The 57,671-nt window shown below is 64.5% G+C and carries 45 protein-coding genes (2 of these 45 only partly in view); 23 read left to right on the top strand and 22 right to left on the bottom strand.

Annotated elements, in window-relative coordinates; translation table 11 throughout:
* Window positions 1–77 carry the end of a response regulator transcription factor gene (locus JAB8_RS27710; RefSeq protein ID WP_070292478.1) on the top strand. It extends 571 nt beyond the left edge of the window, so only the last 77 of its 648 coding nucleotides appear in the window; its start codon lies beyond the left edge, outside the window; the stop codon is at window positions 75–77.
* Here the strand turns inward: JAB8_RS27710 and JAB8_RS27705 are convergent.
* Window positions 74–2,563 (bottom strand): TonB-dependent receptor, encoded by a 2,490-nt coding sequence (locus tag JAB8_RS27705; RefSeq protein ID WP_070292428.1) that lies wholly within the window; start codon window positions 2,561–2,563, stop codon window positions 74–76. The genes JAB8_RS27710 and JAB8_RS27705 overlap by 4 nt on opposite strands.
* Before the next feature lie 106 nt (window positions 2,564–2,669).
* Complete coding sequence (locus JAB8_RS27700; RefSeq protein WP_070217690.1) at window positions 2,670–3,131, bottom strand: Lrp/AsnC family transcriptional regulator; 462 nt, start codon at window positions 3,129–3,131, stop codon at window positions 2,670–2,672.
* Window positions 3,132–3,230: 99 nt separating this feature from the next.
* Between JAB8_RS27700 and ilvB the strand changes: the two genes are divergently transcribed.
* Entirely contained in the window at window positions 3,231–4,979 is a 1,749-nt protein-coding gene (gene ilvB / locus JAB8_RS27695) for a biosynthetic-type acetolactate synthase large subunit (RefSeq protein WP_070292427.1), read from the top strand.
* Window positions 4,980–5,190: 211 nt separating this feature from the next.
* Here the strand turns inward: ilvB and JAB8_RS27690 are convergent, their stop codons facing one another.
* On the bottom strand, window positions 5,191–6,048 hold the full coding sequence (locus JAB8_RS27690; RefSeq protein WP_070292426.1) for a helix-turn-helix domain-containing protein: 858 nt from the start codon (window positions 6,046–6,048) through the stop codon (window positions 5,191–5,193).
* Between the two features lie 135 nt (window positions 6,049–6,183).
* Here JAB8_RS27690 and JAB8_RS27685 point away from each other — a divergent pair, with 135 nt between their 5' ends.
* The 5 genes from JAB8_RS27685 to bamE are packed head-to-tail and all read left to right on the top strand — an operon-like array spanning window position 6,184 to window position 9,628.
* Window positions 6,184–7,623: a cytochrome P450 gene (locus JAB8_RS27685; protein ID WP_070292477.1), complete on the top strand. Its 1,440-nt coding sequence runs from the start codon at window positions 6,184–6,186 to the stop codon at window positions 7,621–7,623.
* A gap of 35 nt (window positions 7,624–7,658) precedes the next feature.
* Window positions 7,659–8,120 carry a GNAT family N-acetyltransferase gene (locus JAB8_RS27680; protein WP_070292425.1) on the top strand — a complete coding sequence of 154 codons (462 nt, stop codon included), beginning with the start codon at window positions 7,659–7,661 and terminating at the stop codon, window positions 8,118–8,120.
* Complete coding sequence (locus JAB8_RS27675; RefSeq protein ID WP_070292424.1) at window positions 8,117–8,476, top strand: nucleotide pyrophosphohydrolase; 360 nt, start codon at window positions 8,117–8,119, stop codon at window positions 8,474–8,476. Before JAB8_RS27680 ends, JAB8_RS27675 begins: the two co-directional genes overlap by 4 nt.
* Before the next feature lie 49 nt (window positions 8,477–8,525).
* Window positions 8,526–9,323: a hypothetical protein gene (locus JAB8_RS27670; RefSeq protein ID WP_070292423.1), complete on the top strand. Its 798-nt coding sequence runs from the start codon at window positions 8,526–8,528 to the stop codon at window positions 9,321–9,323.
* Window positions 9,320–9,628, top strand: a complete 309-nt coding sequence (gene bamE, locus JAB8_RS29335; RefSeq protein ID WP_070292422.1) for an outer membrane protein assembly factor BamE — start codon at window positions 9,320–9,322, stop codon at window positions 9,626–9,628. The genes JAB8_RS27670 and bamE overlap by 4 nt, the downstream gene beginning before the upstream one ends.
* 95 nt (window positions 9,629–9,723) lie before the next feature.
* Here the strand turns inward: bamE and JAB8_RS27660 are convergent, their stop codons facing one another.
* The 3 genes from JAB8_RS27660 to JAB8_RS27650 all read right to left on the bottom strand — a co-directional run bounded on the left by JAB8_RS27660 (window position 9,724) and on the right by JAB8_RS27650 (window position 15,050).
* Complete coding sequence (locus tag JAB8_RS27660) at window positions 9,724–11,373, bottom strand: PAS domain-containing methyl-accepting chemotaxis protein (RefSeq protein WP_070292421.1); 1,650 nt, start codon at window positions 11,371–11,373, stop codon at window positions 9,724–9,726.
* Window positions 11,374–11,814: 441 nt separating this feature from the next.
* Window positions 11,815–13,968 carry a DEAD/DEAH box helicase gene (locus tag JAB8_RS27655; protein WP_070292476.1) on the bottom strand — a complete coding sequence of 718 codons (2,154 nt, stop codon included), beginning with the start codon at window positions 13,966–13,968 and terminating at the stop codon, window positions 11,815–11,817.
* Window positions 13,969–14,168: 200 nt separating this feature from the next.
* Complete coding sequence (locus JAB8_RS27650) at window positions 14,169–15,050, bottom strand: alpha/beta hydrolase (protein ID WP_070292475.1); 882 nt, start codon at window positions 15,048–15,050, stop codon at window positions 14,169–14,171.
* Between the two features lie 135 nt (window positions 15,051–15,185).
* Here JAB8_RS27650 and JAB8_RS27645 point away from each other — a divergent pair, with 135 nt between their 5' ends.
* Window positions 15,186–16,802 (top strand): M28 family peptidase, encoded by a 1,617-nt coding sequence (locus tag JAB8_RS27645; protein ID WP_070292420.1) that lies wholly within the window; start codon window positions 15,186–15,188, stop codon window positions 16,800–16,802.
* A gap of 118 nt (window positions 16,803–16,920) precedes the next feature.
* On the opposite strand, the gene JAB8_RS27640 is transcribed toward JAB8_RS27645, so the two are convergent.
* From JAB8_RS27640 to JAB8_RS27630, 3 genes are all read right to left on the bottom strand, one after another.
* On the bottom strand, window positions 16,921–17,337 hold the full coding sequence (locus JAB8_RS27640; RefSeq protein ID WP_070217725.1) for an SRPBCC family protein: 417 nt from the start codon (window positions 17,335–17,337) through the stop codon (window positions 16,921–16,923).
* 140 nt (window positions 17,338–17,477) lie between these two features.
* The gene (locus JAB8_RS27635) at window positions 17,478–18,176 is read right to left on the bottom strand and encodes a dienelactone hydrolase family protein (protein WP_070292419.1); all 699 of its coding nucleotides are present in this window, start codon (window positions 18,174–18,176) and stop codon (window positions 17,478–17,480) included.
* 88 nt (window positions 18,177–18,264) lie between these two features.
* A complete protein-coding gene (locus JAB8_RS27630) occupies window positions 18,265–21,207 on the bottom strand; it encodes a polymer-forming cytoskeletal protein (RefSeq protein ID WP_139143204.1) in 2,943 nt (980 codons plus the stop codon).
* A gap of 115 nt (window positions 21,208–21,322) precedes the next feature.
* Here JAB8_RS27630 and JAB8_RS27625 point away from each other — a divergent pair, with 115 nt between their 5' ends.
* Window positions 21,323–22,327 carry a helix-turn-helix domain-containing protein gene (locus JAB8_RS27625; protein ID WP_070292417.1) on the top strand — a complete coding sequence of 335 codons (1,005 nt, stop codon included), beginning with the start codon at window positions 21,323–21,325 and terminating at the stop codon, window positions 22,325–22,327.
* A gap of 12 nt (window positions 22,328–22,339) precedes the next feature.
* On the opposite strand, the gene JAB8_RS27620 is transcribed toward JAB8_RS27625, so the two are convergent.
* Both JAB8_RS27620 and JAB8_RS27615 read right to left on the bottom strand, forming a co-directional pair.
* The gene (locus tag JAB8_RS27620; protein WP_070292416.1) at window positions 22,340–22,573 is read right to left on the bottom strand and encodes a hypothetical protein; all 234 of its coding nucleotides are present in this window, start codon (window positions 22,571–22,573) and stop codon (window positions 22,340–22,342) included.
* A gap of 116 nt (window positions 22,574–22,689) precedes the next feature.
* Window positions 22,690–23,796: an S-(hydroxymethyl)glutathione dehydrogenase/class III alcohol dehydrogenase gene (locus tag JAB8_RS27615; protein ID WP_070292415.1), complete on the bottom strand. Its 1,107-nt coding sequence runs from the start codon at window positions 23,794–23,796 to the stop codon at window positions 22,690–22,692.
* 216 nt (window positions 23,797–24,012) lie between these two features.
* Between JAB8_RS27615 and JAB8_RS27610 the strand changes: the two genes are divergently transcribed.
* The 3 genes from JAB8_RS27610 (at window position 24,013) to JAB8_RS27600 (ending at window position 26,897) form a co-directional block, all read left to right on the top strand.
* Window positions 24,013–25,464 carry a PQQ-dependent sugar dehydrogenase gene (locus JAB8_RS27610; protein ID WP_070292414.1) on the top strand — a complete coding sequence of 484 codons (1,452 nt, stop codon included), beginning with the start codon at window positions 24,013–24,015 and terminating at the stop codon, window positions 25,462–25,464.
* 132 nt (window positions 25,465–25,596) lie between these two features.
* Entirely contained in the window at window positions 25,597–26,040 is a 444-nt protein-coding gene (locus JAB8_RS27605) for a thioesterase family protein (protein ID WP_070217768.1), read from the top strand.
* A gap of 71 nt (window positions 26,041–26,111) precedes the next feature.
* On the top strand, window positions 26,112–26,897 hold the full coding sequence (locus tag JAB8_RS27600; protein WP_083287435.1) for a transporter substrate-binding domain-containing protein: 786 nt from the start codon (window positions 26,112–26,114) through the stop codon (window positions 26,895–26,897).
* Here the strand turns inward: JAB8_RS27600 and JAB8_RS27595 are convergent, their stop codons facing one another.
* A complete protein-coding gene (locus JAB8_RS27595; RefSeq protein WP_070292413.1) occupies window positions 26,898–27,440 on the bottom strand; it encodes a DUF3016 domain-containing protein in 543 nt (180 codons plus the stop codon).
* A gap of 138 nt (window positions 27,441–27,578) precedes the next feature.
* The gene (locus JAB8_RS27590; RefSeq protein ID WP_070292412.1) at window positions 27,579–28,082 is read right to left on the bottom strand and encodes a DUF3016 domain-containing protein; all 504 of its coding nucleotides are present in this window, start codon (window positions 28,080–28,082) and stop codon (window positions 27,579–27,581) included.
* Window positions 28,083–28,516: 434 nt separating this feature from the next.
* Here JAB8_RS27590 and JAB8_RS27585 point away from each other — a divergent pair, with 434 nt between their 5' ends.
* Window positions 28,517–30,028 carry a DUF3369 domain-containing protein gene (locus JAB8_RS27585; protein WP_070292411.1) on the top strand — a complete coding sequence of 504 codons (1,512 nt, stop codon included), beginning with the start codon at window positions 28,517–28,519 and terminating at the stop codon, window positions 30,026–30,028.
* A 383-nt stretch (window positions 30,029–30,411) separates the two neighbouring features.
* Here the strand turns inward: JAB8_RS27585 and JAB8_RS27580 are convergent, their stop codons facing one another.
* Window positions 30,412–32,358 (bottom strand): GAF domain-containing sensor histidine kinase, encoded by a 1,947-nt coding sequence (locus tag JAB8_RS27580; protein ID WP_070292410.1) that lies wholly within the window; start codon window positions 32,356–32,358, stop codon window positions 30,412–30,414.
* Between the two features lie 185 nt (window positions 32,359–32,543).
* Here JAB8_RS27580 and JAB8_RS27575 point away from each other — a divergent pair, with 185 nt between their 5' ends.
* From JAB8_RS27575 to JAB8_RS27555, 5 genes are all read left to right on the top strand, one after another.
* Window positions 32,544–34,091 (top strand): C13 family peptidase, encoded by a 1,548-nt coding sequence (locus tag JAB8_RS27575; protein WP_070292409.1) that lies wholly within the window; start codon window positions 32,544–32,546, stop codon window positions 34,089–34,091.
* Between the two features lie 42 nt (window positions 34,092–34,133).
* A complete protein-coding gene (czcI, locus tag JAB8_RS27570) occupies window positions 34,134–34,496 on the top strand; it encodes a cation efflux protein, CzcI family (protein ID WP_070292408.1) in 363 nt (120 codons plus the stop codon).
* 105 nt (window positions 34,497–34,601) lie between these two features.
* Window positions 34,602–35,834 carry a TolC family protein gene (locus tag JAB8_RS27565; protein ID WP_070292407.1) on the top strand — a complete coding sequence of 411 codons (1,233 nt, stop codon included), beginning with the start codon at window positions 34,602–34,604 and terminating at the stop codon, window positions 35,832–35,834.
* Between the two features lie 12 nt (window positions 35,835–35,846).
* Window positions 35,847–37,064 (top strand): efflux RND transporter periplasmic adaptor subunit, encoded by a 1,218-nt coding sequence (locus JAB8_RS27560; protein WP_070292406.1) that lies wholly within the window; start codon window positions 35,847–35,849, stop codon window positions 37,062–37,064.
* A gap of 25 nt (window positions 37,065–37,089) precedes the next feature.
* Window positions 37,090–40,230: a CusA/CzcA family heavy metal efflux RND transporter gene (locus JAB8_RS27555; RefSeq protein WP_070292405.1), complete on the top strand. Its 3,141-nt coding sequence runs from the start codon at window positions 37,090–37,092 to the stop codon at window positions 40,228–40,230.
* Between the two features lie 303 nt (window positions 40,231–40,533).
* Here the strand turns inward: JAB8_RS27555 and JAB8_RS27550 are convergent, their stop codons facing one another.
* Window positions 40,534–41,043 (bottom strand): hypothetical protein, encoded by a 510-nt coding sequence (locus JAB8_RS27550; RefSeq protein ID WP_070292404.1) that lies wholly within the window; start codon window positions 41,041–41,043, stop codon window positions 40,534–40,536.
* Window positions 41,044–41,164: 121 nt separating this feature from the next.
* Window positions 41,165–41,401 (bottom strand): hypothetical protein, encoded by a 237-nt coding sequence (locus tag JAB8_RS29330; protein WP_070217756.1) that lies wholly within the window; start codon window positions 41,399–41,401, stop codon window positions 41,165–41,167.
* Window positions 41,402–41,612: 211 nt separating this feature from the next.
* Here JAB8_RS29330 and JAB8_RS27545 point away from each other — a divergent pair, with 211 nt between their 5' ends.
* Complete coding sequence (locus JAB8_RS27545; RefSeq protein ID WP_083287970.1) at window positions 41,613–41,987, top strand: hypothetical protein; 375 nt, start codon at window positions 41,613–41,615, stop codon at window positions 41,985–41,987.
* Here the strand turns inward: JAB8_RS27545 and JAB8_RS27540 are convergent, their stop codons facing one another.
* On the bottom strand, window positions 41,988–45,026 hold the full coding sequence (locus JAB8_RS27540) for a CHASE domain-containing protein (protein WP_070292403.1): 3,039 nt from the start codon (window positions 45,024–45,026) through the stop codon (window positions 41,988–41,990).
* A gap of 259 nt (window positions 45,027–45,285) precedes the next feature.
* On the opposite strand from JAB8_RS27540, the gene JAB8_RS27535 reads away from it, so the two are divergent.
* Window positions 45,286–45,969, top strand: a complete 684-nt coding sequence (locus tag JAB8_RS27535) for an AraC family transcriptional regulator (RefSeq protein WP_217494255.1) — start codon at window positions 45,286–45,288, stop codon at window positions 45,967–45,969.
* Between the two features lie 8 nt (window positions 45,970–45,977).
* Here JAB8_RS27535 and JAB8_RS27530 read toward each other — a convergent pair whose 3' ends face one another.
* On the bottom strand, window positions 45,978–46,871 hold the full coding sequence (locus tag JAB8_RS27530; RefSeq protein WP_070292473.1) for a sterol desaturase family protein: 894 nt from the start codon (window positions 46,869–46,871) through the stop codon (window positions 45,978–45,980).
* 78 nt (window positions 46,872–46,949) lie between these two features.
* Complete coding sequence (gene queC / locus JAB8_RS27525) at window positions 46,950–47,675, bottom strand: 7-cyano-7-deazaguanine synthase QueC (protein ID WP_070217781.1); 726 nt, start codon at window positions 47,673–47,675, stop codon at window positions 46,950–46,952.
* A 223-nt stretch (window positions 47,676–47,898) separates the two neighbouring features.
* Between queC and JAB8_RS27520 the strand changes: the two genes are divergently transcribed.
* Window positions 47,899–49,797 (top strand): autotransporter assembly complex family protein, encoded by a 1,899-nt coding sequence (locus JAB8_RS27520; protein WP_070292401.1) that lies wholly within the window; start codon window positions 47,899–47,901, stop codon window positions 49,795–49,797.
* Entirely contained in the window at window positions 49,797–54,224 is a 4,428-nt protein-coding gene (locus JAB8_RS27515; RefSeq protein ID WP_070292400.1) for a translocation/assembly module TamB domain-containing protein, read from the top strand. The genes JAB8_RS27520 and JAB8_RS27515 overlap by 1 nt, the downstream gene beginning before the upstream one ends.
* Window positions 54,225–54,398: 174 nt before the next feature.
* On the opposite strand, the gene JAB8_RS27510 is transcribed toward JAB8_RS27515, so the two are convergent.
* The 3 genes from JAB8_RS27510 to JAB8_RS27505 are packed head-to-tail and all read right to left on the bottom strand — an operon-like array spanning window position 54,399 to window position 57,367.
* Window positions 54,399–54,638: a hypothetical protein gene (locus tag JAB8_RS27510; protein WP_034753464.1), complete on the bottom strand. Its 240-nt coding sequence runs from the start codon at window positions 54,636–54,638 to the stop codon at window positions 54,399–54,401.
* Window positions 54,639–54,662: 24 nt separating this feature from the next.
* Window positions 54,663–54,815 carry a hypothetical protein gene (locus tag JAB8_RS29660; RefSeq protein WP_175445266.1) on the bottom strand — a complete coding sequence of 51 codons (153 nt, stop codon included), beginning with the start codon at window positions 54,813–54,815 and terminating at the stop codon, window positions 54,663–54,665.
* A gap of 56 nt (window positions 54,816–54,871) precedes the next feature.
* A complete protein-coding gene (locus JAB8_RS27505) occupies window positions 54,872–57,367 on the bottom strand; it encodes a prolyl oligopeptidase family serine peptidase (RefSeq protein WP_070292399.1) in 2,496 nt (831 codons plus the stop codon).
* Window positions 57,368–57,556: 189 nt separating this feature from the next.
* Here JAB8_RS27505 and JAB8_RS27500 point away from each other — a divergent pair, with 189 nt between their 5' ends.
* Window positions 57,557–57,671 carry the start of a hypothetical protein gene (locus tag JAB8_RS27500; RefSeq protein ID WP_070292398.1) on the top strand. The gene runs 404 nt beyond the window's last position, so the window shows 115 of its 519 coding nt (coding positions 1–115); the start codon lies at window positions 57,557–57,559; the stop codon falls past the right edge of the window.

The raw sequence follows: 57,671 nt of genomic DNA, 5'->3' as shown, positions 1-57,671 counted from the left end.
AGCTCGACGTGCCCGGCCCCGCCGCCCTCGTCCATCTTGCGCTGCGCAACGGGGTCATCGAGCATATCCTCCCTTAAAACGCGTAGCGCAGACCCGCATTCACGCTGCGCGGCGCGCCGGCCGCATAGAAGGTCGCGTTGACCATCGGATACTCGCCGTTCACGGCGGGCAGCGGCCGGGCGGCAAAATTGCCGTTGGCGTCGAAGCCCGTGGCGCCCAGTTGCGCCGCCGTCGCGTACTGGCGGTTGAACAGGTTGTTTATCTGCGCAAACACACTCAGCCGTGGCGTCAGCTGGATCTTGCCGTTCAGCTCCACCACGGCGTAGCCGCCGCTCTTGCCGGAACCCAGGTATGACGGGCCGCCCGCCTGGTGCCGGTTGTTTTCATTGCCGCGCGCGTAGGAACTCGACACGGCCGTCATGGCCAGGCCCACCGTCCAGTCGCGTCCGCCCTGATAGTCCACGTGCGCCTTGAAGATATGGCTCGGTGTCAGCGGAATGCGGTTGCCGGGCGTGATGACGATATTGCCTTCCAGGCCGGGCGCCTGCGCATCGCTGCTGCTGTTGGCGCTGCCGTTGACGAGCTCCCGGCTTTGATACGTCGCCTGCAGCCACGTGTAGTTAACGCCGAAGTCCAGCGCACCGGCCTTGCCACCCGCCGCCAGTTCCACGCCCTGGTGGCGCGTCTTGCCGAAATTCTTGAAGTAGCCGAAACCGGCCTGATTGTCGGCCACGAACAGGATATCGTCGTGGTTTTCCGCGCGGAACACGCCGGCGCTCCAGCGGGCCACGTCGGCGAGCTTGCCGCGCAGACCCGCTTCCCACGTCTTGGTGACGACCTGTTTCAAGGGCGGATCGCCCGCCATGGCGTTGGGCAGGCGGCACGGGTTGTCCGGGTCGGCGCAGCCGAGTTCGATGGCCGTCGGCGTGCGGCTGCCTTCGTTGTAGCCGAGATAGGCGCTCACGCCATCGGCCGGCGCATAAGCGAGGCCGATGGCGGGATTGAAGCGGCTGAAACGGTGGTCGCCATCGAGCGAGCCGCTGCCGCCGCCGGGCGTGATGGCGTCGCGGTTGCGCACGGTGCTGCGGTTGTAGCGGCCGGAGATGGTCAAGGTCAATGCTTGATTCAGCGCAATGCTGTCGCTCGCATACACGCTCCACGTGCGCATGCGCCCGCTCAAGTCGACGCGGTTGTCGACGGGCGTGCCGTCGTCGTCGATTTCCGTACCGTCGGCAAAGAAGTCGACGGGCGTGATGCTGCGGTCCGGGTTCAGATAGCCGAACTGGCTGGTCTGGCGAAACGTGGCGTGGCTGGCATCGAAGGCGGCGCCGACCGTGACGGCGTGGCGCTGCCCGGCCAGGTCGGCCAGCGCCGTGAACTGACCCGACAAACCATAGTTTTCCTGCTGCGTATGGCTGCGGTTGAGCATGCCGTTGCATTTTTCGGCCGGTTCATCGTTCAGCAGCACGTTGCCGATGCAGCGCCACTTCGGGAAAGGCGTATTCGACGCGTTCGCCCCGCTGGCGGGAAAGCCCGTGTAGCCGGCCGCCGCCAGGGCCGCCCGCTCGGCCGCGCCGGGCTGGTAGACGGACTGGTCGAGCGACTCGTCGTTCAGGTCGCCATTGAACGTGTGCGTGTCGATCTTGCGGTAGTACACATTGCCGGACAAGAGCAGGCCGGCGCCGGCCTGGTGCTTGCCCGTCAGGTTCAGCAGGGTCGACCTGTTTTCCGTCAGGTCCGGCTTGGTGTAGACGCTGCGGTAATCGCGCGCCAGCATGCGCTGCTCCTGCAAGCCGTTGCCCGTCAGCGCATTGTCCGCGTGGGCCACGGTGACGGCGATGTCCGTGCGCGCATCGCTCCAGCCCAGCTTGCCAAACAACTGGCGCACGTCGGACGGGGAATCGTCGCGCCAGCCGTCTTCCTTGAAACGGTTGCCCGTCACATACCAGTGCCAGCCGCTGGCATGGCTGCCGCCATGTTCGACCTCGACGGCGCGCCGCTGATGCGAACCCAGGCGCGCCTCGACGGCCGTGCCGGGATTGCTCTTGCCATCCTTGGTCTGCAGGGCCAGCGCGCCGCCCAGGGTATTCAGGCCGAACAGGGGGTTCGAGCCTGGCATCAGGGTCAGCGAGGCGATGGCCATGCGCGGGATCAAATCCCAGCTGACGACATCGCCAAACGGCTGGTTCAGCCGCATGCCGTCGAGGTACACGGAAAGTCCTTGCGGCGTGCCCAGCAGGGGCGAGGCCGTGTAGCCGCGGTAGCTGACGTCGGGCTGGAAGGGGTTGTTCTGCACCTCGTTCACATAGACGCTGCCCAGGTTGCGGCGCAGGAAGGCGGAGATATCGAGCGCGCCGCTGCCGGCGATCTGCTGCGCGCCGGCCGTCTGCACGGGCGCGGCGAGCGCATCACGCGGCTGCTCCACGGTGGGCAGCGGCATGCTGCCCGTGATGATGACGGTGGGCAAGTCGTACGCCGGCTCCAGGTTGGCAGAATCGGCAAGGTCGGCGGCTTGCGCCTGGCACAGCGCCATGGCGGCCGCCGCGAATAAGGTCAGTCTCATGCAGGTCCCCGATTTATCGTGTTTTTTATTACTGTCCAGTATCGGACAGCCACCGGGGGATGGGCTAGGGAAAAACTCCCGCCGTGCTGGGAAGGGATAACAAAAGTCAGCGCTGCAAGGGAAGATAGCTTTGCTTGAGCTGGCGCAAGACAAAACTCGATTTGCTGTGGCGGATACCGGGAATTTTATACAGGCGCTCGCGCAGCAGGCGTTCGTAGTCGCGCGTGTCGCTCACCGCGATGCGCAGGTAGTAATCGTAGTCGCCGGACACAAGAAACGCTTCCAGCACTTCCGGGATCATGGCCAGCGCGTGGCCGAATTCAAACAGGGCCTGGTCGGAATGGTCGTCCAGGGTGACTTGCACGATGACGGTATCGGCCAGTCCCACCTTGGCCGCGTTGACGTTCACCGTATAACCCTCGATGACGCCATCGTCTTCCATGCGCTTGATGCGCGCCCAGCATGGCGACGAGGTCAGGCCCACCTTGGCGCTCAGGTCGTGCAGGCTGATGCGGGCATCCTGCTGCAGGGCCGTCAGGATGGCGAGGTCGAATTTATCGAGCTTCATTCCGTCAATTCCTTATTTCACAGCAAATTTTGCTGAATACTGCATTCTATACGAGAAAACCAGCAGCCTTTTCTGCCGCATCAGGCAGAAAATAAGGCCATGAAACCCGATCCAGCTCCCCTCCTCGCGCGCGCCTCCCATAACGGCGCCAGCACCCTGATCGACACCCTGCTGTCCCTGGGCGTCGATACCGTCTTCGGCTATCCGGGCGGCGCCGTGCTGCCCCTGTACGACGCGCTGCACGCCCAGCCCCGCCTGCGCCATATTCTCGTGCGCCACGAACAGGCGGCCGTGCACGCGGCCGAAGGTTACGCACGTAGCACGGGCCGGCCCGGCGTCGTCTTCGTCACGTCCGGCCCCGGCATGAGCAATACCACCACGGGCTTGCTCGACGCCCTGTGCGATTCGATACCCGTCATCTGCATCAGCGGCCAAGTGGCTACCACCAGCATCGGCACGAATGCCTTCCAGGAATGCGACGCGCTGGGCATTTCGCGCCCCGTCACCAAGTGGAACCGGCAAATCCGTACGGCCGATGAAACGGCGGCCGTTGTGCGCGAAGCGTACGCGCAAGCCACGCAAGGCCGGCCGGGGCCCGTGCTGGTCGACTTTCCCAAGGATCTGCAGCTGGCACCGGTGCAGGAAGCGACGGTGCTGGCCCCTGCCACGCCGGCCCCGATGCCGATGCCGGCAGCCTCCGATCTTGAACGGGCCGCCAGCCTGATCGCCGCCGCGCGCCAGCCCGTGTTCTATGGCGGCGGGGGCCTCGTCAATTCCGGCCCCGCCGCCTGCGCCGCCTTCGGCCAGCTGGTGAAGCTGGCGGCCGCGCCGTGCACCCTGACCTTATTGGGCCTGGGCGCCTTTCCCGCCTCGCACCCGGCCTTCCTCGGCATGCTGGGCATGCACGGCACGCTGGAAGCGAACCTGGCCATGCACCATGCGGACCTGATCGTCTGCGTCGGCGCCCGCTTCGACGACCGGGTGACGGGACGTCTCGATGCCTTCTGTCCCGGCGCGAAAATCATCCACGTCGATATCGACCCGGCGTCGATCGGCAAGGTGGTGCGCGCCGACGTGGCCCTGCGCGGCGACTGCGCGCCCGTGCTGGCGGCTCTGCTGGTGCAGCTGCGCGGGCGATTGCTGGCGGACCGCCAGCCGTGGTGGCAGCGCATCGACGGCTGGCGCACGCAGGACTCGCTGGTGTTCGACGACACGCCCGACGTCATCGCGCCGCAGGCGCTGATGCGCCGGCTGCAGGCGGCGCTCGACAGAATGGACTACCGCGACGCCATCGTCTCGACCGACGTGGGCCAGCACCAGATGTGGGCGGCGCAGCATTTGCGCTTCGAGCAGCCGCGCCGCTGGCTCACCTCGGGCGGCGCCGGCACCATGGGCTATGGCTTGCCGGCCGCCATCGGCGCGCAGATCGCCCACCCGGACAAGTGCGTCGTGTGCGTCAGCGGCGACGCCTCGATCCTGATGAATATCCAGGAACTGGCCACGGCCGTGCAGCACCGCCTGCCCGTGAAAGTGGTGCTGTCGAACAATGGCTACATGGGCATGGTGCGCCAGTGGCAGGAACTGATACACGGCGGGCGCTACAGCCACAGCTACACGGAAGCGCTGCCCGACTTCGTCGCCCTGGCGCGCGCGTTCGGCTGGCAGGCGCACACGGTGAGCCGGCGCGAAGACCTCGACGCGGCACTGGTGGCCTGCCTGGCCTCCGAAGGCCCGTACTTCCTCGACGTGCGCGTGCACGGCGCGGAAAACTGCTTCCCCATGATGGCCCCCGGCGCGGGGCACCATGAAGTAACCTTATCCAAGGGCAAGGTGTACAAGGAACGGTAGGTCGGATTACGCGAGGCGAAGCCTCGCTAATCCGACCTACGCCAACCTCCCATATGAAGCCCGGCACGAGGTGCCATGAAGCTGCCTGATCAAGGGCAAAATGTACAGCGGCCGGTAGGTCGGATTAGCGGGGCAACGCCTCGCGTAATCCGACACCACCACCGGCCGCGCCAACGATGTGGTCGGATTACGCTCTACGAGCTAATCCGACCTACGCCCATATCCGGTAGATCCAGTAGCTTTCATCTTCTTTCATGGCGCGCGCCAGTTCCGTGGGACTCAAGCCCGTGATTTCGCGCGTCTCGCGGCAGAAATGCGCCTGGTCGGCGTAGCCGCCGCTGGCGGCGACGTCGGACCATGACGCCGTGCCCTGCAGGATGGCGCCGCGCTCGTCGAGGAACAGCTGTTCCGCGCGGCGCATACGGCGCAAGGTGCGCATGGGCTGGCCGGCCCAGGCCTTGATGCGGCGCTCGATGTTGCGCGCGCTGCTGGCCAGGCCCGTCGATGCGGCCTGCACGCCCAGCCGGCGCACCCAGTCCTGGATGGCGCCGGCCGGTTGGTCGCCATTCTTGCGCGCCAGCAGCCAGCGCGGCGCCAGAAAATCCTCCACCAGCCTGACGCGGACCGCGTCGTCCGGCGCGGCCAGCACGGCGTCGGACAGGGCCAGCCAGTCGGCATCGAACAGCGCGTCGAGCGGGCGGAACTGGTCCAGCAAGGCATCCATCGATATGCCAGTCAACGCATGCAGGGCGGCCGGATAAAACATCACGACAAACGAGTGCACGGGACCGGGGTTGTAGCTGACCAGCGGATACGAACGGGGGCCGCCGAACAGCGCGGGCGGCATGCGCACGTCCGCCAGCGACAGGCCCGGCGCGGCCGCTTCCACGTGGCCGGCGACGGTCCAGACGATGCTGCACATGGGCGCGGCGGGAAAGCGGTTCAGGCGCTGCGCCGGCGGCAAGGGCGCGCAGCCCGTGGTGTCGCGCACGAGGATGGCGCGCACGCAGGAAGCGAGCGCGGCGCGCGGGGCGATCAAACGGGTCAGGGGCGTAGGGGCGGCTGGCATAGCGGCGATTGTGCCGGCAATTTCTGGCCGCGCACGATGTCGTATTCGTTCAATACAAACGGGCCGCAATCGCGTAGAGTGTGGCCATTATTGCAAGCAATCCTCGTACTTTTACCGTATCGACAGGAGATGTTCATGCCGCCACTCGACCACGCCGCCCCCGCCGTCGCCACGCCCCTGCGCCAGATCCGCCGCCTGCCGGGGCCCTTCGCCTTGCCCATCGTCGGCAACAGCCTGCAGCTCAAACTCACGCGCATCCACCGCGACGTGGAACAATGGGTACAGCGCTACGGCCCCTTCATGCGCGCCTGGTTCGGCCGCACCCTGGTACTGGTGGTGGCCGACAGCGAGGCCGTCGGCGCCGTGCTGCGCGACCGGCCCGACGGTTTTCGCCGCCCCCTGAGCAGTTCGGTGGTCTCCGACGAAATGGGCGGCGTGCCCGGCCTGTTCCTGGCCGAGGGCACGGAGTGGCGCAACCAGCGCCGCATGGTCATGGCCGGCATGGCGCCGGGCGCCATCAAGGCCTACTTCCCCGCGCTGGTGACGGTGGCGCAGCGCCTGCAGCGGCGCTGGCATCTGGCCGCCACGCAAGGCCAGGCGATCGACCTCGATGGCGACCTGAAACGCTACACGGTCGACATCATCGCCGGCCTGGCCTTCGGCACGGAAGTCAATACGCTCGAATCGGGCGAAGACGTGATCCAGCGCCACATGGACGATATCCTGCCCGCCGTGGCGCGGCGCAGCCTGTCCATGTTCCCGTACTGGCGCTATGTCAAGCTGCCCATCGACCGCCGGCTGGACCGCGACGTGGCGGCCCTGTCCGCCGCCGTGGCGGACCTGGTGCAGCAGGCGCGCGCGCGCATGGCGCACGACCCGGCGCGCCGCGCGCATCCGCCCAACCTGCTCGAAGCCATGATCGCCGCCGCCGACCTGGAAGGCAGCGGCGTGACGGACCGCAACGTAGCCGGCAATGTGCTGACCATGCTGCTGGCGGGCGAGGATACAACGGCCAACACGGTGTCCTGGATGATTTATTTGCTGCAATGCAATCCGCAGACTCTGGCGAAGGCGCGCGAGGAAGTGCGGCGCCTGGCGCCCGACGCGGCCCAATTCACGATCGAGCAGATGGATAGCCTCGATTACCTGGGCGCCTGCGCCAGCGAAGCCATGCGCTTGAAGCCCGTGGCGCCCTTCCTGCCCGTCGAAGCGCTGCGCGACACGGTTATCGGCGACATCGCCGTGCCGGCCGGCACCCTCGTCTGGTGCGTGATGCGCAACGACACCGTATCGGATGCGCACTTTCCCGACCCGCTGGCCTTCCAGCCCGAACGCTGGCTGGCCGACAGCGGCGAGGCCAACAACAAGCGCGCTTCGATGCCCTTCGGCGCCGGCTTGCGCACGTGCCCGGGCCGCTATCTGGCCTTGCTGGAAATCAAGATTGCCATGGCCATGCTGCTGGGCAGCTTCGACATCGCCGGCGTCGACACGCCCGATGGCGGCGAGGCGCAGGAACTGATGGGGTTTGTGATGTCGCCCATCGGCTTGACGATGCGCCTGGCGCGGCCGCAGTGATACCATGGGGGAATCTCAGTCAACGTGCTTTCCCCATGCAAATTCACCTGGAATCGCCGCAGCAAGCGGACGTGCAAACCCTGATCGCCGAGCTGGATGCCTATCAACAAACGCTGTATCCGGCCGAATGCGTCTACTCGCTGGACCTGGCGTCCCTGCCGCCGGAAACCCTGCTGTTTGCCGTCGCCCGCGATGCGGCAGGTGCGGCGCGCGCCTGCGGCGCCATCGTCGTCACGCCCGATTTCGGCGAGGTCAAGCGCATGTATGTGCACCCGGACAGCCGCGGTCTGGGCCTGGCCAAGCGCCTGCTGGCCGTGCTGGAAGAACAGGCGCTGGCGCGCGGCTGCCGCTTGCTGACCCTGGAGACGGGCATCCACCAGCCCGAGGCTATCGCCCTGTACGCGCACCACGGCTACCAGCGGCGCGGACCGTACGGCGACTATCGCGACGATCCGTTCAGTGTCTTCATGGAAAAACCGCTGCAGGCGGCCACATGAGCGCCCCATCCGACAGCCTGCTCGACATCCGCGCGCGCCTGCGCGCCTTTGCCGACGAGCGCGACTGGGACCAGTTCCACACGCCGAAAAACCTGGCCATGGCCCTGTCCGTGGAAGTGGCGGAACTGGCCGAGCACTACCAGTGGCTGCCCACGGGCGCGGATAGCGAACTGGACGAAGCGAAACGCACGGGCATCCGCCACGAGCTGGCCGACGTACTGATGTATCTGGTGCGCCTGGCCGACAAGAGCGGCGTCGACCTGCACGCGGCCGTACTGGAAAAAATGGAACTGAACGCGCAGAAATACCCGGCGCAGCAGGTACGTGGCGACGCGCGCAAATATAGCGAATATTGATAGGCCCACCCGTGCGTGGCTGCCGCGCAAAAAGGCGTAGCATCAAGCCATGCCTACTTACCGCCCTCTTCTGCTGCCCCTGCTGGCAATGCTGTTCCATGGCACTGTTGTGCTGGCGCAAACCGCGCCAGTGCCGCAAGTCAAGGTGGACGCCACGCGCGACCCCGTCGATAAATCGTATCGCAAGATGCTGCAGGGCGTGGACCGCTTCGAGCGCGACCATGCGCTGGCGCCGCATGCCGTGCTGCGCTTTCGTCTGCTGCCGCGCCAGCCCGGCGTGGACATGACGGGCGTGCAGCTGCGCATCGCGGGCGACACCGTCAGCATCCCCTTGCCGCTGGCCGAGGACAACAGCTTTACCCCCGTGCGCAATGCACAGGCCGCGCGCGAGGATGCCGTGCTGATCGCCAACCGCAAGGCGACCACCATGAGCTGGCGCGCGCAGGTCATCACGCCCGGCTTGCCGCCCGGCACGCGGCGCCTGGGCGACCTGCGCCTGGAATGCCGCGCCGGCATGGATTCGGGCCTGATCTCGAACGACCCGCAAATCATCGCCTGGCTGTCCAGCATGCTCTACAGCACCGACAAGGTCTGCTCGCAGCCGGACGGCAATTATCTGTTCTTCACGGAGCGGCCCCTGTTCGGCGTGACCCTCGTGCATGGGGAGCGGCGCCTGGCCCTGCCGTTCAAAATGCTGTATGCGGGCGGCGAGCAGACGCCCGCCTCGCTGCCCTATTGCGATTGCCAGGTCTTGCTCGACCGCACGTATTACGCGCCCCTGTGGGATGCCAGCTGGCCCGACGATACCCTGCTGGAATTTGACTATATGGACGAGGTGGCGCCATGAAGTGGCTGGTATTTCCCGTGCTGGCATTGCTGGCCGCCTGTTCCGGCACGCGCGCCTTGCAGGCAAGCAAGAATGTGCCTTACGCCACCCTGGAACAGACGGTGCAGCCGGGCAGCAGCACGCGCGAACAGGTGCGCGCCGCGCTGGGCGACAGCACGGCCATCCGTTTCGACAGCGGCAATGAAGTGTGGATGTACAGCTACCCGGCGGCCTCTGGCGCGCAGGGAGAATATGTCATTTTGTTTGGCGGGGATGGGGTGGTGAAGAAGGTGCGCAGCGGGGACGTGTACCGGGTGAAGAAGTAAGAGTAACCCCACAGACAAAACCCGCGGGGAATGCTCCCAATGGGAAGCATTCCGGTCACGCAGTGACTGACCCCAGCCTTTCGCCGTTGGGGTAATTATCTTGCCTTCAGCAAGGCCCGCGACGCCACGCTGGGGCTGCGCCCCACGCCGGCAGCCTTGCGCTTGGGCGAGGCCTTCAATTTGAAGATGCCGATCGACTGGGCCACGCTCTCGGTGCGCTGCGCCAGGCTGGTGGCGGCCGCGGCCGCCTGCTCGACCAGGGCCGCATTCTGCTGCGTGATGCCATCCATGTGGATGACGGCCTGGTTGACTTGGCCGATACCCTGGTTCTGCTCGCGCGTGGTCGAGGAAATCTCGTCCATCACTTCCGTCACGCGGGCCACCGAGGCGATCACTTCCGTCATGGTGGCGCCCGCATTGCTGGTCAGCACGCTGCCCGCATTCACGGTGGCGATCGAATGGTCGATCAGGTTTTTCACCTCTTTCGCCGCCGTGGCAGAACGCTGCGCCAGGCTCCGTACTTCGCCCGCCACGACGGCGAAGCCGCGGCCGTGCTCGCCTGCGCGCGCCGCTTCCACGGCCGCGTTCAAGGCGAGGATGTTCGTCTGGAAGGCGATGCCGTCGATCAAGCCGATGATGTCGAGAATCTTGCGCGACGACGAGCTGATCTCGTCCATCGTGGTGACCACTTCGCTGACGATGGTGCCGCCCCTGGCCGCGACGGTCGATGCCTGCACCGCCAGGTCATTGGCCGTGGCCACGTGGTCGGCGCTGTTTTGCACGGTCGATGTCAGCTCTTCCATGCTGGCCGCCGTCTGCTCCAGGCTGGACGCCTGCGACTCCGTGCGGCTGGACAAGTCCATATTGCCCGTGGCGATTTCCGCCGTGGTGATGCGGATATCCTCGAAGTTGGCGCGCACGTCGCCGATGATGCTGTGCAAGTTGATATTGGTCTGGCGCAAGGCCGCCATCAATTGACCCATATCGTCGTCGCGCACCTTGTCGATCACGCCCGTCAAGTCGCCCCCGGCCATCTTGCGCGCCACCGTAATGGCGTCGCCCAGCGGCGCGACGATGGAATTGTGCAGATGGGCCCAGAAATACAGCATCAGCGCGACGGCGGCAGCGGCGGCGCCGCTGAGCCAGCTGCGCGTGGCCGTGCTCGTGTCGCCGTCGATATTCCACACGGCGCAGCCGAGGATGGCCAGCACCACGCCCAAGATGATGCAATGCAGGGCGATGTCTTGCGACAGGCTCAGCTTGCGCCACTCGGCCAGCTTGGCGGCCCAGCCCTGGCGCACGACGCGGCCATTGCGGATCGCCAGGTTCGCGCTATTGCCGTCTTTAAAACTTTTATACAGGGCTGCCGCTTCGTTGATCTGCTCGCGCGTGGGCTTGGTGCGCACGGACATATAGCCGATCGGGCGGCCGTTTTCGATGACGGGTGTGATATTGGCGAAGACCCAGTAAAAGTCACCATTCTTGCAACGGTTCTTGACCATGCCGGTCCACGGCATGCCCGTCTTGATGGTGTCCCACAGGTCGGCAAACGCTTCAGCCGGCATATCGGGATGACGCAGGATATTCTGTGGCGCACCCAGCAGTTCCATTTCTGAAAAACCGCTGACCTCAATGAAATACTGATTGGCGTAATTGATGTTTCCCTGTAAATCCGTGGTGGAAACAATCGTCATGCCTTCATTTAATACGTATTCATTTTGCGTGATAGGCGTATTGACCCGCATCGTCGCTCCTCTATTTTTATCAACTAGCATAACAAAATCATAAAAACAATATACCACATCAAGCACCCATGATATATCGCCCCGGCGGCAGTGACACTGGTCAAAAAATTTAATAAAAACCAATTCATTTATGTTTTAGAATTTACTTTGATTCAACTAGATTGATTTTATTGAATGTAAAATTCAAATTGGAAGCAGACACAATAATTAATAAAAAATTATGTATCGATGCGGCAGCCAATAAATATGGTGTTTGCGCCGATAAAAAAACGCGCAAGCGCCGCAATATGCGCCGGCCCATGACGGGGCCTGCCGCCAACCATAACGCCGCAACCACGAACATTTCTTGAGGGAAAATAAAAACTGGCGCGAACGCGCCAGTGGGGGAACTGTCTCCAATCCGCGACACAGGCGCCGGGGAGGCGCCTGTGCAGGGACAGCTTACTTGAATGATTTACGCGGTGGCGATTTCGGACGCGGCGGCGCAGGCTTGCGCTCCGTCGTGCCGTCATCGAGGCTGATGCGCAGTTTCTGGCCCGACACGACGACCGATTTCAGGTGGTCGAGGATTTCCGGCGGCATGCCTTCCGGCAGGTCCAGCACGCTGTAGTTGTCAAAGATATCGATGCGGCCGATATGCTTGGCTTCCAGGTTCGCTTCGTTGGCGATGGCACCCACGATGTTGCTTGGCGTCACGGCGTGCTCACGGCCTACTTCGATGCGGTAAGCCGTCACGCCTGGACGTGGACGTTCCTTCTTCGGCGCGCGCGGCGCAGGTGCTGCGTCGCCCGCGTCCGCTGGCGCATCCTTGAACGCTGGCGCGGACTTGGCTGCAAACGGCTTGCGCGGCGCGGCTGGCGGCGCCAGGTCCGGCGCGTCGCCGTCGCGGCTGATGCGCAGCTGCTGGCCCGCGACCCACACGGTCTTCAGCTGATCCAGCAATTCTTTCGGCATGCTGTCTGGCAAGTCCAGGACGCTGTAGTCGTCATAGATTTCGATGCGGCCGATGTTTTTCGAATCGATGCCCGCTTCGTTGGCGATGGCGCCCACGATATTGCCCGGTTTCACGCCATGCTGATGACCGACTTCAATACGGAAGGTCTGCATGCCGGCGTCGGCCGGACGCTGGATGCGTTCCTTTTTCGGGAAGGCCGGGCGTTCGCTGCGCTCGTTACGGTCGAAGCGGTCACCGCGTTCCGGACGGTCGTTGCGCTCAAAACGGTCCTGGCGCACAGGACGGTCGTCTTGCCACGTGGCTTGCTCGCGCGCTTTGTTCTTGTCCAGCAGCAGCGGCGTATTGCCACGCGCCATCTTCGCCAGGGCGGCGGCGATCTCGATGGCGGGAATGTTCTGTTCGCGCTCGAAATCCTCGATCAGCGACTGGAACTGCTCCAGTTCGCCCAGGGCCAAGGTTTCGCTGATCTGTTCCTTGAACTTGGCGATGCGCACGTCGTTGACGGCCTGGATCGTCGGCAATTCCAGCATGCCGATCGGCTGGCGGGTCGAGCGTTCGATGGCTTTCAGCAAGTTCTTTTCACGCGGGGTGATGAACAGGATCGCTTCGCCGCTGCGGCCGGCGCGGCCCGTGCGGCCGATGCGGTGGGTATAGCTTTCCGGATCGTGCGGCACGTCGTAGTTGACGACGTGGCTGATGCGCTCGACGTCCAGGCCGCGGGCGGCCACGTCGGTTGCCACGAGGATGTCGATCTTGCCGTCTTTCAACTGCTGGATCGTGCGCTCGCGCTGGGCTTGCTGGATGTCGCCATTGATGGCGGCGGCCGAGAAGCCGCGCGCTTGCAGCTTGCCGGCCAGCTCTTCCGTGCCCAGCTTGGTGCGGGCGAAGATGATCATGCCGTCAAACGCTTCCGCTTCCAGGATGCGCGTCAGCGCGTCGAGCTTGTGCATGCCCGACACGAGCCAGTAGCGCTGGCGGATGTTGTCGGCCGTGCCCGTCTTGGCGGCGACCGTCACTTCGGCCGGGTTCACCAGGTAGGTGGTGGCGATGCGCTTGATGACGGAAGGCATGGTGGCCGAGAACAGGGCCGTTTGATGGCCGTCTGGCGTTTCTTTCAAGATACGTTCGACGTCGTCGATAAAGCCCATGCGCAGCATTTCATCGGCTTCATCCAGCACCAGGGTTTTCAGCTTGGACAGGTCGAGCGAACCCTTGTCCAGGTGATCGATGACGCGGCCAGGCGTGCCGACGATGACGTGCACGCCGCGGCGCAGGGCCGACAGCTGCGGGCCGTAGCTTTGGCCGCCGTAGATCGGCAGCACGTGGAAGCCGGGAATGTGGGCGGCGTACACCTGGAACGCTTCGGCGACCTGGATGGCCAGTTCGCGCGTCGGTGCCAGGACCAGGGCTTGGGGTGAGCTTTGTTTCAGATCGATGCGCGACAGGATAGGCAAGGCGAAGGCGGCGGTTTTACCCGTGCCCGTTTGCGCCTGGCCCAGCACGTCGCGGTTGGCGAGCAATAATGGAATCGTGGCCGCCTGGATAGGCGACGGTGTTTCGTAACCGACATCCTTGAGCGCGCGAATCAGCGGCTCGCTCAGGTTAAGGTCGGAAAATAAGGAAATTGGTGTATCAGACATGAAATCACTCACAAGTTCGCTCGAATCGCCCAATGCGAAAGAGTGTATCTGCTAGTTTACTCTTTACTGGACCTTACCGGGTGGAACGAGGCGGCAGAACGCCATTTTTTGCATCCTAAAACGCAGAAAAATCGGCGATCCGCACGCAATTGGTGCAAAAACCAAGCAATATTATGTGTTTTGCAATAGATTCGGCTGTTTTACAGATGCGCCTCGATATTGCTTGCCGCATCGACCGAGTGGCGCAAGAACTCCAGCAAGTCCTCGTTCAGGCGGTCCTTGTGCGTCGTCGCCAAGCCGTGCGGCGCGCCCGCATACACAAGCAATTTGCTGCCGATGATGAGCTCAGCCGTGCGCCGCGCCGAGGCGGCGATCGGCACGATCTGGTCGTCGTCGCCATGGATCACCAGGGTCGGCACGTCGAATTTGGCCAGGTCGTCCGTGAAATCCGTCTCGGAAAATTGCTTGATGCACAGGTAGGACGCCGGCATGCCCGCCTGCATGCCTTGCCGCCAGAAGCTGTCGCGCACGCCCTGCGACGGTGTCGCGCCGGGCCGGTTATAGCCATAAAAGGCCTCGCTCAAGTCGCGGAAGAATTGGCTGCGGTCGGCCTGCACGCCCGCGCGGATGGCGTCAAACGCGGACAGCGGCAAGCCCAGCGGGTTTTCCGTGGTTTGCAGCATCAGCGGCGGCACGGCGCCCACCAGCACGGCGCCGGCCAGGCGCTCGGTGCCATGGCGGCCGATGTAGCGCGCCACTTCGCCGCCGCCGGTCGAGTGACCGACGAGGGTGGCGCCCGTCAAGTCGAGCGCGGCTATCAGCGCGGCCAGGTCGTCGGCATAGGTATCCATGTCGTTGCCATCGAAGGGCTGGCTGGAGCGGCCATGGCCGCGCCGGTCGTGCGCGATGACGCGGTAGCCGTGCGCGGCCAGATAAAACATCTGGTCTTCCCAGGCGTCGGACGACAATGGCCAGCCGTGGCTGAAGACGACGGGCGGACCGCTGCCCCAGTCCTTGTAATAAATCAAGGTGCCGTCGGCGGTACGCAGGGTATTGGTTGAATGCAAGTCAGGGGTAGTCATGGAACGCTCCTTGTCGGTGGGCCAGCGGCCATTGTGGCCGCAATCGGCTTGCGCACGCCGCGCGCTACGCCAGAGCATTGCGGTAGAGTAAGATTGCCGCTGCTTTGCTTTCCCGTATTCACTTTTGGAGTTGTCATGCGCTTTCCCGTCGTCCTCGCCGCCAGCCTGTTCAGCACGGCTGCCCTCGCCCAACCGCTCGTTGCCGAAGCGCCCTTGCGCGCCCATCTGTCCTTCCTGGCCGACGATTTGCTCGAAGGACGCGGCACGGGCCAGCGCGGCGGCGACCTGGCCGTGCGCTACCTGGAAACGCAGGCGGCCGTGGCCGGCTTGCAGCCATTGAAAGATGGCAGCTACCGCCAGGCGCTGACCATCGTCGGCAGCAAGGCCTTGCCATCGAGCACAGTGACCTTCAGCGCAGGCGGCAAGACCTTGTCTCCCGCCTTCGGCAAGGACATCGTCTTTGGCGCGGCGAATGGCCAGCAGACAGTGGCGTTCGACGCGCCCGTGGTGTTTGCCGGCTACGGCATCCGCGCCCCGGAAGAAAATTGGGACGATTTCAAGGGCGTTGATTTAAAAGGGAAACTGGTCATCATGATGGTCAACGACCCGCAGCCGACCGCCGCCGAACCGAACCGTTTTGCCGGCAAGTCCCTCACGTATTACGGCCGCTGGGTCTACAAGTACGAGGAAGCGCTGCGCCAGGGCGCCGCCGGCGTCTTGCTGATCCATACGACCGAGTCCGCTTCCTACCCGTGGTCGGTGCCCGCCAACGGTTTCGGCCATGAACGCTTCAACCTGGCCGGCGCGGGCAATGCGATGGAAGGCTGGCTGCAGGAAGACATGGCGCGCGCCCTGTTCCAGGCGGGCGGACAGGACCTGGACGCCTTGCGCGCCCAGGCCGAAACGCGCGAATTCCGCCCCGTGGCCCTGAACGCGACGGTCAGGGTGGCACTGAATAGCCAGGTGCGCAGCATCGAGCAATTCAACGTGGCCGGCATCGTGCCGGGCACGGACCCGAAGCTCAAGGATGAAGCCGTCATTTATTCGGCCCACTGGGACCACCTAGGCAAGGATGAGGAAGGCAGCGCCCGCGCAGGACAGAGCGACCATATCTACAACGGCGCCATCGACAATGCCTCGGGCGCGGCGGCCCTGCTGGCCATGGCGCAAGTGGCCGTGAAACAGCCGGCGCGGCGCACGCAGATCTTCCTGTGGCCGGCCGGCGAGGAAACGGGCATGCTGGGCAGCACGGCTTACACGCGCGCGCCCCTGTGGCCGCTGGCCAAGACGGCAGCCGACCTGAACCTCGACAGCATGAATTTCGTCGGCAAGACGCACGACATCGGCGTGGCCGGCGCCGAGCGCAGCAGCCTGTACGCAAGCGCCGCCAAGGTCGCCAAGCGCATGGGCTTGCGTTTGGCGCCGACCATCCCCGATCTGTCCGGCGCCTTTTACCGGGCCGACCATTTTGCCTTCGCCAAGGCCGGCGTGCCCGCCTTCAACGTGGGCTCGGCCGTGTTTTCCGGCGACGGCTCGTTCGACTTCGTCAAGGAGCCGACAGCGTCGAGCGAGCGTCTGGTCGCGTTTAAAAAGGATTACCACCAGGTCACCGATGAGTATCACCCGTCGTGGGACTTGTCCGGCATGGTGCAGCAGGCGCAGTTCACCTTGAACCTGGGCTACGAAGTGGCGAACGACAAGAATTTGCCGGTATGGAACAAGGGCGAGGCATTTGGAAAAGTGAAACGCTGACGTCAAGCGTAGGTCGGATTAGCGGGGCATCACCGCGCGTAATCCGACAACATTGTCAGCAGAGTTGGTGGTGTCGGATTACGCGGCGTAGCCGCTAATCCGACCTACGCTCCTTGATTCAAATCGCCATGATGCGTTTCAGGTCGACGAATGCCGTCTCGTACAAATGCTGGAACGCGCCCACCATGACCTCTTCCACGCCTTCGGCCGCATCGAACTCGCTCGACCATTCGGCCACACAGGAAGCGGCGCCCGGTTCGCCCGTGACGCGCAAGGTGGAACGGTAGTTCTTGACGGGGATCGGGCCCGAGACGATGGTGTAGCTGTAGCTCTTGTCCGCTTCGCTGTAGCTTTGCAGGCGTTCGGCGATGATGGCGCCGTCCGTGGTTTTCAGGCGGCGCACGCGGCCGCCATGCTCGGACAAACTGGTCTTGATGGAGCTCGACCATTCAGCCAGCGACTGGAAGCCGCCGATAAAATCCCACACTCTTTCGGCGCTTGCCGCCAATGTTACAGAAACAATTACTTGGGCCATCTTTAATTCGGTTCCTCATCCAGGTTTGCCGGGCGCCGCGCCCGGCCGGCCGGAGTTGCCCGGCACAGCCGCTATTTTAGCGCCCATGCGGCTTTGCTGCTGAGCAAACCATGGCTACCAGCCAGCCTGGGATGGCTGCCTTACAGATTTTCCGCCAAGAAAATCAGCGAATTGCCATGCGCGTGGGCCGCCGCGCGCTGCTGGTAGCTGTCGCGGTGGGTGCAGTTGAAACCGTGCTCGGCGCCCGGGTAGATATGGATTTCCACGTCTTGCCGGTCTTCGAAGCGTTCGGCGATCTTTTGCACGGCTTCCGGCGGAATATGGCTGTCCTGGCCGCCGAAATGCATGAGCAGCGGCACCTGGATCTTGTCGGCCAGGTCCAGCTTGTTCTGGATGCCGCCGCCGTAATAGGCGATGGCGGCGTCGACCAGACCGGCCGCGGCGGCCTGGTACGACAGGCGGCCGCCGAAGCAGTAGCCGACCGAAGCGAGCTTTCCCGTCACTTCCGGACGCGCGCGCAGGACGGCGACGGTGGCGGCGATATCGGCGTCGGCGTGCGGATTGTCGGTGGCCTGCATCAGTTCGACGGCACGCTTCCAGCCGTCCGCGTCATAGCCGAGTTCAATGTGCGCGCCGGCGCGCCAGAACAGGTCCGGCACCAGCACCACATAGCCATCGGCCGCGTACTGGTCGGCCACGGCACGGATGTGCTCGTTGACGCCGAAAATTTCCTGCAACAGGATGATGGCGGGGCCCTTGCCCACGTGCGGCACAGCCAGGTAAGCCTGGAAGCTGCCGTCCGGGCCGGCGATATCGATCCACTGCGAAGTTGTGCTCATAGAAACTCCAGTCTGAGGTTGGGGGAGGATGCCACAAGCAGGCATGTTACTGGTTTTTCGCCGTGTCTGCCCCCGCCCTTGGTCCAGGCTAATACATCTCGCGCAGGTAAATCACGGGACCCGATCTGAGGATGCCAAAGACGACGTGCCCCAGGGTGCTGGGCAGGTAATGCAAGCCGCTGACAGACACGTCGACGCTACCCGCCACGCCGGGTGCCAGCAAGACCAGTTGCCCATTGGGTGGAGGCAAGGCGCCCTGCTTGAATGCATAGGTGCCGGCCTGCACTTTCAGAACGCCATTGCACGCGCCAGCGCCCGAGGTAAATCCCTTGCCGCAGTTGGCTAGCGTGACCCCGGCACTCCCGAACTGCGTGACGCTATCGGACACATTACCCAGCCAGCCGCTATTCCAGTATTGCACCTGTACGGGCAGGCGTATCGGCAGGCGCTCGGAACCGTAGCTATGGGGCACCATGATGCGGCCCGTGAGCACGGTCAGCTTCGCTTCCGTGCCGGCATCGGACGGCGCCGACGTCACGGCGGTGCCGCCGGCATAGGTAGTGGTGGCACGGAACAGCACGTCGGTCGGCGGCGCCAGCGCGACCGTACCGGCCGGTACCGCAAATGCGCCGGGAAAGCGGTAGGCGATCTGGCTGCTGGCCACGCCCGCCGTGAAGCTGGCCGGCGCGATGCCCGTCACGGTCGTTTGCGCGGCAGTCCCGTCGCTCAGCCGGCTGCCCGACGGCGCCGCCGGCGGAAAGGCCGTCAGGCCCGTGGCGGCATCGTAGGCGCGCAAGGCCACCTGGGCCGTCAGGGCCGTGTCGCGCCCGTCGAAGTTGAGCGTCGTCCCGTTCGCGGCATTCTGCGCCGTGACGCGCAGCTTGAACGGCTGCTGCGCATAGATGAAACTGCCCGCCGCGCAGGACAATGGCGCCTTGCAAGGCATGGGCTCAGTGCCAGGCACCTCCGTGACGAAGTGGTGCGGGATGAATTGCACGCTGTTGCTGGCGCCCGTGGTGAACGGCGGGATGACGCCGTTGACGGCGGGCGGCGGGGCCCCGAGGTAGGTGGCCATCGTCGCCGTAAACTGGATGGTGCCCGCTTCCGCCCAGCTCAGGTTGCTGGCGGTGCCGATGCCGTTGTTAAAAGTCAGGCTGCCCGCGACTGCGGGGTTGGCGGCGCCGGAAAAGGTGGGCGCGACGAGACTACTGCCCAGCAGCACCGTCTGCGCCGTCGTTTCCCTGCCAAAATTGGCCGTCACGGCGTCGGCCACGTTCACGGCCGACACGCTGATGCGGGTGGCGGGCGCCACGGGCAACGCGGCCAGGCCCGCCCGCTGCGGCGTGGCGATGGCGCTGAACACGAAACGCCGGGGCCCCACGATGACGTTGCCGCTGCCCGTCATGGTCAGGCCGCTGTCGCTGCCGCTGGTCGGGGCATACGTGGCCGTCAGGCCCAGTGCGCCTGCATCGGCGTACAGCATGTTCGGCGTGGCCAGGCCGTCGGCATCGAAGGCCAGTTGCACGGGCGCACCGGTCGCGCTGCAGGCGCTGCCCGCGTTGGCGGCCAGGGGTTTATACGTGCCATCCTTGTCCTGTATGCGCGCGGGCAAGGTGCCCGTGCCGGGATTGGCGTAGTTGCAGCGCAACTGCAAGGTCTTGTTCTGGTTGGAAAACAGGGGCACGCAGGCGCGCGGGTTCGACGGCGACACCTGCAGCGCGCTGATGGCGACGGACCCCTCGGCCTCAGAATAACGGGGGAGGCCGCTCACCTGCAGCGCGCTGCTGACAAATGCCATCTGACAATTGGTCACGCTGCCGTCGACGCTGCTCTTGCAGACCAGCGCCCCCGTCGTCGCCGGCGTGCTGCTCAGGCCCAAGGGAACGTTGCTGGCCGGCGTGGTCTGCGCCACGCTGGACGCGGCCGTGCCTGTCGCCGGTAGGGTCGCGTTGAGTTGTGCCACGGCGCCGCCCGGCGTCAGCGTGACCTGGGCCGCGCCCGTGTAGACGGTGCTGCAGGTCGCGTCGGCGCAGGCCGTCACGGTCACGGGCGCGGGCGCACAACTGAGCGCCGAAGGCGGATGCGTGATCTGGAAGTGATCCGGCCCGGCCTGGGTGCCCGGGCCGCACTTCGGCCCCATCGGCTCATTGAAAGCCCAGCCGCTGTTGTTCGTCACGCAACTGCACGGGTTCGACGGCGTGTACGCCTTGCAGGTGATCGTCTGCTGCACGCGGCCCTGCCAGCCCAGCGTGATGTGTTCGACCTTGGCGTTGCCCGTGATATAGGCGTTGGACGAGTCGAGCGTCACCTCGCCGGCGTCCACATTGCCCTTGATGCCATTGCCGGAAGCGATCGACAAGGAATTGCTGGCGTCCACGTCGCCCGTGACGAGCAGGCCCGATGCCTTCAAGTCGATCGTCGGCGATTTCAGATTGCCCGTCACCTGGCTGCCGGAACCGATGGTCAGCGAGGTGGTCGCCGTGATATCGCCCTGGATGCGGGTACTGGAGGCCAGGATATTGACGACGGTGCCGCTGATGGGACCGTTGATGACGGAACCCGAAGCGATTTCCACCGGGCCCTTGGCGCTGATCTTGCCCGTCACCTTGACGTTGTTCGAGCCCATCTTGATGGTGGTGGCGGAAATATTTGCCGTAATGGTCTGTTCCTGCGCGCCCATGAGGAAAGTGCCGCCCTCGGCGCTCAAGCTGCCCCCCGTCACTTTCAGGTTCGACGGATTGATGTCCTTGATGTCGAGATTGCCCTTGACCGTCAGCGCGGCATTGCCGCTCATCGTCAAGCCCTGGTTGTAGCTCATCGCCAGGGAACTGTTGACCGTCACGCCATACGCGCTGCCGATGACGATGACGTCGGTGGAGCCCGGCGCCAGCGAGGCGCACGTGTATTGCAAGCCGTCCGTGCTCAGGCTGCAGCCGCTGACGGTGCCGCCATTGAAGTTGAGCGTGGCCGCGTGGGCAAGCGAGGAGCCCAGCAGCAATGTCAGGGTGGCAAAAAAGTGAAGTAAGCGCACGATATCGAGGAATCCGGTGGGTGGGGAGCCAGCGGGCGCGCGGATTATTCCATGCTAATCTACGCCATCGCTGTTATTGCATTATGGCAGTATTTATCTCCTTCACGCATATCGCATGATCAAGCAAAGTCCCAAAGAATTTCCCCTGCGCACCGTCGACATCATCGTCTACCCGGGCTTCAAGGCGCTCGAAGCCATCGGCGCCATGAAAGTGTTTGATTACGCCAACACGCATTTGCGCCTGCGCAATCTGCCCGGCGGCTACGACGTGCGCATCGCCTCGACGGCCATCGGTCCCGTCGAGTCCGACACCCTGATGTCGCTGCACGCGAGCAAGGCGCTTGACGCCAGCCGCCTGCCCGACCTGGCCGTCATCGTCGGCTGCCACCACGTCGAGCAGGTGCTGCAGGACATTCCCGCTCTCGCCGCCTGGGTGGCCGAGGCGGCGCCCCGCATCGATACGCTGGCGGCGCTGTGCACGGGCTGCTTCTTCCTGGCCGAGGCCGGTGTACTCGACGGCAAGAGCGCCGCCACGCACTGGAGCGCCGTGGACAGCCTGCGCCAGCGCTACCCCCTGATACAGGTCAATGCCGACGCAATTTTCGTGCGGGAAGGGAAATTCTGGACGTCGGCCGGCGTGACGGCCGGCATCGACCTGGCGCTGGCCCTGGTGGAAGACGATTTCAGCCGCGATATCGCGCTCGAAGTGGCGCGCGACCTGGTCGTGTATCTGAAGCGGCCCGGCGGCCAGTCGCAGTTTTCCGTGCACCTGTCGAGCCAGATGACAACGCATCCGACCATCCGGCAATTGCAGGGCTGGATCATGGAGCACCTGGCCGACGAGCTCACGGTGCCGCTGCTGGCAGCCAGGCTGGCCATGAGCGAGCGCAATTTTACGCGCGTCTTCCAGCGCGAAACGGGCACCAGTCCCACGGAATTCATCGACACGGCGCGCTTCGAAGTGGCGCGCCGCTTACTGGAAGACAATGTGTCTTCCTTAAAACAGGTGGCCGTGCAGGCGGGTCTGCACAGCGAGGACAGGCTGCGGCGCCTGTTTCAAAAGAAACTCGCCATCACGCCGCGCGACTACCGCGAGCGCTTTTCCAGCACGGCGCGCTAGGCGCAGCGAAGGTCAGCGCGGCTTGCCGTGACGCACGTGGCGCGTGGCCACTTGGCGGCTTTGCCGGGCCAGCGGTGTAAACAGCAGTGCGCACAGCAGATAGGTGGCCAGCAGCGCCAGCCAGATGGCGGGCGTGGCGAGGATGGCGACATTGCTCCACCACAAGGCCAGCAGGGAAGACAGGGCCGCGCCGAAGAAGACGGGCAGCATGCGGCGCAAGGTCGCGAGATAGGCAGTGGCAAACATGGACGGCTCCCAAAGCAAGACATGATGTCTTCACACTAGCAGGGGCAGGCAGCGAAGTACAGCCTGCCGCCCAGCCCCGTCCGTCAAGTGTTGCGCAATGAGTACATCCGTTAAGATTAGTACAACACGACGGAACGGATCGATTCGCCGCTCTTCATCAGGTCGAAGCCTTCGTTGATGCGTTCGAGCGGCAAGCGGTGCGTGATTAGGTCGTCAATGTTGAGCTTGCCTTCCATATACCAGTCGACGATCTTCGGCACGTCCGTGCGGCCGCGTGCGCCGCCGAAGGCGGAACCGCGCCATTCGCGCCCCGTCACCAGCTGGAACGGACGCGTGGAGATTTCCTGGCCCGCTGCCGCCACGCCGATGATGAACGATTTGCCCCAGCCCTTGTGCGTGCACTCGAGCGCCTGGCGCATCAGGGTCGTATTGCCCACGCATTCAAAACTGTAGTCGGCGCCGCCGTCCGTCAGTTGCACGATGGCGTCGACCACGTTGTCCACTTCGTTCGGATTGATAAAGTGCGTCATGCCGAACTTGCGGGCGATGGCCTGGCGCGCCGGGTTGATGTCGATGCCGATGATCTTGTCGGCGCCGACCATTTTCGCCGCCTGGATCACGTTCAGGCCGATGCCGCCCAGGCCGAACACGGCCACGTTGGCACCCGCCTCGACCTTGGCCGAGAACAGCACGGCGCCCACGCCCGTCGTCACGCCGCAGCCGATGTAGCAGACCTTGTCGAACGGCGCGTCTTCGCGGATCTTGGCCAGGGCGATTTCCGGCACGACGATATAGTTCGAAAAGGTGGAGGTGCCCATGTAGTGGAAGATGGGCTTGCCGTCGATGGAGAAGCGCGAGGTGGCGTCCGGCATCAGGCCGCGGCCCTGGGTCGAGCGGATCGACTGGCACAGGTTGGTCTTTTGCGACAGGCAGAATTTGCACTGGCGGCATTCCGGCGTGTACAGCGGGATGACGTGGTCATCCTTCTTCAGGCTTTTCACGCCCGGGCCCACGTCAACGACGACGCCGGCGCCTTCATGGCCGAGAATGGCAGGAAAAATACCTTCCGGATCGGCGCCGGACAAGGTGTAGTAATCGGTATGGCAAATGCCCGTGGCTTTGAGTTCGACCAGTACTTCGCCGGCGCGCGGGCCGGCCAGGTCGACTTCTTCGATGGTCAGCGGGGCGCCCGCCTTCCAGGCAATCGCGGCTTTGGTTTTCATGGGGTGTCTTCCTGCTCGGTTTCAGATGCGCCATTATCGGACGCCGGTGAGCGGGGCGGCGCAAGGGACCCCGCGCTTGTCTGAAAACGCGGCGCATTTGTCCGATGGCGCCGCACGTTTGTGGCAGCTCAATCTTCCCGCCCTACAGACGCGCATTCTTGGCACAAGCCCAGCACCGATCGAGCAGCCATTGCCGCGTTCCCGCAGGAGACTGACATGCGCCCTTTCCTTCACCGCTCTGCCCGCCCCTGGCTGGCCCTGCTGCTGGCATGCTGCCTGGCCCTGCTGACCGCCTGCGGCGGCGGCCATCACCACCCGACGCCCGGCGCGACCACGGGCGATCTGACCGTCACCATCGGCGGCTTGCCGGCCGGCGTGGCGGGCGCCGTCACGGTCACGGGGCCTGCGTCGTACAGCAAGACGCTGACGGCCACCACCACGCTCACCGGCCTGGCGCCCGGCGCCTACGCCATCAATGCCGCCAGCGTGGCGCAGGGCACGGGAAGCCTGGCGCCCACGCCCGTCACGCAACAGGTGCAGGTCAATGCGGGCACCACGGCCAGCGCCAGCGTCCTGTATGCGGCGGCCGCGCCGCTGGCCCTGCGCCTGCAGGAAGTGGCCAGCGGCTTGAGCTCCCCCCTCTTCCTCACGGCGCCGCCCGGCGACAGCCGCCTTTTCATTGTGGAGCGTCCCGGCCGCATCCGCGTGGTGCAGAACGGCAACCTGCTGGCCACGCCCTTCCTCGACATCAGCACGCTCACCACCACCAGCGGCGAACGGGGCTTGCTGTCGATGGCCTTCCATCCACAGTACGCCAGCAATGGCTATTTTTTCATCTACTACACCAACCTGGCTGGCGATATCGTCATCGAGCGCAGGCAAGTGTCGGCCGGCAACGCCAACGTGGCCGATCCCCTGTCCGCGCTGACCATCCTCACGATTGCCCACCCCACGTTCAGCAACCACTATGGCGGCTTGCTCAGTTTTGGGCCGGACGGCTATCTGTATGCGGGCACGGGCGACGGCGGCGGTGGCGGCGACCCGCCCCGCAATGCGCAAAACACGAATGTGCTGCTGGGCAAGCTGCTGCGCCTGGATGTCAACGCCAGCACGGTAGCCCAGCCTTACGCCATTCCGCCCGGCAACCCATTTACCGGCACGGCGGGCGGGCGCGGAGAAATCTGGGCCTACGGCTTGCGCAATCCGTGGCGCTACGCCTTCGACGTACCGGCCCAGCTGCTGTATATCGCCGACGTGGGCCAGGCCAACTGGGAGGAAGTCGATGTGCGTCCCGTGGGCCAGGCGGGCAACAACTATGGCTGGAACATCATGGAAGGCGCGCACTGTTACAACAGCGCCAGTTGCAATCAGGCGGGTCTGGTATTGCCCGTTATCGAATACGACACCGGCAGTGCGGGCAACTGCTCCATCACGGGCGGCTATGTGTACCGGGGCACGGCCTTGCCGGAACTGGCGGGACAATACCTGTATTCCGACTACTGCGGCGGCTGGCTGAAAAGTTTCAGCTACAGCAATGGCGCCGCCTCCGCTGTGACGGACTGGGGCATCACGAACGTGGGCAACATCCTGTCGTTTGGCCAGGATGCGCAAAACGAGCTGTACATGCTGAGCGGCACGGGCAAGGTGTACCGGATTGTCCGTAAATAAGCATAGGCCAGTCAGCGTGCGCAAGCAGTCATGGCAGCGCACGCCTGAGGCGGCGTTTTTCGACGGGGCACGGCGAACCGGCTAGAATTGGATTTTTTCGCCGCGCCCTGCGCACCAGCCCAAGAGAACACCATGGCCCGTTTGAAACTTGAATTCCCCGAAGACCAGTACTGCTATTCCTCGCAACTGACGGTACGCACGACGGACATCAACGCCGGCAACCATCTCGGCAACGATTCCATGATTTCCATGATTTCCGAGGCGCGCGCCCGCTTCCTGTTCGAATATGGCGTGCGCGACATCGAAGCGGACGGCACCGGCATCATCGTCACCGACCTGGCCACCACCTACCGCGCCGAAGCCCATGCGCGCGACCAGCTGCTGTTCGAAGTGGGCGTCATGGATTTCAACAAGTATGGCGGCGACATCACCTTCCGCATCACGCGTCCGCGCGACAACACCCTGATCGCGATGGCCAAGTCCGGCTTTGTCTTCTTCAACTACAAGCGCAGCCAGGTCGTGCCCATGGCGGAAGAGTTCGCAAGCAAGTTTCCACTGGTGAACTGGATCGATTGAAGGATCGATTAAACGGGCCGTCATGCCGCCATGCTGTATGCTTATCAGGAAGACATTAAATCTGGAGCGGCATGCAATCAGCAATCACGGCAAGACTCTGCCTGGCCCTGGCCCTGCTGGGCATGTTGCCGCCCGCCCTGGCCGCGCCGCAAACCGTGATCCTGTACGGTGACGATGACTATGCGCCGTACAGCTATGTGGAAAACGGCGCCTTCAAGGGCATGTACATCGATATCCTGCGCCAGGCGGCCAGCCGGATGCCCGGGTACCGGCTGGAACTGCAGCCGCGCCCCTGGAAACGGGGGCTCGATGCGCTGGAAAAAGGCAAGGTTTTCGGCTTGTTTCCGCCCGGACGCAAGACGGAACGGCCATACGTGCAGCCGTACTCGGCCATGCTGCACCGCGAATCGGTGGTGCTGTTTTGCCATGACGCCGTCATGCGCACGCCGCGCACGCACTTCCCGGCCGACTTTGCGGGCCTGACCATCGGCGTCAACACAGGATTTTTACTGTCGGAAAAATTGATGGCGCCCGCCCGCCAGGGGCTGCTGCGCCTGGATGCGGCCAAGGGCAATGAGGCGAATCTGAAGAAACTGGCCCTGCGGCGCATCGATTGCTACGCCAGCGACCGCGGCGCGGCACGCCATACGGCGCGCCGGCTGCAAGGCGAACTGGCCGGCTACGGTTTTCACTTGCGCGAAGTGCTGGAACTGTCGTCCGAAGCCACCTACATCGCCTACAGCGCGCGCAACACGCCTTCCTACAAGACCGATTTCATCGAGAAAATGAATGCCGCCCTGCTTGCCATGCGGCAGAACGGCCAGCTGGCGCACATCGAAGACGCTTATTTGCGTTGATTACCTGCGCTGAACGGCGCGCGGCTGCAAGGTCAGGACGGGACTGCTGCGGCCCTGGGGCTTGACGCCGAAGGTATTCTTGAACCACTCGTCGATCATGCGCTTTTCATAGCGCAAGGCATCGTTGCTGGAATAACGGTTGATATGTTGCAAATAGGACATATCCGACAGATAAGCGTTGCCGCTGGCAATGACTTTGCCATGCTGCTCGAGCGTATAGCGCAAGCGCAGGCGCGGCCAGTCAGCACGGCCCGTCATCACGCGCACATCGAAGGCGCCGCGGCGCGCCGGGTCTTCGCGTCCCGCCAGGTCGACATCGGTGATTTCGATCCTGAGGTCCTGACCGGGGGGCAAGCTCTTGCCTAACCAGCTGAAGTGATCCGCCAGGCCCGCCAGCACCTGCTCCCGGTCGCGCGAGCTGAACGGCACGTCGGAATAGTCGTCGGGTTTTTCGAACGTCACCTGGACGCCCGCCCAGGCACTGCTGCCCGCAGCCAGCGCCAAGGCGGCTATCCATGTTTTCGTCATCGTGGAAATACGCATATGCCTTCCCTCCAGAAAGTTCACGGCCCGGCGGCAGCTCCATGCCGGCCTCTGCCTGCCCTGCCTGACTATAGCCTGAAGTGAACATTTCCGGAGCGCAATACGTTTCGCGTGGCGCCACGCGACTGACCGGGCCGTTTACTTGCGCGCGTGGCGCTTTACCTTGATGCCAAAGGTATCGGCATACCAGTCATCGATCATCAACTTTTCATAGCGCAACTTTTCATTGCTGAAGTAAGGATTGAGACGGGTCAGGTACGACATGTCGGACAGGGCAGCATTGCCGCTGCTGATGACCTTGCCATCCTGTTCCAGCACATAGTGCAGGCGCATGCGCGGCCAGTCGACCCGGCCATTCATGACGCGGATATCCTGGCCCGCACGCAGCGACGGGTTTTCACGTCCCGCCAGATCCACGTCCGTGACGTCGATTTTCAAGGTTTGCCCGGGCGGCAACAATGCGCCCAGTTTCTCGAAATGCCGGCTCAGTTCCTTCAGCACGTCGTCGCGGTCCTGCGGATTGAACGGAACGTCCGTGTATTGATCCGGTTTGCTGAACCGCACTTCAGTTCCTGCCCAGGCCGCGCTGCTGGCCAGCAAGGCCAGGCCGGCGATCAGGGCCCGTGTCGTTTGCTTTTGCATGATGTACCCTTTCAGGAAATATGAGTGGCATGGAGCCACTTCTTATGCCTGTCCAATATAGCGCGCTCCAGTCCCTTCTGGCGCGTAATTCATACCTTGTTACTTTTCCGGTTTTTCGCCAAGAAGGAAAGACGCCGTATTTTTTTGCAGATTCATTAGCAATATTAATTAAAACAAAGTATTGTCTTGAAAATATAGTTGCCTAAGCGATAAAGTATAGATAGTGTAGAAAGCATGGATTTAAAGTGCTTTTTTAGCACGTGTGTTGCATGATTTTAGTCAATTGTTCTTGCTTATTGTTAATACTTAGCGGTCGGTCTACAATCGACAAAATGCGCCCGAAAAACGCGCAACGCCGGTCATGGCGCACAGGAATTCCTGGCGCGGGCGTCTCAGCATTGCGTCAGTTATGCCTTTTAGCGGAACTCGCCCTTATGTCATTTTTGTCATCTGCATCGCCCAAGTTACCTCCCTGGAAAGTCCTGCTCGTCGATGATGAACCCGACATCCACGACATCACCGAACTCACGCTGAGCCGTTTCCGTCTCGAGGGCCGCGCCCTGAGCTTCGTGCACGCGTACAGCGGCGCCGAGGCCAAGCAGGTGCTGGCGCGCGAAGAGGGCATCGCGCTCGTCTTCCTCGACGTGGTGATGGAACGCGAAGACAGCGGCCTGGAGGTGGCGCGCTGGATGCGCGAAGACCTGGGCAACCAGTTTACGCGCATCGTGCTGCGCACGGGGCAGCCGGGACAGGCGCCGGAAGAACGGGTGATCGTCAACTACGACATCAACGACTACAAGGAAAAAACCGAGCTCGACCGCACCAAGCTGTTTACCACCACCTTTGCCGCCCTGCGCGCCTACCGCGACATCATGAAGGTGGAAGAGGCGCGCCAGGCCCAGCTGCACTACCGCGAAGGCCTCGAGCGCGTCATCGCCGCCTCGGCGCACATTTTCAAGCAGCGCAACCTGCGCGACTTCGCCAGCGGCCTGCTGCAGCAAGTCGTCGCCCTGCTGCGCCTGGAAACGAGCATGCTGCTACGCCTGCGCGGCGCCAGCGCCATCACGGGCGAGCAGGACTATGAAATCCTCGCGCAGATCGGCGACCATGAAGCCGATGGCGGCATCCTCAGCCCGTCCCTGCTGTCGCAGCTGGACGACGCCAAGAGCAATAAAATTTCGCGCCTGCATGGCGACACCTATGTCGGCTATTTCCCCAACAGCAGCGGCAAGGCCTCCCTGCTGGTGCTCAAGGGCGTGGAAGAGATTTCCGACCTCGACGCGCAGCTGCTGGAAGTATTTTGTTCCGGCGTGGCGATCGCCTTCGACAACATCCTGCTGACGCAGGAAATCACCGATACCCAGGCCGAGCTGATCCTGCGCCTGGGCGACGTGGTCGAATCGCGCTCGCACGAAGGGGGCAACCACGTGCGCCGCATGGCCGAAGTGTGCCAGCTGCTGGCGCAGGCCTCCGGCATGTCGGAAGAGGAAACCATGGTGCTGCGCCACGCGGCGCCCATGCACGACATCGGCAAGATTTCCACGCCCGATGCCGTGCTGCTGAAACCTGGCAAGCTCGACGCGGCCGAGTGGGAAATCATGAAGCAGCATCCGACGGTGGGCATGTCCATCCTCGACGGCTCGCAGCGCCCGCTCTTGAAGGCGGCCGCCGTGATCGCCCACCAGCACCATGAAAAATTCGACGGCAGCGGCTACCCGCAAGGCCTGGTGGGCGAAAACATCCACAAATACGCGCGCATCGCCGCCGTCGCCGACGTCTTCGACGCCCTCATGCACAAGCGCTGCTACAAGGATGCCTGGCCCCTCGAGCGCGTGGTCAGCTACCTGCGCGAAGTGAGCGGCAGCCATTTGGACCCGCAGTATGTGGAGTTGCTGATTGCGAACCTGGACGAGGCCCTGGCGCTGAATCAACGTTTCCCTGATTAAAAGCTGGCGGTGGTGTCGGATTACGCGGCCTTGCCGCTAATCCGACCTACGTAGCATGCCTTGAACTAACGCTTCCCCGATAAAAAGCTGGCGTAGGTCGGATTAGGCCGCAGGCCGTAATCCGACACCACCGGCAGCCACGCCAACGATGTTGTCGGATTACGCGATCTGCACACCAGCAAAACACGCCTCGGCCCAAGCCCCCAACACAGGTATTCCGGGCCAAGCGAGCCTGAAAAATGTCGAGGGCAAGGCGCGGCGACGCAGACAGTACGCATGTACGGCAAGGAGCCGCAACGCCGCCATCGGCATTTTCTCAGGCCCGCGTCTCCGGCCCGCCGTTTTTAGCCTAGCCGCCGGCGTCGGATTACGCGGCCTTGCCGCTAATCCGACCTACGTGGCTCCAGCGGAAAGCGTATCTTGTAATGCAACCCCATCCCCGGCGCACTGACCACCTTCACCGTCCCGCCCAGCGGCCCCGTCACCAGGTTGTACAGGATGTGCGCACCCAGGCCGCTGCCGCCCGAGCCCCGCTTGGTCGTGAAGAAAGGATCGAACAGCTGGCCCAGGGTGGCGCTGTCCATGCCCATGCCGTCGTCGCTGTAGTCGAGTTCCAGCATGTCGCCGGCCGTCCTGGCACTGATCTTGATCCTGCCCGGCTCGCCTTCCGCAAAGCCGTGCACCAATGAATTGACCACCATGTTCGTGACGATCTGCGAGACGGCGCCCGGATAGCTGCGCAGTTGCACCTCGGGCGCGCAATCGATCTCCACCTTGACCGGCTTGCCCTTGAGCTTCGGTTGCAAGGACAGCAGGATTTCATCGAGATATTTGCGCAAGTTAAAGCTGCGCAATTCGTCCGAGGACTGGTCCACGGCCACCTGCTTGAAGCTGCGCACCAGCGCCGCGGCGCGCTGCGTGTTCGTCGTCATGATGCGCAGGGTCTGGTCGATGATGTCGAAAAATTGCCGCAAGCCGTCTTCATCGAGCTGGCCGCCGTCCAGGTCTTCGCGCGTCAGCTTCAATTCCTGCACCAGGTGGCTGGTGGCCGTCACGCAAATGCCCAGCGGCGTATTGATTTCATGCGCCACGCCCGCCACCAGGCGTCCCAGGGACGCCAGCTTTTCCTGGCGCACCAGTTCCGACTGCGCTTCCTGCAAGGCGTTCAAGGCGCTGTTCAGGGCCGCGTTCTGCTCTTCCAGCGCTTCCTTGGCCTGGCGCATGGCGCTGTCGGCCTGGATGCGGGCCATCGCCACGGCCACGTGGCTGGCCATGAAGGCCAGCACGTCCAGTTCCGCCTGGCCATACACGACGGATTCGTCGTAGCTTTGCACGATGATCACGCCATACTTTCTCTCGCCCAGCAGCATGGGCGCGCCCATCCAGCTGGCGATGCCCACATTGCCCAGCGGCTCGTCCATCTCGCCGCTGGCCACCAGCGCCGCATAGCTGTCCGCATCGAGCAGGCACGCCTGCCGGCGCGCCAGCACATAGGAACTCATGCCGATGCCGTAATGAAAGCGTTTTACGGGCGCCTGCGCATCTTTCTCGTCGACGAAATACGGGATCGTGATGTCCTTGTTGTCCGGGTGGTACAGGGCGATGAGGAAATTCTTTGCCGTCACCAGTTCGCTGATGATGGCGTGCAGGCGCGCATACAGGGTCGTCGCGTCGGCCGCCTGCGCCGACAGGTTGGCGATTTCATACAGCGCATGCTGCAGGTTTTCCGCGCGCCGGCGCTCGGCCACCTCGTGCGCCAGCAGGGCCGTGCGCTCCTGCACCGCCTTTTCCAGCCGGTCCATGCTTTGCATGCCTTGCAGGGCGCTCGACACGTGCGTGGCGATCAGCGCGAACAGGGCCTGGTCTTCCAGGCTGAAGCGGTGCTGCGCGTCGTAGCTCTGGATGACGATGGCGCCGAGCACCTGGTGCTGCTGGTCCAGCAGCGGACAGCCGATCCAGTGCTCGGCCGCCGTGCCGCCGCCCCAGGCGCCGCCGCCGATGGCGCGCATGGCGTCGTCGTCGGCCGTCATCACCAGCTGTTTGCGGTTGACGATGACCCATGCCGTGGGCGACTGCGCGGCGCTGGCCAGGCGCACGCCCTCGTCCGGATCGGGCGCGGCGTCGAATTCGTCGACAAAATACGGGAAGCGCACGAGGCCGTGGTCGCGGTCGCTGAGCGCCACGTAAAAGTTGGCCGCATACATGATGCGCCCCAGCGCCGCATGCACCGCCTGCAGGAATTCGCTGATATCGCTGCAGGTGCTCGAGCGCTGCCCGATTTCCAGCAACACGGTCTGGACGGCTTCCAGGCGGCTGAGACGGCTTTCCATGGGTGACTATGTACCTTGTGCAAGTATATGTTCTGAAAATCAATATTATCAGTTCAGCCCAGCCTTGGCACGGCATAAAACGCAGAATCTTGCCTTGAGCGATAGCAACACTCGCCACGCGCGCATTTGCCACCTGGCCGATACAGTGGCAGACTAGGCCCCTTCCTACAGACCAGACCGTCCTCATGACTGCCACGCTACGCGCCTCGCTTCGCCCCTACACCCTCGCCGGCCTGCTGGCCTTTGCCGCGCTGGGCATGCCGCCATTGTGCGCCGCACCAGCCAAGGCGCCGGCGGCGGAAACGGCCGATGGCGGACGCTATTTCGGCCCCCTCGTCGCGGGCAAGATGCACGGCCAGGGGCGGCTCGAATACGCGAGCGGCGCGTTTTACGAAGGGGGCTTCGCGCGCGGCGTGTTTTCCGGCCAGGGCAAGCTGCGCCAGGCGTCCGGCGTCGAATACACGGGCGCCTTCCGCCAGGGCGCCTTCGACGGCATCGGCCGCTACACCTCGCCCAAGGGCGAAATCTATGCGGGCAGCTTCGTCAACGGCAGCTTCGAGGGACCAGGCCGCTTCCAGGGCGCCGACGGCGCCACCTTCGAGGGCCATTTCAAGCACTGGCGCCCGCACGGCGCCGGCAAGCTGACCGACACGGACGGCACCGTCTTCGAAGGCGAATTCGTCCAGGGCCAGGTGCAGGGCAAGGCGAAGGTCACCACCAGCGACGGCATCCACTATGAAGGCGAGCTGAAAGACTGGAAATTCGAGGGCGAAGGCGTGCTGCGCACGGTCGACGGCGACGAATACCGGGGTGGCTTCAAGAATGGCCAGTTCGACGGCAAGGGCGTGCTGCGCTATGCCGTGGCGCAGGCGGACGGCCGCCGCGAAGACAGCGGCAACTGGACGGAAGGCCAGCTGGACGACCCGGCCGCAGACAAGCTCACGCGCGACAATATCGAGCTGGCCCTGTACAACCAGCGCACCCTGCTCGACGGCGCCCTGGCCCGGATCGCGCCGCGCGATGCGGCGAAAAAGATCAATCTGTACCTGCTGGGCGTGGCCGGCGATGGCGCGCAGGAAGTGTTTCACCGCGAAACGGCCTTCGTGCAGCGCCAGTTCGACCGCGATTACGGCACCGTGGGCCGCTCCCTGATGCTGGTCAACAGCCGCAACACGGTGGCGCAGCAGCCGATGGCCACGCGCACCAGCATCGCCGCCAGCCTCGACGCCCTGGGCGCGAAGATGGACAAGGCCAACGACATCCTGTTTTTATTTCTCACCAGCCACGGCTCGCCCGAGCACGAACTGGCGCTGGCGCAAAACGGCATGGACTTGCACAGCCTGCCCGCGCAAGAGCTGGCGGGCATGCTCAAGCACAGCGGCATCCGCTGGAAAGTCATCGTGATCTCGGCCTGCTACGCGGGCGGCTTCATTGCGCCATTAAAAGATGACAACACCCTCATCATCACGGCCGCGCGCAGCGACCGCACCTCGTTCGGCTGCGACGACCAGAACGATTTTACTTACTTCAGCGAAGCGTATTTCAAGGAAGCCTTGCCCAAGAGCGCCGGCTTTGCCGAGGCGTTCGACAAGGCCAAGGTGCTGGTGCAGGCGCGCGAGGCGGCCGATTTCCTCGAAGGCGGCATGGAGGCGGAAGAGCATTCCGAGCCGCAGCTATTCCAGGGCAAGGCGATTGCCGCGCAGCTGAAGGCGTGGCGCGCCCAGCCACGCTAAGCACGGCACGGCCGCCCGCCTTTCTGTACAATAGCCGTCACCATGCGACAATTCTTCCTCATTTTGCTGCTGTTCGTGCTTCCGCTCCAGATGTCCTGGGCCGCGGCGAGCGCGTATTGCCTGCACGAGGAAGGCAAGGCGGCGCAGCACCTGGGCCACCACAGCCACCAGCACAAGGCCGATGCGGACAAAAAACCCGCCGGCGATAAAGCTGAGCAGCAGAAAAAAGGCCAGCCGCACAGCGATTGCAATGTCTGCCATGGCATCGGCCACGCATGGCTGCCGGCCGGCTCCAGCCTGCCGGTCGGCGACATGGCGTCCGTCAACGCGGATACGTCCCCCTTCTTTTACGCTTCCCACATCCCGGACGCTCCCAAGCGCCCTGACTGGTCGTCGGCCATCTAGGCCGACGGGACGCTTCTTTCACTGATCGCAATATGCGGGCCTGACTAAAGCAGGCGCCAGCCTGCGCGTCCCGTCGAATTCTTTTTCCATTCCCTGGAGAATTCGATGTACCAAATCATCTTGTTACTTTCCGCTGGCCTGCTGGCCGGCAACTTTGCGCACGCGCAAACACCTGAAGAAGCCGCCGCTCCCCTGACCCTGCCCGCCGCGCTGGCCCTGGCCGAAGGCGGCAACGCCACCCTGTCGGCCGCCCGCCATGAACTGGCGGCCCAGGGCGGCGCCATGCAACAGGCGCGCGCCCTGCCCAACCCGGAACTGCAAACCGTGCTGGAAGACACGCGGCGCGCCACGCGCAGCACCACCGTGCAGCTGAACCAGCTCATAGAGCTGGGCGGCAAACGCGGTGCGCGCGCCGCCGTCGCGCAGCAGGGCCAGGAACTGGCGCAGGCCGGCCTGTCACTGCAGCAAGCCGACACGCGCGCGCAAGTCACGTCCGCCTTTGTCGACGTGCTGGCGGCGCAGGAAGGCTTGCGCCTGGCCGACAGCGCGCAGGCGCTGGCCGCGCGCGCCAGCGACATCACGGCGCGCCGGGTGACGGCCGGCAAGGCCTCGCCTGTCGAGGAAACCCGCGCCAGGGTCGCCGAAGCGAGCGTGCGGCTGGAACTGAACCTGGCCCGCAGCACGCTGGCTGGCGCCCGCAAGCGCCTGGCCGCCCTGTGGGGCAATGCCGCGCCCCGCTTTAGCGTAGCCGAGGGCCGGCTGGAAACCTTGCCGCAGCTGCCGCCCGCCAGCGAACTGGCGGCACGGCTGGAGCAGGCGCCGGCCGTGCGCCAGGCGCGCAGCGCGCTGGCCCAGCGGCAAGCCATGCTGGACGTGGAACAGCGGCGCGCCACGCCCGACGTCACGCTCAGCATCGGCATGAAGCGCTCGGAAGAACTGGGCCGCAACCAGGCCATCATCGGCCTGGCCCTGCCGCTGCCTTTGTTCGACCGCAATGCCGGCAACAAGCTCGACGCCTTGCGCCGCAGCGACAAGGCCAGCGACGAGCTGGCCGCCGCCCGCATCGCCGTGCAGACGGACGTGGCCGCCGCCAGCGAACGCCTGGCCACGGCCCGGCTCGACGTGGAAAGCTTGCGCCTGGATATCTTGCCCGGCGCCCAAAGCGCCTACGACGCGGCCAGCAAGGGCTTTGAGTTCGGCAAGTTCGCCTTCCTCGACGTGCTCGATGCCCAGCGCACCTTGCTGCAAGCCAAAAACCAATACCTGCGCGCGCTGACGGAAGCGCAGCACGCCGCCGCCGAGATCGAGCGCCTGCTGGGCACACCAGCTCCCCTGTAAGGAATACCCTCCATGAACATCACACTGAACAAAAAGCAGGCGATCGCCATCGCTTCCATCGCGGCCGCCGGCATCGTGCTGGCCATCCTCATCCTCGGCACGGGCAATTCCAGGACCGCGCCGTCCACCGCCGTCAAGGTGGAAGCCCACGCTGAAAAGAAAGACGAACACGGCCACGAGGAAGTGGAAGGCAAGCTGGAATTGACGGCGGCGCAAAGCCGCGCGGCCGGCGTCGTCATCGCCACGGCCGCGCCCGGCCGCATCAAGACGACGGTCGCCCTGCCCGGCGAAATCCGTTTCAACGAAGACCGCACGGCCCACGTCGTGCCCCGTCTGGCCGGCGTGGTGGAAGCCGTGCAGGCGGACCTGGGCCAACTGGTGAAAAAGGGGCAGGTACTGGCCGTCATCGCCAGCACGGAACTGTCGGAACAGCGCAGCACGCTGCTGTCGGCGCAGCGGCGGCTCTCCCTGGCCCGCTCCACGTATGAGCGCGAAGAAAAACTGTGGCGCGAGAAAATTTCGGCCGAACAGGATTACCTGCAGGCGCAGCAGGCGTGGCGCGAGGCGGAAATCGCCGTGCAGAATGCGCAGCAAAAACTCAGCGCGCTGGGCGCCAGCGGCGCCGGGACCGGGGCCAGCAAAGGGCCGCTGAACCGCTACGAGATCCGCGCGCCGTTCGACGGCATGGTGCTGGAAAAACACATCACCCTGGGCGAAGCCGTCAAGGAAGACGCGAACATCTTCGTCATTTCCGACCTGTCGACCGTGTGGGCGGAAATCGCCGTGCCGGCGAAAGACCTGGCCACCGTGCGCATGGGAGGCAAGGCCGAGGTGAAAGCCAGCGCTTTCGACGCCAGCGCGCAAGGCACGATCACCTACGTGGGCGCACTGCTGGGCGAGCAGACGCGCACGGCCAAGGCACGCATCAGCTTGCAGAACCCGGACATGGCCTGGCGCCCGGGCCTGTTCGTCACGGTGGAAGTGGTGTCCGGTGAAGCGGACGCGCCCGTCACAGTGCACAGCACGGCCATCCAGACGGTGGAAGACAAGCCCGTCGTCTTCGTGCAGGTCAAGGATGGCTACCAGGCCACGCCCGTGGTGCTGGGCCGCAGCGATGGCAATCTGACGCACATCAAGCAGGGCCTGGTCGCCGGCACGCCGTACGCGGCGCAAGGCAGTTTTGTCCTGAAGTCCGAGCTGGGCAAAGATTCTGCCGGCCACGAACATTGATCACGTCAAAGCTAAGGAAACCATCATGTTTGAACGCTTGATCCGCTTTGCCATCGACCAGCGCTGGCTGGTGATGCTGGCCGTGGCCGCCATGGCCGGCCTGGGTATCTACAGCTACCAGAAGCTGCCCATCGACGCCGTGCCCGACATCACCAACGTGCAGGTGCAAATCAATACCCAGTCCGCCGGCTATTCGCCGCTGGAAACCGAGCAGCGAGTCACCTTCCCCATCGAGACGGCCATGGCCGGCTTGCCCAACCTGGAGCAGACGCGTTCGCTGTCGCGCTATGGTTTGTCGCAAGTGACCGTGATCTTCAAGGATGGTACGGACATTTATTTTGCCCGCCAGATGATCAACGAGCGCCTGCAGGAAGCGAAGGAAAGCTTGCCGGCCGGCATCACGCCGAAGATGGGGCCCGTTTCCACGGGTCTCGGTGAAATCTATCTGTGGACGGTGGAAACGCAGGAGGGCGCGAAAAAGCCGGACGGCACGCCCTACACGCCGACGGACTTGCGCGAAATCCAGGACTGGATCATCAAGCCGCAGTTGCGCAATGTCACGGGCGTCACGGAAATCAATGCCATCGGCGGTTACGCCAAGCAATACCAGGTGGCGCCCTACCCGGAAAAACTGGCCGCCTACGGCATCAGCCTGCAAGACGTGGTGACGGCGCTCGAGCGCAACAACAGCAACGTGGGCGCCGGCTACATCGAAAAGCAGGGCGAGCAGCTGCTGATACGCGCGCCGGGCCAGGTGGCATCGAAGGACGACATCGGCAACATCGTCGTCGCCAATGTGCAGGGCGTGGCGATCCGCATCCGCGACGTGGCCGACGTGGTGCTGGGGCGCGAGCTGCGCACGGGCGCGGCCACGGAAAACGGCCGCGAAGTGGTGCTCGGCACCGTCTTCATGCTGATCGGGCAAAACAGCCGCGCCGTGTCGCAAGCCGTCGACAAGAAGATGATCGAGATCAACCGCAGCCTGCCGAAAGGCGTGCACGCCGTCACCGTGTATGACCGCACGGTGCTCGTCGACAAGGCCATCAATACGGTGAAGAAAAACCTGCTGGAAGGGGCGGTATTGGTGATCGCCATTTTGTTTTTGTTCCTCGGCAATATCCGCGCGGCCGTCATCACGGCCATGGTGATTCCGCTGGCCATGCTGTTCACGTTTACGGGCATGGTGCAATACCATGTGAGCGCCAACCTGATGAGCCTGGGGGCGCTCGATTTCGGCATCATCATCGATGGCGCCGTGGTCATCGTGGAAAACTGCGTGCGCCGCCTGGCCCATGCGCAGCAAAAACTGGGACGGCCGCTGACCTTGCAGGAGCGTTTTCAGGAAGTGTTTGCGGCATCGCAAGAAGCGCGCCGCCCCTTGCTGTACGGGCAGCTGATCATCATGGTCGTGTACCTGCCCATCTTCGCGCTGACGGGCGTGGAGGGCCGCATGTTTACGCCGATGGCCCTGACGGTGGTCATCGCCCTGCTCGGCGCCATGCTGCTGTCGATCACCTTCATTCCGGCCGCGGTGGCGCTGTTTATCGGCGACAAGGTGGCGGAGAAGGAAAACGCCATCATGCGCGCCGCCAAGCGCTGGTACGCGCCGCTGCTGGACAAGGTGATGCGCAACACGCCCGTCGTGTTGACGGGCGCGGCGGTAGCCGTCGTGCTGTCGGGCTTGCTGGCCACGCGCATGGGCAGCGAATTCGTGCCCAGCCTGAACGAGGGCGACATCGCCATCCAGGCCCTGCGCATCCCCGGCACCAGCTTGACGCAATCGCTGGCCATGCAGCAGCAGCTGGAAAGCAAGCTGATGGCAAACCACAAGGAAATCGCGCGCGTGTTCGCCCGTACGGGAACGGCCGAGATCGCCTCCGACCCCATGCCGCCGAATATTTCCGATGGTTACATCATGCTGAAACCCCGCGACGCATGGCCAGAACCGAAGAAGTCGCGCGAGCAATTGCTGGCGGAAATCGAAGCGACGGCCACCAGCTTGCCGGGCAACAATTACGAGTTTTCGCAACCGATCCAGCTGCGCTTCAATGAACTGATTTCCGGCGTGCGCAGCGACGTGGCCGTGAAACTGTTCGGCGACGATATGGGCGTGCTCGACAGCACGGCGGCGAAGATTGCCGGCGTGCTGGGCAAGATACCGGGCGCAACAGAGGTAAAAGTCGAGCAGACGACGGGGCTGCCCATGCTGACGGTGCAGATCGACCGCGAGCAGACGGCCCGCTATGGCCTCAATATTGCCGACGTGCAAGCGGCGATCGCCACGGCCATCGGCGGGCAAGAGGCGGGTACCCTGTTCCAGGGCGACCGCCGCTTCGACATCGTCGTGCGCCTGCCCGACAGCCTGCGCAGCGACCTGGAGCAACTCAAACGCCTGCCCATCGCCCTGCCCCTGGGCGCGGCGGCGGAAGGCCGCGCCCGCTTCATCCCGCTCGGCGAAGTGGCCAGCCTGCAAGTGACGCCGGGGCCGAACCAGATCAGCCGCGAAGACGGCAAGCGCCGCATCGTCATCAGCGCCAACGTGCGCGGGCGCGATATCGGCTCCTTCGTGGCCGATGCCACGCAGCAGTTGCAATCGCAGGTGGCCATTCCTGCCGGCTACTGGACCAGCTGGGGCGGCCAGTTCGAGCAATTGCAGTCGGCCACGAAACGCCTGGAACTGGTGGTGCCCGTGGCGCTGGCGCTGGTGTTTGTGTTGCTGTTCGCCATGTTCGGCAACGTGAAGGATGGACTATTGGTCTTCAGCGGCATCCCGTTCGCCTTGACGGGCGGCATCGTCGCCCTGTGGCTGCGCGACATTCCCATGTCGATCTCGGCAGCTGTCGGTTTCATCGCCCTGTCCGGCGTGGCCGTGCTGAACGGCCTGGTGATGATTGCCTACATCCGCCAGCTGCGCGAACAGGGCATGCCCTTGCAGGATGCGATACGCGAGGGGGCCATCACGCGTTTGCGGCCCGTCTTGATGACGGCGCTGGTGGCGTCGCTCGGTTTCGTGCCGATGGCCATTGCCACGGGCACGGGCGCCGAAGTGCAGCGTCCGCTGGCCACCGTGGTGATCGGCGGCATTTTATCGTCGACGGCATTGACGCTGCTGGTGCTGCCGCTGTTGTACCGGCTGGCGTATGCCGTAAGAGGCAGGTCGGATTAGCGGGGGCCGCCGAGGTCGCAAGCGCGTCATCCGACACATTATTGACGCTGGTGGTAACGTCGGATGACGGCCTTGCAGGCCTGATCCGACCTACCTGTCCATGCGTCGGTTCCGCGGACGCAGGTCGGATTAGCTCCGAAGGAGCGTCATCCGACACATTATTGACGCTGGCGGTAACGTCGGATGACGGCCTTGCAGGCCTGATCCGACCCACCTGTCCATGCGTCGGTTCCGCGGACGCAGGTCGGATTAGCTCCGAAGGAGCGTCATCCGACACCAGCATCGGCGCCAACAATATGCAGCTTACGGCCGGCGGTAGCCGCCTTCGATCCAGTTCGCGGCGGACGTGGCGTTGAACTTGAACGCGGCCGAGGTGCGCACCTTGGCGATCTGTTCGCCGTCGGCGTCGTAGGCGCTCAGTTCCGCGTACGGGTGGTCTTCGTCGGGCACGATGTCGAACATCACCTTGATCTGCCCCTCGTCGGTGGCGACGAACAGGTTCTTGTGCAATTGCGCATGCAGCTGCTGCTCGTGGCGGCGCAGCACCTCGGACGCCGTCTTGACCAGGGTGTTGAAGGCGTTGACGTCGAGCGGCTTCGGGTTTTTCTTGTCGCGGCCCATGGTCCACGGGCCCACGAGGGCCGGCTCCGGTTCGCCATCCTTGATCATGGCCACGGCCCAGCCTTCATCTTCCTCGTTCTTGATCACGCGCGCCGTCCAGCCATTGCCTACCCACAGGCGCGGCTCCTGGATCGGGGCGTCATTGTCGTGCTCGGCTGCTTCGTCGGAAAAGTCGGGGAAATCGGTACTCATGGCGGTGCTCGTGATGGAAGGTCGGGGCTAGCATGATAGTCGAAAACGCCCGCCCGTGCCGCCTTCACGGCGGCATGGGTGAACGTTCAACGCTTCCGTCCGGCATCTTCCCAGGCAACTGTCAGCACATGGACATGGCAGGCCGGTTGGGCCAGGTCAGCGGCGGGCCGGGCGGTACCCAGCGCGGGTCGATGGCCGGCAGCGGCGCATGATAATTAAAAGGATTGATGATGATCGGCGGTATCGCCGATGGCGCGCCGACGGGCTCGGCGCAGGACTGCGTGGCGCTACGCTGGCGCGTGGTTCGATGGTGAAAAAGGGATAGCGATTGATCCCCGGTATCTGCAAACAAAAGCATGTTGCCCTCCTTGCGAGACTGAGGTGTTCAGTATAGGACGGCTTGCGCACATTACAAGAAAAGAAATCTTGTTCCAGATCAGTGTTTTCTGGGCGCCAGCGCCTTCCATACCGTGAAAATGACGGCCTGTCGCACGCCGCTGGCGGCAAGCGGGGTGCGCGCCTACAGTGTGACCATGCAATACCCGATCACCCACACACCGAGGCTTACCATGAAAAAATTGCTCACCTTCGTCCTCATCGTCATGCTCGCCTGCCTGTTCCTCGACAAGATCGGCGCCACGGACATGCACATGCAGCTCAACGGCGACGAGATCGACGGACCGCTGGAGTGGCTGTTCGGCCTGGTGTTTGCCGGCGGCGGCTTGCTGATCGCCGCCATTGCGCTGGTATGCGGCGCCGTCGTCACGGGCGTGGTGCTGGCCGGCGTGGGCGTGGTGCTGATCGCCGTGGTGGCCCTGTGCGTGGCGCTGGCGCTGGCCTTGAGCACGCCCGTGCTGCTGCCGCTCTTGATTCCCGTCGCCATCATCTGGCTGATCGTCAGCCGCAACCGCAAACAGGCACAGACGCGTCAGCACAGCCTGTAATCACTGCGCCATGAACTTGCTGAGCACGCCGTCGCCGCCGCCGTCATTCTGTTCGATGCGGTTGCGCCCACCCCGCTTGGCCCGGTACAGCGCCTCGTCGGCGCGCGCCAGCACGGCGTCGCAATCGGCATCGGTACCGACCATGGCGGCCATGCCGATGCTCACCGTGATGGTGAGCACAATGCCGCCATCGATGGTCAGCGAACTTTCCGCCACGCGCCGGCGCAGCCGTTCGGCAAACACGGCGGCGGCGCTCAGATCCGTGCCCGGCAGCAAGATGGCGAATTCCTCGCCGCCCACGCGGCCCGGCACGTCGACCTTGCGCAGCGCCTGGCACATCAGCGCGCCCAGGTGGCGCAGCACGGCATCGCCCACGGCGTGGCCATGCTCGTCGTTGACGCGCTTGAAGTGATCGATGTCGAGCATCAGCACGCTGGCGCAGCTGGCCAGCTCGCGCTGCAAGCGAGCATGCTCGTTTTCCAGCGATGCCATGAAGTGACGGCGGTTCGGCAAGCCGGTCAGGAAATCCGTGGTGGCCAGCTGCAACAGTTCCGCGTTCATGCGCTTGCGCTCGGTGATATCGAGCGAAGACACCATGACGAAATCGAGGCTGTCCGCATGCCCGGGCATCACCAGCAGGCTCAATTCATTTTGCCGCGCCGCGCCGTCGAGACGCACGAAGCTGCTTTCGCACTCGTACAGGTGGGCGCCGCCAGCCAGCGCCAGCAACGCATCGCCGAAACGGGGCAAGGCGCTGTCATCGAAATTCTGTGCCAGGCTCAGCGCGCCGCGGCGCTGGTCGTCCTCGTTGGCGCGCACCTGCGCCAGCGCGGCACCGTTCGCATCGATGATGCGCACCAGGCCCGCCAGCTTCCGCAGCGCGTCCGGATTGGCCTGGAAGTGGGCGCCCAGGTCGCGCACGCCCGCCTGCTCGAGCGCGTCGAGCGCAGCGCGCACGGCCGACCAGTCCTGCTCCCACAGGGCCACGGGCGCGTGGTCGTACAGGCTGCGGAAACGCGCTTCGCCGGCGCGCAGGGCCAGCGCCACCTGCGCCTGCTCGATGGCCATGCCGGCCAGGTGCGCCGCCTCGCTGAGCCGCGCCAGATGCGCCGCGCCCGGCAAGGTCGGCTGGCGGTGATACGCCATCAGCACCCCGAGCAGCTTGCCCGAGCCGCCACGCACGGGCTCGGCCCAGCATGATTGCAGCTGGGCCCGGTACGCCAGTTCCATCGTTTCCTGCACATTGGCATGCAGGTCGCCCACGATCACGCGCTGGCCGTCGCGCACGGCCTGCGCGGCGATGCCATGCACGCCCTGCAGGGTGTCGAGGTCGTGTCCATGGCTGGACAGGTTGAAAAACGCGGGCAAGCCCGGCGCCGCGCCCAGCACCAGGCGGTGGCGGCTTTCATCGAGCAGCAAGATGCTGCACAGCATGGCGGGATGGTCGGCTTGCACGCTGAGCACCACGCTTTCCAGCACCCGTTCCAGCGGCGCGCCCGTGGCCAGCATTTCCAGCACTTGCCGCCGCGTATGCTCGCGCCGCTCCATCTGGCTGCGCTCGCTGATATCGCGGAAGGTCCACAGGCGCGCCTGCTCATTGCCCAACTGCATGCTGCGCACATATTGTTCGATCACCCGTCCATCGCGCAGGTGCAGCACGTCGCGCCGCTCGCGGTGGCCGTGCGGCGCATGGGCGCGTGCTCCAAGGAAAGGCACCGCCTGCTCCAGCTGGCTTTCCACATGGCGCACCAGCGCCGCGCCATCGGCTTGCCAGTCGAGCGCGTCGGGCACTTGCCACAGGTCGCGGAAACGCCGGTTCGAGGTAAAGATACGGCCATTGATGTTGTCGACCAGAATGCCGTCGATGGTCGAATCGAGGATGCTGCGCAGCATGGCCTGGCTCCGTTGCGCCGCCTCGGCCATCGCCAGCACGCTCGCCTGCCCCTGCTCCAGCTGGCCGGTCAGCTCGCTCGAGCGCGCCAGCGCCGCCTGGGCGCGGGCGCGGCCCGCCGCCAGCAGCCAGGCCGCCAGCGCCAGCACGATGCTGGCCAGCAAACCGGTCCAGGCCACCAGGCGGGGCCGCGCCAGCAGCTCGCCATCGAAGCCCGGCATGGCGCGCACGCGCAAGGTCCAGGCGCGCCCGGCGATGGTGATCGCCTGCAGCGACACCAGGCTGTCCGAGGCGGCAGAGGACAAGGCGCCCGGCAGGCTGTCATACATCAGGGCCGCCTCGGCCAGTTGCGCGCCGTCATAGATTTCCAGGTCCAGCTGGCGCGCCGCCTCGCCGCCCACGCCCGCCATCAGGTCGCCCATGCGGAACGGCGCAAACACCCAGGCGCGCAAGGCGGCGCGCCGCTGCTCCACGCTGGCATGCGGCAAGCCGTTGTCATACACGGGCAGTACGACCAGGAAACCATGCGCCTGGTCGCTGCCGCCATCTTGCACCAGGTGGATCTTGCCCGTCATGGCGGCCTGGCCCGTGTCGCGCGCCTGCTCGAGCGCGGTGCGGCGCACGGATTCGGACCAGATGTCATAGCCGAATGCCAGCAGGTTGCTGTCGCTTAAAGGTTCCAGATACGTGATGGGCGCATGCCAGACCCGCTGGCCGAACGGACGCACGGCATAGCCGGGATAGCCTTCCGCGCGTACGCTGGCCTCGTGCCGCGCCAGGGCGGCGCCGGGCACCAGCGGCAGGTAGCCGATGCCGTGAATGCCGGGAAAGTTTCGGTCGACCTGCTGTACCGCCAGATAGGCATGGAATTCGCGGCGCGTGACTTCCTGCGAACTGGCATACAGTCCCTGCACCCCGTGCAGCACCTGGATATAGGTCCGCATGCGGCCGGCGATGTTGCCCACCAGTTCGCGCACGCGGAAATCGAAATCGGCCTGCACCTGCTGTTCGCTGGCGTCGTGGGCATTGCGCCAGGCGCCATACGTCAATCCGAGGCACAGCGCCAGCACCAGCGTGGCCAAGGCGCGCGGCCCCACCCAGTGCGACACTGGCCGGGCAAACCACGACGAAGACGCGCGTGTAGACATGGCAGGCTGACAGGCAGGACGACATCAAACCGCGACACTGCCGGCAACATGGCTGGCAGCGGGCTGCACGATTACCATCGGTAGTCGATGAGAATGATAGTACGTTACAGCGGGCGCCCTTGCAATGCCGAATATTGTATTAAAAAGACCACATATTTCATCGATGCAATGATGTGTACTCCAGGAAAATTCAATGCCATGAAAACCATTCCCGCCGGCTGCTATGATCGCCCCGTCATCCATCATCAGGGAGCCGCGTTTGCAGCACGATAGCTGGCAGGGAACACTATGGCTGGCGCCGGATTTTGCCATCTTGCATGGCGCAGCGGGCACCACGGACAGTCACGCCCATTATGCGCACCAGCTGATGCTGAGCACAGGTGCGCCCTTCACGGCCGAGCTCGACGGCATCGTCCACACGGCGCGGCACTTGCTGGTCGAAAGCCTGCGCCCGCACGCCATCGTCGGCGCACCGGCGCCCATGCTGACCATCTATGCGGAACCGCAGCGCCTGGGCGGTGGAGCCTTGCTGGCGGCCGCCGCCCATGCTGGCGCGCCCACGCTGGAGCATGTCGCCGCCGCATTGCAGGCCCAGCCGCGCGAGCCCTTGCCCGATCCCCGCTTGCGGCGCGCGCTGGAGCAGGTCGACATATTGTTGTCGGGCAAGGTCAGCGCGGCGGCCGTGGCCGGGGCCGCGCATTTGTCGCTGAGCCAGCTGGAACGCCTGTTCAACGCCCAGCTGGGCTTGCCCGTGCGGCGGCTGGTGCTGTGGCGCCGCTTGCGCCTGGCCATCCGTTTCATCTTGCTCGGCAGCACTCTGACGGACGCGGCCCACGGCGCCGGCTTTGCCGATGCCGCGCATTTTTCGCGCACCATGCGCAGCCTGTTCGGCGTGCGCGCCGACCGCAGCTTGCGCCAGCTCGACGTCAAGCTGCTCGATTGACCTGCCGGCTACGACCCGTTGCGCAAGCCGGCCGGCAGCTCGGGCGCGCGCACGCCCTCTTCCGCGCGGAACGGCTCGATCAATTGCGCCCCATATGCGACGGGGTAATCGGGCCGGCTGCCGATGCCCAGGTCCTCGCTCCGCATGCGGTAGCCCGGGGCGTCGAAACAGGTGCCCAGCAGGCGGTCCCAGCACGTAAAAAACAGGCCGAAATTCACGTCGCCGGCCGTGCCGTATTTCATGTGATGAAAACGGTGCAGCGGCGCCCAGGCAAACACGTGGCGCAGCGGCCCCATGCGCATGTCGACATTCGCGTGCTGCAGCAACAGCTGGATCGCCACGGCAAACGCCAGCACGGCCATGACACGCTCCGGTATGCCCAGCAGCAGCAAGGGCAGCATGCCGCCCGCCGCTTCCAGCAGCAGATGCAGCGGGTGTTTCATCCAGCCATTGAAACCATACAGGCGCTGCACGCTGTGGTGCACGGCATGCAGTTTCCACAGAAAGTAATAATGATGACTCAGGTAATGCACCAGGGTAATGCCGCAGTCGGCGATAAGGATGGCCAGCAGCAGTTGCGCCCCGAACGGCAGCTGGACTGGCCAGAATGCGCCCAGCGCCAGGTGTCCTGCCAGCAAGGGAAAGGCAGCCAGGCCCAGCAGGTACAGCGCCTCGTTGACGAGCGCATGCACGACATCGCGCCAGCCGTCGCCGTGCGCATGGTTCCACGCGCCGTCATACGGCAGGTAGCGTTCGGCAAGAAAGGACGTGAGCAGGGCCAGCAGCAGCAAGGGCGGCAAGACCCAGAGGGAATAGTGGCACGCCGCGATCAGGCAAGCGGCGGCGCCGATGAAGCCGGCCCATAACACGGGGCCGTACAGCGCGGCAAAGAGGGATGTCATGGCAAGGCGCTCCTGTGGCAAAAACCACAGCATGGCTTGTCCCCCTGCCGCGCCGCTTGAAGAAACGGCGCAAACTGATTATTTCAGGGCCGGTTTCGCCGCCTTCCTCGCCGCGTATTGCTGGTAGCCGTTCGCGCGCAGGGAGCAGGCGGGGCAAGTGCCGCAGCCGTAGCCCCAGTCGTGCAATTCGCCACGCTCACCCAGGTAGCAGGTGTGCGTACCGCTGCGGATCAGGTCGACCAGCGGCTGGCCGCCCAGGTCTTCCGCCAGGTCCCAGCTTTGCGCCTTGTCCAGCCACATCAGCGGCGTTTCCAGCTTCAGGCGCGTATTCATGCCCAGGTTCAGGGCCACTTGCAGCGCTTTCATCGTGTCGTCGCGGCAATCCGGGTAGCCGGAAAAATCCGTCTCGCACATGCCGCCCACCAGCACCGTCAAGCCGCGGCGGTAAGCCACGGTGGCGGCTACCGTCATGAACAGCAAGTTGCGGCCGGGCACGAAGGTGTTCGGCAAGCCGTTTTCCTGCATGACGATCTCGACGTTCTGCGTCATGGCCGTATCGGAAATGGCGGAAATCAATGACAGATCGATCATGTGGTCCTGGCCCAGGCGGCTGTCCCACTCGGGCGACTGCCGGCGCATCTGCTCGAGCACGCCGGGACGCACGGTCAGCTCGATCGCATGGCGCTGTCCATAGTCAAAACCGATGGTTTCCACTCGGCTATAGTGCTTGAGAGCCCAGGCCAGGCAGGTGGTGGAATCTTGTCCACCGCTAAAGAGCACCAGTGCGGAGTCCGTTGCTAGCATAATTTCTTTCTTTTCAGTTTGATTCTGTTCCAATTGTGCGCGGAGAAACATGATTCCCAGCGCAAAAAATACTTATTCGTCCGCCATCAGTTTACCTATTCCGGTAACATGCAGTCAGCATTTACTCATCTGGAGCACCATGTTTTCTGCACGACCCATACGGCATACGGCTGCCGGCAAGGCGATACGACCACGAATTTTGGCACAAGTAGTGACAAAAGCAATGGGTCAACTGACACTGGCGGCCGCCGGCAGTGTCATCTCGCTGTTTCCCATCGCCCATGCCGGGGCCCAGGAGGCCACGCAAGATGCTGCTCCAGAGAGCGCCAGCGCCACGGAAACGGCGCCCGCCCCGCTGCAGTACGAGGTCAAGGTCAACGCCCCCGGCGACCTCGATGAACTGCTGGAAAAAAACCTGGACCTGGAACGCTTCCGCGGCAACCCGCGCATGGACCGCGAGCAATTGCAGCGCCTCGTGCGCGATACGCCCGAGCAAGCCAAAAACCTCATCGCCACGGCCGGCTACTACACGCCCGTCGTCACGGTGCGCGTCGACACGACGGGCGCCAAACCCGTCGTCATCGTCGACGTCGATCCGGGCCAGCCGGTGACCATCGACAAGGTCGAGCTGGAATTGCGCGGCTTCGATCCCACGCCGCCGCTGGCCGCTTCCGAACCCTACGATACGGAAGCCCTGAAACGCAGCTGGGCCCTGAAGACGGGCAGCGTGTTCCGCCAGGCGGAATGGGAAGCGGCCAAGCGCGCGCTGCTGCGCGAAGTGGTGCAGACGCGCTACCCGCGCGCCCAGCTGGTCGATACGCAAGCCGTGGTCGACCCGGAAACGCACAAGGTCTCCTTGCTGGTGGTGCTCGACAGCGGCCCCGAGCTGCGCTTCGGCGAGCTGCGCATCGAAGGCTTGAAACGCTACGATGCCAGCATCATCCGCAACCTCGACAAGATACGCCCGGGCGACTATTACAGCGAATCGGCGCTGCAATCGTTCCAGGCGCGCCTGCAGGACACGGGCTACTTTGCCAGCGTGGAAGTCAGTGCCGACATGAGCAGCATCCTGGGCGAGCAGATCGAGGCGGGCCAGGAAAGCCAGCAGGCCGAGGCCGCCGGCGCCGCGCCAGAAGCCAGGCCCGCCAACCGCGGCCCCGCGCCGCAGCTGCCGCTGGTCGTGCGCGTGACGGAAAACAAGCAGCAGAACGTCAGCGCCGGTCTCGGTTTCAGTACGAATACGGGGAATCGTGCCCAGCTCAACTATGACAACCTCAACGTATGGGGCACGCGCTTCAAGAGCGCGATCACCATGGAAACGAAGAAACAGGCGGCGCACGCCAATTTTTACTTTCCGACCACCGAGCGCGGCTACAACGACAGCGCGGGCGCCTCGTTCGAGCGCAGCGATATTTCCAATGAAATCACGGCCGTCACCACCATCTCGGCCAAGCGCAACTGGGGCGGCACCAACCTCGAGCGCAGCCTGACGTTCGAGTTCCTCAGCGAAGACAAGACGGTGGTGGGTCTGGAACAGACGCGCAGCAAGAGCTTGCCGCTGACTTATGCCATCACCAAGCGCAGCCTCGACAGCCTGCTGTTCCCCACCAAGGGCTACGTCATCAACGCCCAGGTGGGCGGCGCCCTGCTGCCCCTGCTGACGGACGAGCGCTTCGTGCGCGTGGCCGGCAAGGCCGTGTATTACCGTCCGCTCGGCGAAAAGGGCGAGCTGATCGTGCGCGGCGAAATGGGCGCGCTGGGCTCGAAGGAAAAACGCGGCGTGCCGGCCGTCTACCTGTTCCGCGCGGGCGGCGACCAGTCGGTACGCGGCTATGGCTACCAGGAACTGGGCGTGAAGGAAGGCGACGCCACCATCGGCGGGCGCTACATGCTCACCGGCAGCGCCGAATACCAGTACTGGTTCAAGCCGAAATGGGCCATTGCCGCCTTCTATGACGCCGGCAACGCGGCCGACACGGTCAAAGCGGCCATGACGCCGAAATCGGGCTATGGCCTGGGCGGGCGCTACAAGAGCCCCGTCGGCCCCATCAATGTCGACGTGGCGTATGGCCACGCCGTCCACGCCTACCGTTTGCACTTTTCTCTGGGATTCACTTTCTGATGTCCGATATTTCTACCGAGTCCCCCAACGGCGCCGCGCCGCCACCGCCGGCGAAAAAACCGCGCCGCTGGGTGCGCTATGTGCTGATCGCCGTCGCCAGCCTGGCCGTGCTGCTGGGCGCCGGCTTCTGGTTCCTGGGCCGCGAATCGACCTTGCAGATGCTGGTGCAAAAAGTGGCCAGCGCCAGCGGCGGCGACATCGCAGTGTCGGGCGTGTCCGGCTCGCTGTACAACCGCATGCACCTGGGCCACGTCAGCTACCGCAGCAAGACGCAGCACATCACGGCCGACAACATCGACATCAACTGGTCGCCGTTCCAGTTCTTCTCGGAAGGCATCGCCATCAGCGAACTGCACGTGGCCAGCCTGTCCGTGGAAAGCACGGCGCCGTCCGAGGAACCGTCGACCATGCCCGCCAGCCTGGCCGCGCCTTTTAAAATCGGCATTGCCGACGCGCGCCTGGACAAGGTGACCCTCGTCAGCGCGGGCGGCAATACGGTGTTTGAAAAAATCCATTTCACCTTGTCGGGCGACAAGTCGCAATGGCAGCTGGAAGATGCCTCGGCCGTCACGCCGTTCGGCCAGGCCACGGCCAGCGCGACGATCGCCGCCACGCAGCCGTTCAAGCTCAGCGGCAAGGCGGGCTTGACGCAGATCAACCCAGCCGCCGGCGAAAAACCGGCCGCCCTGGCGCTGCAGCTGGGCGGCGACCTGAACGTGCTGAACGTCACGGCCAAGGGCAATGCGGGCGCGGCCACGGCCGACGCCCAGCTGGCGCTGGCGCCGTTCGACCCCGTCATCATCCTGCGCTCGGCCAGCATCAAAGGCCGCAACATCAATCCGGGCAAGTTCGACGCCACCTTGCCGCAGGCGGACCTGAGCCTGGAACTCGACGCCGCCATCGACACCCGGCCGACGAAGCAAACCGTATCGGGCAAGCTGGCCATCCTCAACCACGCCGCGCCCGGCCCCATCGACCAGCAAAAGCTGCCGCTGCGCCAGTTCGAAGCGCGCCTGGGCGGCACCCTGACGGCCACGACCCTGGAATCGGCCATCATCGATTTCGGCAACGCGGGCAAGTTCACGGGCGGCGGCAAACTCAACCGCGACGCCGTCGATGGCCCCATCGGCACGGCGCAACTGACCTTGCACACGGACAAGATCGACTTGCAGCACATCTACAGCAGCATCAACAGCACGAAGATCGTCGGCGATATCGTGCTCGACAGCGACGGCAAGACGCAAACCCTGCGCGCCAAGCTGGGCGAAGCCAAGCTGCGCCTGGACATGGAAGCCACCCTGGCCGATTCGCTCGTGCAACTGCGCAAGGCAACCTTGCAGGCAGGCAAAAGCAGCGTCAACGCGACGGGCCAGATCAGCCTGAAGGATGAGCAACCGTTCAAGGCCGTGGCCAGCACCAGCCGCCTCAATCCCGCCGACTTCGGCGCCTTCCCCGTGGCCGACCTGAACCTCGACGTGCGCGCCCATGGCCACGTGGCCCCCAAGTGGCTGGCGAACGCGGACTTCACCGTGCGCCCCAGCAAGCTGCTCGACCAGCCCCTGACCGGCAAGGGCAAGCTGACGGCCGATGCGGCCCATTTCAGCGGCATCGACGTGCAATTGGCGCTGGGCAAGAACAACGTGACGGCCAAGGGCAACTTTGGCGGCGCCGGCGAAAAGCTCAACTGGAATGTCGATGCACGGCAACTTTCCGCCCTGCAGGGCGACTTGCTGGGTACGGTGCTGGCCAGCGGCGTGGTGCAGGGCACGCTGCAGCAGCCGCGCACGACGTTTGTTGCCGACGCGAAAGGACTGGGCCTCGCCAGCGGCAAGCGCCCCGCGCCCGACAGCGCCATCCACGCCAGCGGCGACGTGGGCTTGACGGGTCCGAAGCAGCAGGCGGAATTGAAAATGACGGGTTCCTTGCAAAAGATCAACCCGGCCGCGTTTGGCGCATCCATGCCCAACGGCAACGTGAATGCGGATTTCAACGGCAGCGGCCGCCTCACCAGCGACTGGCAAGTGGCCCTCAACCTGGCCCTGCGCGAATCGACCCTGCAAAATGCCCCGCTGGCCGGCTACGCCAAGCTGTCGGCCAACGCGAAACGCATCGACAGCGTGGATACGGAACTGCGCCTGGGGCCGAACAGCCTGCTGGCCAAGGGCGCGCTGGGCGGCGCCTCCGACCAGCTGACGTGGAAACTCGATGCGCCGCAACTGTCGACCCTGGGCCCCAAGTTTGCCGGCGTGCTGCATGCGGCCGGTTCCGTCTCGGGCAAGATGGACGCGCCCGCCGCGCAGCTGACGCTCGATGGCAAGGATCTGACCTTCTTTGGCGACCAGCAATTGAAAGCCGTGAAAGGCAGCGCCAGCGTGGGCGCCGGCCAGGGCGCGCTCGACCCCATGGTCAGCAGCCTGGAGATCACGGGCTACAGCACGCCCACCTTCAAGCTGGCCAGCGCCCGCCTGGGCACGACGGGCACGCGCGGCAGCCATACGGTCAGTTTGACGGCGCGCAATGACGATTTCGACGCCACCGTGCAAATCCGCGGCAGCCAGAGCGGCGCCGCCTGGACGGGCACGATCGACAGCCTGCAAAACAAGGGCCGCTATGCGCTCGTGCTGCAAGCGCCCGTGCCCGTGAAAGTGGCGGGACCGGCCGGCAGCGGCGTGGCGGGCCTGGGCCAGCCCGAGCAGATCAGCGTGGGCAACACCGTCATCAAATTGCCGGCAGGCAGCATCACCATGCAAAACCTCGTCAAGAACGGCCCCCGCTGGACCAGTTCCGGCCAGGCGGCTGGCGTGGCCCTGACCTATCTGGCGCAAGTGATCCCGTCGCTGCAAGCCAATGCGCGCAGCGACCTGACCCTGGGCGCGCAATGGTCGCTCGACATGCAGGTGCCGACGGCGAAACAGAAAGATCCCTCGCTGGCCGGCATGCTGCACATCTACCGCGAAAAAGGCGACGTGACGGTGGGCGTGGAACAGCCGCTGGCGCTGGGCTTGCGCACCTTCGATGCCCGCATCGATGTGGCCAACCAGCAGCTGCGCCTGGCCGTGAAACTCGATGGCGCACGCGCGGGCCAGAGCGATATCAATGCCACCGTGCAAATGCTGAACGGACGCATCAGCAACGACAGCGCCCTCTCCCTGACGGGCACCACCAGCATCGATTCACTGGCGTGGCTGGCGCCGCTGACGGGGCAGCCGGGCCTGGAACTGGGCGGCGCCTTGAAGGTGGCCCTGTCCGGCAGCGGCACCATCGGCGCGCCGCAATTGAATGGCGACATCAACGGCAGCAAGCTGCTGGTGAACTGGGCCGACCAGGGCTTGAAATTGCGCAATGGCGTGCTGCAAGCCAAGCTGGCCGGCGATCAATTGCAATTGCAGCGTTTGAGCTTTGACGGCGGCGACGGCAAGGTGCAGGCCGATGGCTGGGTACGCTTTGCCAATGGCGAAGCGAGCCTGGAACTGAAGCTGATGGCCGACCGCCTGCAGGCGCTGTCGCGCCCGGACCGTACCTTGGTCCTGTCGGGCAACAGCACCCTGGTGCGCAACGACAAGCGCTTCAGCTTCGAGGGCAAGTTCAAGGCCAACCGCGCGCTGATCGAACTGGCGCCGCAGGATACCCCCACGCAAAGCAGCGACGTCGTGGTGCTGGGCAAGGAAGTCAAGGGCGGCAAGGAAGCGCCTTCGCTGCCGCTGAATATCGACCTGGAATTTGACCTGGGCAACGCTTTCCACCTGCGCGGCATGGGGCTCGACGCGGATCTGGCCGGCAATGTGCGCGCCAGAGTCATCAACCGCGCCGCGCCGCGCGTGACGGGCAGCATCAAGGTCACGAACGGCCAGTACGCCGCGTATGGACAGAAGCTGTCGATCGAGCGGGGCTTGATCGCCTTCACGGGCGCCTACGACAACCCGTCACTGAATATCCTGGCCGTGCGCAAGCGTCCCGAAGGCGAAGCGCTGTCGGAAACGAACGTGGAAGCGGGCGTGGAAGTGCGCGGCACGGCGCAGGCGCCGACGGCCAAGCTGGTGTCCACGCCGAGCGTGTCGGACAGCGACAAGCTGGCCTGGCTGATCCTCGGTCACGGCGCGGAAACGGCGGCCGGCGATGAAATGGCCCTGCTGACGACGGCCGCAGGCGCCCTCTTCGGCGGCTCCGGCGGCGGCTTGCAGGGCAAGCTGGCCAATTCGCTGGGCCTCGATGAAGTGGGCCTGTCGCAGGCGCAAGGACTGGAAAGCACGGTCGTCACCGTCGGCAAGCGGCTGTCGTCGCGCGCCTACCTGACGTTCGAGCAAGGCACGAGCACGGCGACGAGCCTGGTCAAGCTGCGCTACAAACTGAACCGCCGCATCACTTTGCAGTTCCAGACGGGCACGAACAATGCGCTGGACGTGTTGTATACGTGGGCGTTTGACTAGAATGGCGGCCAACAATGTTGTCGGATTACGCGGGGCGTGGCCCCGCTAATCCGACCTACGGCCCATGTGCCTCCACGTAGGTCGGATTCGCGGCGCAGCCGCGTAATCCGACACCATCAGAAACAGCAAAGGGCGCCTCGGCGCCCTTTGTCTTGATCTGCCGCAAAGGCGATCTTACTCGGCCACGTCGAGCCCCCGCTCGATCATGCCTTCGACATACGCGCGCAGATATTGCTCCAGCGCGGGGCCGGACAGCACATTGGCCGTCAGCGCGCCGTGCGGCGAGCCTTTCAGCACGCCGTCGTGGTACACGCGCGCAATCCAGGCCACGTCCGCGCCCTGGGTGTAATCGAGTTCATAGTCGAACGATTCTCCGCTGACTTTGCGTGTGTAGACTTCCTTGACAATTGCCATCTAAAACAGCCTTTCTTGACGAGATTAACTGGGATGCGGGTGCGGCACGGGGTCTTCCTGCGGCACCGGGTGCACGGGCCCCGGGTGGCGCCCGGGCGCTTCTTGCGGCTCCGGCGCCGGCATGGGTTCATCGACTGGCGCCGGGTCGGGCGCGCGGTGGGCGTGGATGACGGTCATGGCTGGCCTCCCTGCAGACAAAGGAAGACCATACCACGAGTTGCGCGCCGCCGCCCTTATTTGCCGGCCGGCTTGACGTCGGCGGCCGGCGGCGCCGCGTTCTTCACATATTTCTCCAGCCAGTTGTTGCTTTCATACAGCATCTGCATGATCGATTCGCGCGCGCGGTAACCGTGGCTCTCGTTCGGCAGCATCACCAGGCGCGCCGTGCCGCCCAGTCCCTTGACGGCCTGGAACATGCGCTCGCTCTGGATGGGGAAGGTGCCCGAGTTGTTGTCCTGCTCGCCATGGATCATCAGCAGCGCATCCTTGATCTTGTCCGCATAATTAAACGGCGACATGGCCTGGTAGACGGCCGGCGCCTGCCAGAACGGGCGCTCTTCGGCCTGGAAGCCGAACGGCGTCAGGGTGCGGTTGTAGGCGCCGCTGCGGGCGATGCCGGCGCGGAACAGCCGCGTGTGCGCCAGCAGGTTGCCCGTCATGAAGGCGCCATACGAGTGGCCGCCGATGGCGATGCGGTTGCGGTCGGACACGCCACGGCGCACCACCTCGTCGACGGCCGCCTCGGCATCGGCCACCAGCTGCGGCAGATACGTGTCATTCGGCTCCTGCTCGCCGTTGCCGACGATGGGGAACGATGGATTGTCGAGCACGGCGTAGCCCATGGACAGGAAGGCGGCCGGGCCCCAGTAGCTGACGGCATTGAATTTGTAGGGCGAGCCCTTGGTCTGGCTGGCGGCGCTGGCCGTCTTGAATTCCTGCGGATACGCCCACATCAGGGTCGGCAGCGGACCGTCGCGCTTGACGTCATAGTTCGGCGGCAGCATCAATGTCGCCGTCAAGTCCACGCCGTCGGCGCGCTTGTAGCGGATCAGCTCTTTCTGCACGTCCTTCAGTTGCGGCAGCGGATGGGGGAAATGCGTGAGCGCCGTCAACTGCGCGGCGCCCCGCTGTTTCAGGTTGCGCACATAGTAATTCGGCTGCTCGGTCGGCGATTCGCGCGTCGACAGCAAACGGCTGCCATCCTCGTCCAGCACGGCCACCACGTTTTCATAGTAGGGGGCGGCGCTCTGGAACAGGCGCTCCTTCTGCTTCGTCGCCAGGTTCAGGCGGTCGATGAACGGCCGGTCGCCCTCCTTCGATGCGCCCTGGCCGTCGAGCAGGATGGAACCGTCAGCGGCGATGAGCAAACGCGGCAAGCCGGCCGCGTCCGTGCGCATGACGGGCTGGCCCGGATCGTTGTAGCGGTCTTCGAACGATCCCGCGTACACGAGGTCGGCCGGCGTGGACGGTTGATCTGGCGCAATGCGCCACTGCTTGACGGCGCGCGTCTTGTACCACGCTTCGCCGAGCAGGGCCAGATCGCCGCGGCCCCAGGCCACGCCCGCGTAGCGCGAACCGAGCCTGGCCAGCACGGCCGGTTTGTTGGTAAACGGGGCCGCCTGCGTGTAGACGATGTCGCGGATTTCGGCCGCCATGGCCGGGTCGCCGCCGTCCTGCGCTTCGGCCCACACCAAAGTAGCGGGCGCATCGACGCGCCAGCTGACGGAACGCACGCCGGCGGACACGGCATCATTGCCTGGCGGCAGCCCTTCCTCCAGCGGCAGGGCCGCCACCGCGTGCTCCACCTTGCCATTGAGGTCGCGCACGTCGATCTTGTGGCCGAAATCATGCGCCGGCACGATGTAGGAATACGGACGCACGATGCTGGTCGTCAGCAGGTGCTTGCCATCGGGCGAGGCCGAGACGCGCGAGAACTGGCCCGGCTGGCCGACCAGGCGCTGCTTGCCCGCCACGTCCAGCAAGGCCAGCTGCACCGTGATGTAGTGTTCGAACAGCTGCGCATCCTGTTCGTTTTTCAGCAAGTCGGGATAGGTGCGCAATTGCTTGATGCCGCCGCCCGGCACACTGTCCTGGATGGACGGGCCCGTCGGGATGCCGCTGGCCACGGGCGCCGCGCCGAGCTTGGCCGGCTTCAGCTGCACCAGCAAGGTCTTGCTGTCTGGCATCCAGGAAAAGCCGCGGCCATACACGGCCGACAGGGGGGTGCTGGACAGCTTGCGCGCCGCCTTCGTCTGCACGTCGAGCAGCCACAGTTCCACGCCCGACTCCTTCACGCCCCTGGCGGGATCGGCAAAGGCGATGTGCGTAAAGGCCAGGTAGCGCTGGTCAGGCGACCAGGCCAGATCGGCGATGCGGGGTGCCGCCGGCAGGCCGCTGACCTTGATTTCCTTCTGCGTATCGATGTCGAGCAAGCCCAGCCCCGTGTGGAAACTGAAGCGGCTGGCCGAATACGTGCGCGGATTGATGCGCAAGCCCGCCAGCTTCAGTTCCGGCTGCGCCACTTCGCCGATGCCGGGCAGGGATGGCGTGGGCAGCACGGCGGCCAGGTTGCGTTTCGGGCTCAGGCTCAGGGTCGGCGCGCGCGGCGCATCGACGATGGCTTGCAGGGGCGCGGGCGGGGCTTGATAAGCGCCATCTTGCGCCATGGCCAGGGAAGACGAGGCCATCAAGCCAACAGTGATGGGCAGCAAAGGCAAACGTGTAGACATGGAACTCCAGTGTATGAAGGTGGTGACAACAAGCGAGCGCACCGCACCGCTCATGGCGGCGCTTTGTGACAGGGCATAGTGCGTTCAGGCCAAGTAAATGTCAACCAGCAACTTTTACCGTTTGACAAGCATCGCCGCCCATCCCCATCTGGCTTACAATCGCTGTTTTACCCGCACCCGATTGCCTACATGGAAACCACTACCCTCGCCCTGCTGTTCCTGGTCCCGCTGCTGGTCTGGCGCATTTATTCGCGCCTGAAGAAACTGGTGGCGCGCCAGAAGTCGCAGCTGTGGCGGCACTGGA

Origin of the sequence: Janthinobacterium sp. HH106, from assembly GCF_001758725.1 — a bacterium.
Lineage (GTDB): Bacteria > Pseudomonadota > Gammaproteobacteria > Burkholderiales > Burkholderiaceae_D > Janthinobacterium.
This window is presented reverse-complemented; position numbering and strand designations above follow the sequence as displayed.

Excerpts from the sequence above, each read along its gene's own strand:
- JAB8_RS27705 (WP_070292428.1), bottom strand. The coding sequence starts at position 2,563 with ATGAGACTGACCTTATTCGCGGCGGCCGCCATGGCGCTGTGCCAGGCG.
- JAB8_RS27700 (WP_070217690.1), bottom strand. The coding sequence starts at position 3,131 with ATGAAGCTCGATAAATTCGACCTCGCCATCCTGACGGCCCTGCAGCAG.
- ilvB (WP_070292427.1), top strand. The coding sequence starts at position 3,231 with ATGAAACCCGATCCAGCTCCCCTCCTCGCGCGCGCCTCCCATAACGGC.
- JAB8_RS27690 (WP_070292426.1), bottom strand. The coding sequence starts at position 6,048 with ATGCCAGCCGCCCCTACGCCCCTGACCCGTTTGATCGCCCCGCGCGCC.
- JAB8_RS27685 (WP_070292477.1), top strand. The coding sequence starts at position 6,184 with ATGCCGCCACTCGACCACGCCGCCCCCGCCGTCGCCACGCCCCTGCGC.
- JAB8_RS27680 (WP_070292425.1), top strand. The coding sequence starts at position 7,659 with ATGCAAATTCACCTGGAATCGCCGCAGCAAGCGGACGTGCAAACCCTG.
- JAB8_RS27675 (WP_070292424.1), top strand. The coding sequence starts at position 8,117 with ATGAGCGCCCCATCCGACAGCCTGCTCGACATCCGCGCGCGCCTGCGC.
- JAB8_RS27670 (WP_070292423.1), top strand. The coding sequence starts at position 8,526 with ATGCCTACTTACCGCCCTCTTCTGCTGCCCCTGCTGGCAATGCTGTTC.
- bamE (WP_070292422.1), top strand. The coding sequence starts at position 9,320 with ATGAAGTGGCTGGTATTTCCCGTGCTGGCATTGCTGGCCGCCTGTTCC.
- JAB8_RS27660 (WP_070292421.1), bottom strand. The coding sequence starts at position 11,373 with ATGCGGGTCAATACGCCTATCACGCAAAATGAATACGTATTAAATGAA.
- JAB8_RS27655 (WP_070292476.1), bottom strand. The coding sequence starts at position 13,968 with ATGTCTGATACACCAATTTCCTTATTTTCCGACCTTAACCTGAGCGAG.
- JAB8_RS27650 (WP_070292475.1), bottom strand. The coding sequence starts at position 15,050 with ATGACTACCCCTGACTTGCATTCAACCAATACCCTGCGTACCGCCGAC.
- JAB8_RS27645 (WP_070292420.1), top strand. The coding sequence starts at position 15,186 with ATGCGCTTTCCCGTCGTCCTCGCCGCCAGCCTGTTCAGCACGGCTGCC.
- JAB8_RS27640 (WP_070217725.1), bottom strand. The coding sequence starts at position 17,337 with ATGGCCCAAGTAATTGTTTCTGTAACATTGGCGGCAAGCGCCGAAAGA.
- JAB8_RS27635 (WP_070292419.1), bottom strand. The coding sequence starts at position 18,176 with ATGAGCACAACTTCGCAGTGGATCGATATCGCCGGCCCGGACGGCAGC.
- JAB8_RS27625 (WP_070292417.1), top strand. The coding sequence starts at position 21,323 with ATGATCAAGCAAAGTCCCAAAGAATTTCCCCTGCGCACCGTCGACATC.
- JAB8_RS27620 (WP_070292416.1), bottom strand. The coding sequence starts at position 22,573 with ATGTTTGCCACTGCCTATCTCGCGACCTTGCGCCGCATGCTGCCCGTC.
- JAB8_RS27615 (WP_070292415.1), bottom strand. The coding sequence starts at position 23,796 with ATGAAAACCAAAGCCGCGATTGCCTGGAAGGCGGGCGCCCCGCTGACC.
- JAB8_RS27610 (WP_070292414.1), top strand. The coding sequence starts at position 24,013 with ATGCGCCCTTTCCTTCACCGCTCTGCCCGCCCCTGGCTGGCCCTGCTG.
- JAB8_RS27605 (WP_070217768.1), top strand. The coding sequence starts at position 25,597 with ATGGCCCGTTTGAAACTTGAATTCCCCGAAGACCAGTACTGCTATTCC.
- JAB8_RS27600 (WP_083287435.1), top strand. The coding sequence starts at position 26,112 with ATGCAATCAGCAATCACGGCAAGACTCTGCCTGGCCCTGGCCCTGCTG.
- JAB8_RS27595 (WP_070292413.1), bottom strand. The coding sequence starts at position 27,440 with ATGCGTATTTCCACGATGACGAAAACATGGATAGCCGCCTTGGCGCTG.
- JAB8_RS27590 (WP_070292412.1), bottom strand. The coding sequence starts at position 28,082 with ATGCAAAAGCAAACGACACGGGCCCTGATCGCCGGCCTGGCCTTGCTG.
- JAB8_RS27585 (WP_070292411.1), top strand. The coding sequence starts at position 28,517 with ATGTCATTTTTGTCATCTGCATCGCCCAAGTTACCTCCCTGGAAAGTC.
- JAB8_RS27580 (WP_070292410.1), bottom strand. The coding sequence starts at position 32,358 with ATGGAAAGCCGTCTCAGCCGCCTGGAAGCCGTCCAGACCGTGTTGCTG.
- JAB8_RS27575 (WP_070292409.1), top strand. The coding sequence starts at position 32,544 with ATGACTGCCACGCTACGCGCCTCGCTTCGCCCCTACACCCTCGCCGGC.
- czcI (WP_070292408.1), top strand. The coding sequence starts at position 34,134 with ATGCGACAATTCTTCCTCATTTTGCTGCTGTTCGTGCTTCCGCTCCAG.
- JAB8_RS27565 (WP_070292407.1), top strand. The coding sequence starts at position 34,602 with ATGTACCAAATCATCTTGTTACTTTCCGCTGGCCTGCTGGCCGGCAAC.
- JAB8_RS27560 (WP_070292406.1), top strand. The coding sequence starts at position 35,847 with ATGAACATCACACTGAACAAAAAGCAGGCGATCGCCATCGCTTCCATC.
- JAB8_RS27555 (WP_070292405.1), top strand. The coding sequence starts at position 37,090 with ATGTTTGAACGCTTGATCCGCTTTGCCATCGACCAGCGCTGGCTGGTG.
- JAB8_RS27550 (WP_070292404.1), bottom strand. The coding sequence starts at position 41,043 with ATGAGTACCGATTTCCCCGACTTTTCCGACGAAGCAGCCGAGCACGAC.
- JAB8_RS29330 (WP_070217756.1), bottom strand. The coding sequence starts at position 41,401 with ATGCTTTTGTTTGCAGATACCGGGGATCAATCGCTATCCCTTTTTCAC.
- JAB8_RS27545 (WP_083287970.1), top strand. The coding sequence starts at position 41,613 with ATGAAAAAATTGCTCACCTTCGTCCTCATCGTCATGCTCGCCTGCCTG.
- JAB8_RS27540 (WP_070292403.1), bottom strand. The coding sequence starts at position 45,026 with ATGTCTACACGCGCGTCTTCGTCGTGGTTTGCCCGGCCAGTGTCGCAC.
- JAB8_RS27530 (WP_070292473.1), bottom strand. The coding sequence starts at position 46,871 with ATGACATCCCTCTTTGCCGCGCTGTACGGCCCCGTGTTATGGGCCGGC.
- queC (WP_070217781.1), bottom strand. The coding sequence starts at position 47,675 with ATGCTAGCAACGGACTCCGCACTGGTGCTCTTTAGCGGTGGACAAGAT.
- JAB8_RS27520 (WP_070292401.1), top strand. The coding sequence starts at position 47,899 with ATGGGTCAACTGACACTGGCGGCCGCCGGCAGTGTCATCTCGCTGTTT.
- JAB8_RS27515 (WP_070292400.1), top strand. The coding sequence starts at position 49,797 with ATGTCCGATATTTCTACCGAGTCCCCCAACGGCGCCGCGCCGCCACCG.
- JAB8_RS27510 (WP_034753464.1), bottom strand. The coding sequence starts at position 54,638 with ATGGCAATTGTCAAGGAAGTCTACACACGCAAAGTCAGCGGAGAATCG.
- JAB8_RS29660 (WP_175445266.1), bottom strand. The coding sequence starts at position 54,815 with ATGACCGTCATCCACGCCCACCGCGCGCCCGACCCGGCGCCAGTCGAT.
- JAB8_RS27505 (WP_070292399.1), bottom strand. The coding sequence starts at position 57,367 with ATGTCTACACGTTTGCCTTTGCTGCCCATCACTGTTGGCTTGATGGCC.